The 57,671-nt window shown below is 48.5% G+C and carries 48 protein-coding genes (1 of these 48 running past the window's edge); 22 read left to right on the top strand and 26 right to left on the bottom strand.

Going from position 1 to position 57,671, the window contains the following annotated elements:
* The 4 genes from leuC to leuB all read left to right on the top strand — a co-directional run.
* Positions 1–1,054, top strand: partial view of a 3-isopropylmalate dehydratase large subunit gene (leuC, locus tag BUB37_RS19060; protein ID WP_072995430.1) — the 3' portion only. It extends 365 nt beyond the left edge of the window; the window shows 1,054 of its 1,419 coding nt (coding positions 366–1,419); its start codon lies off the left edge, out of view; its stop codon occupies positions 1,052–1,054.
* 50 nt (positions 1,055–1,104) lie between these two features.
* A complete protein-coding gene (gene leuD / locus BUB37_RS19055) occupies positions 1,105–1,701 on the top strand; it encodes a 3-isopropylmalate dehydratase small subunit (protein WP_072995429.1) in 597 nt (198 codons plus the stop codon).
* Between the two features lie 100 nt (positions 1,702–1,801).
* Positions 1,802–3,313: an alpha-isopropylmalate synthase regulatory domain-containing protein gene (locus tag BUB37_RS19050; RefSeq protein ID WP_072995428.1), complete on the top strand. Its 1,512-nt coding sequence runs from the start codon at positions 1,802–1,804 to the stop codon at positions 3,311–3,313.
* A gap of 47 nt (positions 3,314–3,360) precedes the next feature.
* Positions 3,361–4,416 (top strand): 3-isopropylmalate dehydrogenase, encoded by a 1,056-nt coding sequence (gene leuB / locus BUB37_RS19045; RefSeq protein WP_072995427.1) that lies wholly within the window; start codon positions 3,361–3,363, stop codon positions 4,414–4,416.
* 83 nt (positions 4,417–4,499) lie between these two features.
* Here the strand turns inward: leuB and BUB37_RS19040 are convergent, their stop codons facing one another.
* The 11 genes from BUB37_RS19040 to pxpA all read right to left on the bottom strand — a co-directional run bounded on the left by BUB37_RS19040 (position 4,500) and on the right by pxpA (position 18,236).
* Positions 4,500–5,702, bottom strand: coding sequence for an MFS transporter (locus tag BUB37_RS19040; RefSeq protein WP_072995426.1), 1,203 nt, complete (start codon positions 5,700–5,702; stop codon positions 4,500–4,502).
* Positions 5,703–6,055: 353 nt separating this feature from the next.
* Complete coding sequence (locus tag BUB37_RS19035; protein WP_072995425.1) at positions 6,056–7,636, bottom strand: NADP-dependent glyceraldehyde-3-phosphate dehydrogenase; 1,581 nt, start codon at positions 7,634–7,636, stop codon at positions 6,056–6,058.
* Between the two features lie 131 nt (positions 7,637–7,767).
* On the bottom strand, positions 7,768–9,018 hold the full coding sequence (gene ilvA, locus BUB37_RS19030) for a threonine ammonia-lyase IlvA (RefSeq protein WP_072995424.1): 1,251 nt from the start codon (positions 9,016–9,018) through the stop codon (positions 7,768–7,770).
* Between the two features lie 68 nt (positions 9,019–9,086).
* Positions 9,087–10,562, bottom strand: coding sequence for a ketol-acid reductoisomerase (gene ilvC / locus BUB37_RS19025; RefSeq protein WP_072995423.1), 1,476 nt, complete (start codon positions 10,560–10,562; stop codon positions 9,087–9,089).
* Between the two features lie 111 nt (positions 10,563–10,673).
* The gene (ilvN, locus tag BUB37_RS19020) at positions 10,674–11,207 is read right to left on the bottom strand and encodes an acetolactate synthase small subunit (protein WP_072995422.1); all 534 of its coding nucleotides are present in this window, start codon (positions 11,205–11,207) and stop codon (positions 10,674–10,676) included.
* A gap of 129 nt (positions 11,208–11,336) precedes the next feature.
* Complete coding sequence (locus BUB37_RS19015) at positions 11,337–11,918, bottom strand: O-methyltransferase (protein ID WP_072995469.1); 582 nt, start codon at positions 11,916–11,918, stop codon at positions 11,337–11,339.
* A 64-nt stretch (positions 11,919–11,982) separates the two neighbouring features.
* Positions 11,983–13,716: a biosynthetic-type acetolactate synthase large subunit gene (gene ilvB / locus BUB37_RS19010; protein ID WP_072995421.1), complete on the bottom strand. Its 1,734-nt coding sequence runs from the start codon at positions 13,714–13,716 to the stop codon at positions 11,983–11,985.
* Between the two features lie 95 nt (positions 13,717–13,811).
* Complete coding sequence (gene ilvD, locus BUB37_RS19005) at positions 13,812–15,494, bottom strand: dihydroxy-acid dehydratase (protein ID WP_072995420.1); 1,683 nt, start codon at positions 15,492–15,494, stop codon at positions 13,812–13,814.
* Positions 15,495–15,929: 435 nt separating this feature from the next.
* Positions 15,930–16,775, bottom strand: a complete 846-nt coding sequence (locus tag BUB37_RS19000; RefSeq protein ID WP_072995419.1) for a 5-oxoprolinase subunit C family protein — start codon at positions 16,773–16,775, stop codon at positions 15,930–15,932.
* Positions 16,768–17,505, bottom strand: coding sequence for a 5-oxoprolinase subunit PxpB (gene pxpB, locus BUB37_RS18995; RefSeq protein WP_072995418.1), 738 nt, complete (start codon positions 17,503–17,505; stop codon positions 16,768–16,770). Before pxpB ends, BUB37_RS19000 begins: the two co-directional genes overlap by 8 nt.
* A 5-nt stretch (positions 17,506–17,510) precedes the next feature.
* Complete coding sequence (gene pxpA, locus BUB37_RS18990) at positions 17,511–18,236, bottom strand: 5-oxoprolinase subunit PxpA (protein ID WP_072995417.1); 726 nt, start codon at positions 18,234–18,236, stop codon at positions 17,511–17,513.
* A gap of 304 nt (positions 18,237–18,540) precedes the next feature.
* Between pxpA and BUB37_RS18985 the strand changes: the two genes are divergently transcribed.
* Together BUB37_RS18985 and BUB37_RS18980 are read left to right on the top strand one after the other, a co-directional pair.
* Positions 18,541–18,984, top strand: coding sequence for a hypothetical protein (locus BUB37_RS18985; RefSeq protein WP_072995416.1), 444 nt, complete (start codon positions 18,541–18,543; stop codon positions 18,982–18,984).
* A gap of 16 nt (positions 18,985–19,000) precedes the next feature.
* Entirely contained in the window at positions 19,001–19,564 is a 564-nt protein-coding gene (locus tag BUB37_RS18980; RefSeq protein WP_072995415.1) for a hypothetical protein, read from the top strand.
* A 20-nt stretch (positions 19,565–19,584) separates the two neighbouring features.
* Here the strand turns inward: BUB37_RS18980 and BUB37_RS18975 are convergent, their stop codons facing one another.
* Entirely contained in the window at positions 19,585–20,673 is a 1,089-nt protein-coding gene (locus tag BUB37_RS18975; protein ID WP_072995414.1) for a M12 family metallopeptidase, read from the bottom strand.
* A gap of 603 nt (positions 20,674–21,276) precedes the next feature.
* Between BUB37_RS18975 and BUB37_RS18970 the strand changes: the two genes are divergently transcribed.
* The gene (locus BUB37_RS18970; RefSeq protein ID WP_072995413.1) at positions 21,277–22,362 is read left to right on the top strand and encodes a Gfo/Idh/MocA family protein; all 1,086 of its coding nucleotides are present in this window, start codon (positions 21,277–21,279) and stop codon (positions 22,360–22,362) included.
* A gap of 659 nt (positions 22,363–23,021) precedes the next feature.
* On the opposite strand, the gene BUB37_RS18965 is transcribed toward BUB37_RS18970, so the two are convergent.
* Positions 23,022–24,557: a YifB family Mg chelatase-like AAA ATPase gene (locus tag BUB37_RS18965; protein WP_072995412.1), complete on the bottom strand. Its 1,536-nt coding sequence runs from the start codon at positions 24,555–24,557 to the stop codon at positions 23,022–23,024.
* 45 nt (positions 24,558–24,602) lie between these two features.
* Positions 24,603–27,002, bottom strand: a complete 2,400-nt coding sequence (locus BUB37_RS18960; RefSeq protein WP_072995411.1) for a penicillin acylase family protein — start codon at positions 27,000–27,002, stop codon at positions 24,603–24,605.
* Positions 27,003–27,172: 170 nt separating this feature from the next.
* On the opposite strand from BUB37_RS18960, the gene BUB37_RS18955 reads away from it, so the two are divergent.
* Positions 27,173–28,372 (top strand): neutral zinc metallopeptidase, encoded by a 1,200-nt coding sequence (locus BUB37_RS18955; RefSeq protein ID WP_072995410.1) that lies wholly within the window; start codon positions 27,173–27,175, stop codon positions 28,370–28,372.
* Positions 28,373–28,426: 54 nt separating this feature from the next.
* Here the strand turns inward: BUB37_RS18955 and BUB37_RS18950 are convergent, their stop codons facing one another.
* From BUB37_RS18950 to BUB37_RS18935, 4 genes are read right to left on the bottom strand one after another with little or no spacing between them, the layout of a single operon-like run.
* A complete protein-coding gene (locus tag BUB37_RS18950; RefSeq protein ID WP_072995409.1) occupies positions 28,427–30,412 on the bottom strand; it encodes a protein-disulfide reductase DsbD family protein in 1,986 nt (661 codons plus the stop codon).
* The gene (gene tilS, locus BUB37_RS18945; RefSeq protein WP_072995408.1) at positions 30,409–31,716 is read right to left on the bottom strand and encodes a tRNA lysidine(34) synthetase TilS; all 1,308 of its coding nucleotides are present in this window, start codon (positions 31,714–31,716) and stop codon (positions 30,409–30,411) included. Before tilS ends, BUB37_RS18950 begins: the two co-directional genes overlap by 4 nt.
* 50 nt (positions 31,717–31,766) lie before the next feature.
* Complete coding sequence (locus tag BUB37_RS18940) at positions 31,767–33,071, bottom strand: anthranilate synthase component I family protein (RefSeq protein WP_072995468.1); 1,305 nt, start codon at positions 33,069–33,071, stop codon at positions 31,767–31,769.
* 11 nt (positions 33,072–33,082) lie between these two features.
* Entirely contained in the window at positions 33,083–33,616 is a 534-nt protein-coding gene (locus tag BUB37_RS18935) for an NADPH-dependent FMN reductase (protein WP_072995407.1), read from the bottom strand.
* 142 nt (positions 33,617–33,758) lie between these two features.
* Between BUB37_RS18935 and BUB37_RS18930 the strand changes: the two genes are divergently transcribed.
* Entirely contained in the window at positions 33,759–34,943 is a 1,185-nt protein-coding gene (locus BUB37_RS18930; RefSeq protein WP_072995406.1) for a heparan-alpha-glucosaminide N-acetyltransferase domain-containing protein, read from the top strand.
* A 166-nt stretch (positions 34,944–35,109) separates the two neighbouring features.
* Here the strand turns inward: BUB37_RS18930 and lpdA are convergent, their stop codons facing one another.
* Positions 35,110–36,516, bottom strand: a complete 1,407-nt coding sequence (gene lpdA, locus BUB37_RS18925) for a dihydrolipoyl dehydrogenase (protein ID WP_072995405.1) — start codon at positions 36,514–36,516, stop codon at positions 35,110–35,112.
* A gap of 132 nt (positions 36,517–36,648) precedes the next feature.
* Between lpdA and nhaC the strand changes: the two genes are divergently transcribed.
* The 10 genes from nhaC (at position 36,649) to ribB (ending at position 46,717) form a co-directional block, all read left to right on the top strand.
* Complete coding sequence (nhaC, locus tag BUB37_RS18920) at positions 36,649–38,133, top strand: Na+/H+ antiporter NhaC (protein ID WP_072995404.1); 1,485 nt, start codon at positions 36,649–36,651, stop codon at positions 38,131–38,133.
* A gap of 247 nt (positions 38,134–38,380) precedes the next feature.
* Positions 38,381–39,025: a peroxiredoxin gene (locus tag BUB37_RS18915; protein ID WP_072995403.1), complete on the top strand. Its 645-nt coding sequence runs from the start codon at positions 38,381–38,383 to the stop codon at positions 39,023–39,025.
* A gap of 73 nt (positions 39,026–39,098) precedes the next feature.
* On the top strand, positions 39,099–39,413 hold the full coding sequence (locus BUB37_RS18910) for a thioredoxin family protein (RefSeq protein WP_072995402.1): 315 nt from the start codon (positions 39,099–39,101) through the stop codon (positions 39,411–39,413).
* Positions 39,394–39,651, top strand: coding sequence for a DUF6952 family protein (locus BUB37_RS18905; protein WP_072995401.1), 258 nt, complete (start codon positions 39,394–39,396; stop codon positions 39,649–39,651). The genes BUB37_RS18910 and BUB37_RS18905 overlap by 20 nt, the downstream gene beginning before the upstream one ends.
* A 164-nt stretch (positions 39,652–39,815) precedes the next feature.
* A complete protein-coding gene (tpx, locus tag BUB37_RS18900) occupies positions 39,816–40,322 on the top strand; it encodes a thiol peroxidase (protein ID WP_072995400.1) in 507 nt (168 codons plus the stop codon).
* Entirely contained in the window at positions 40,315–40,680 is a 366-nt protein-coding gene (locus BUB37_RS18895) for a diacylglycerol kinase (RefSeq protein ID WP_072995399.1), read from the top strand. Before tpx ends, BUB37_RS18895 begins: the two co-directional genes overlap by 8 nt.
* 260 nt (positions 40,681–40,940) lie before the next feature.
* Positions 40,941–43,316, top strand: a complete 2,376-nt coding sequence (locus BUB37_RS18890; protein WP_072995398.1) for an FtsK/SpoIIIE family DNA translocase — start codon at positions 40,941–40,943, stop codon at positions 43,314–43,316.
* Positions 43,317–43,342: 26 nt separating this feature from the next.
* The gene (locus BUB37_RS18885; protein ID WP_072995397.1) at positions 43,343–43,987 is read left to right on the top strand and encodes an outer membrane lipoprotein periplasmic chaperone LolA1; all 645 of its coding nucleotides are present in this window, start codon (positions 43,343–43,345) and stop codon (positions 43,985–43,987) included.
* A gap of 79 nt (positions 43,988–44,066) precedes the next feature.
* Positions 44,067–45,575 (top strand): LptF/LptG family permease, encoded by a 1,509-nt coding sequence (locus BUB37_RS18880; RefSeq protein WP_244526904.1) that lies wholly within the window; start codon positions 44,067–44,069, stop codon positions 45,573–45,575.
* Positions 45,575–46,717, top strand: a complete 1,143-nt coding sequence (gene ribB / locus BUB37_RS18875; RefSeq protein WP_072995396.1) for a 3,4-dihydroxy-2-butanone-4-phosphate synthase — start codon at positions 45,575–45,577, stop codon at positions 46,715–46,717. Before BUB37_RS18880 ends, ribB begins: the two co-directional genes overlap by 1 nt.
* An 88-nt stretch (positions 46,718–46,805) precedes the next feature.
* Here the strand turns inward: ribB and BUB37_RS18870 are convergent, their stop codons facing one another.
* From BUB37_RS18870 to BUB37_RS18840, 7 genes are all read right to left on the bottom strand, one after another.
* Positions 46,806–47,591 (bottom strand): 3-keto-disaccharide hydrolase, encoded by a 786-nt coding sequence (locus tag BUB37_RS18870; protein WP_072995395.1) that lies wholly within the window; start codon positions 47,589–47,591, stop codon positions 46,806–46,808.
* 70 nt (positions 47,592–47,661) lie between these two features.
* Complete coding sequence (locus tag BUB37_RS18865; RefSeq protein WP_072995394.1) at positions 47,662–48,867, bottom strand: DegT/DnrJ/EryC1/StrS family aminotransferase; 1,206 nt, start codon at positions 48,865–48,867, stop codon at positions 47,662–47,664.
* 25 nt (positions 48,868–48,892) lie between these two features.
* A complete protein-coding gene (locus BUB37_RS18860) occupies positions 48,893–49,528 on the bottom strand; it encodes an NAD(P)H-dependent oxidoreductase (protein ID WP_072995393.1) in 636 nt (211 codons plus the stop codon).
* Between the two features lie 282 nt (positions 49,529–49,810).
* On the bottom strand, positions 49,811–50,452 hold the full coding sequence (locus BUB37_RS18855) for a response regulator transcription factor (protein WP_072995392.1): 642 nt from the start codon (positions 50,450–50,452) through the stop codon (positions 49,811–49,813).
* A gap of 714 nt (positions 50,453–51,166) precedes the next feature.
* Entirely contained in the window at positions 51,167–53,080 is a 1,914-nt protein-coding gene (locus BUB37_RS18850; protein ID WP_072995391.1) for a PorP/SprF family type IX secretion system membrane protein, read from the bottom strand.
* Positions 53,081–53,195: 115 nt separating this feature from the next.
* Entirely contained in the window at positions 53,196–54,335 is a 1,140-nt protein-coding gene (locus tag BUB37_RS18845) for a TolB family protein (protein ID WP_244526903.1), read from the bottom strand.
* 526 nt (positions 54,336–54,861) lie between these two features.
* The gene (locus BUB37_RS18840) at positions 54,862–55,869 is read right to left on the bottom strand and encodes a tyrosine-type recombinase/integrase (RefSeq protein WP_244526902.1); all 1,008 of its coding nucleotides are present in this window, start codon (positions 55,867–55,869) and stop codon (positions 54,862–54,864) included.
* 344 nt (positions 55,870–56,213) lie between these two features.
* Here BUB37_RS18840 and BUB37_RS21710 point away from each other — a divergent pair, with 344 nt between their 5' ends.
* The 3 genes from BUB37_RS21710 to BUB37_RS18830 are packed head-to-tail and all read left to right on the top strand — an operon-like array spanning position 56,214 to position 57,532.
* The gene (locus BUB37_RS21710; protein WP_170863194.1) at positions 56,214–56,360 is read left to right on the top strand and encodes a hypothetical protein; all 147 of its coding nucleotides are present in this window, start codon (positions 56,214–56,216) and stop codon (positions 56,358–56,360) included.
* Complete coding sequence (locus tag BUB37_RS18835; protein ID WP_094766799.1) at positions 56,361–56,909, top strand: hypothetical protein; 549 nt, start codon at positions 56,361–56,363, stop codon at positions 56,907–56,909.
* The gene (locus BUB37_RS18830; protein WP_094766798.1) at positions 56,906–57,532 is read left to right on the top strand and encodes a DUF4145 domain-containing protein; all 627 of its coding nucleotides are present in this window, start codon (positions 56,906–56,908) and stop codon (positions 57,530–57,532) included. Before BUB37_RS18835 ends, BUB37_RS18830 begins: the two co-directional genes overlap by 4 nt.
* The last annotated feature ends 139 nt before the right edge of the window (positions 57,533–57,671 follow it).

Here is a 57,671-nt window from a genome sequence, read left to right as displayed (position 1 = left end):
CGGGGCGACCATCGTTTGCGGCGATTCGCATACCTCTACCCATGGGGCCTTCGGGGCCATAGCCTTCGGTATCGGTACTTCGGAGGTAGAAATGGTATTGGCCACCCAATGCATTATGCAGCCCAAGCCCAAAAGAATGCGCATCAACATTACCGGAGAACTCCAATACGGGGTTACCCCAAAAGACGTTGCACTCTTTATCATATCGCAATTGACCACTTCGGGCGCGACCGGCTATTTTGTCGAATACGCGGGCGACGTGTTCAAGAACATGAGCATGGAAGGACGTATGACCGTCTGTAACCTAAGTATCGAAATGGGCGCCCGGGGCGGTATGATCGCTCCCGACGCGACCACTTTCGAATACATCAAAGGGCGTGAGTTCGCCCCCAAGGGCGAGGCATGGGATACCGCCATGGAATACTGGGAAACCCTGTACACCGATCCCGATGCAGTGTTCGACAAGGAATTAACCTTCGACGGCTCATCGATCGAACCGATGATCACCTATGGTACCAACCCGGGTATGGGTATGGGCATCAGCAAGGATATTCCCACCTTCGACGCCGCCCAAGGAGGTGCATCGACCTATAAGAAGTCGTTGGACTACATGAAATTTGGCGAAGGCGACAAAATGATCGGCAAGCCTATCGATTATGTTTTCCTAGGAAGTTGTACCAACGGACGTATCGAGGATTTTAGGGCCTTTGCCTCCGTGGTAAAAGGACGAAAGAAGGCCAGCAACGTTACGGCCTGGCTGGTTCCAGGAAGCCACAAGGTAGAGGCCGCCATCAAGGAAGAGGGCATTTTGGACATTCTGACCGAGGCCGGCTTTGAGCTTCGCGAACCCGGATGTTCGGCCTGTTTGGCCATGAACGACGATAAGGTACCCCCCGGAAAATTGGCCGTGAGTACCTCCAACCGAAACTTTGAAGGTAGGCAAGGTCCGGGATCGAGAACCTTATTGGCCAGTCCTTTGGTCGCTGCCGCAGCGGCCGTTACCGGTCAGGTAACCGACCCAAGGGAATTGATGCAAGAACCCGTAGCGGGATAAACAAACGACCCAAACAGGGGTCCCCAACATTAACAAACACGAGTAGTAAAATGGCATACGATAAATTCGATATATTAACGTCAACAGCGGTTCCGTTACCGATAGAAAATGTAGATACCGACCAAATCATCCCGGCACGATTTTTAAAGGCCACCGAAAGGAAAGGGTTCGGAGACAACCTTTTTCGCGATTGGCGCTACAACCAAGACAACACCCCTAAGAGGGACTTTGTTCTCAACAATCCCATTTACGGGGGCAAAATATTGGTAGGCGGCAAGAACTTTGGTTCGGGATCTTCGCGCGAGCACGCGGCATGGGCCGTTTACGATTACGGCTTCCGCTGTGTGATTTCCAGCTTTTTCGCGGATATCTTTAGAAACAACTGCCTGAACATCGGGGTATTGCCCGTACAGGTGAGTGCCGATTTCCTTCAGAAAATCTTCACGGCAATAGAAAAAGACCCAAAGGCGGAGTTTGAAGTGAACCTCCCCGAACAAAAAGTAACCATTTTGGCGACCGGGGAAAGCGAACCCTTCGACATCAACACCTATAAAAAAGGGAACATGACCAATGGGTTCGACGATATCGACTACCTTTTGAACATCAAGGACGACATCGAAAAGTTCGCCAAAAGCCGACCTTTCTAAGCCCTTCGGCACCAACCAAATGCCAACTTTCGCATCTGGAAGTAATCTGGGAACAGGTTATCTTTCCAAACGGAACACGATATTAACCGTTAGGTAGAAAATGAAAAGACACTTGGAAATTATGGACACTACGCTTCGCGATGGCGAGCAGACGTCCGGTGTATCATTTACCGCCTCCGAAAAACTCACTTTGGCCAAGCTCTTGCTTGACGAACTTGGGGTCGATCGCATAGAGGTGGCATCAGCAAGGGTTTCGGAAGGGGAATTGGAGGCCGTTCAGCAGATTACCGCATGGGCCGAAGAACAAAACTACCTCGACCGTGTAGAGGTTCTCACCTTTGTCGATGGAGGGGCTTCGTTGAATTGGATGGAAAAAGCCGGGGCCAAATCGCAAAACCTGCTTACCAAGGGGTCTATGAACCACTTGAAGCACCAGCTTAGAAAAACGCCCGGGCAACATTTTTCCGAAATTGCCGAAATTTTCGCCGAGGCTGAAAAAAGAGGCTTTATCAATAATATTTATTTGGAGGATTGGAGCAATGGCATGCGGAACTCGAAGGACTATGTCTTCGAATTTCTCGAGTTTCTGTCGACCCAACCCATAAAGCGGGTGCTCTTGCCCGATACCTTGGGGATATTGACCTACAACGAAACCCGCGATTACCTTTCGGAAATTATCGACCGCTTCCCCGATATGCATTTTGACTTTCACGGCCATAACGACTATGACCTGGGAGTGGCCAATATTATGGAAGCCGTCAAGGCCGGATGCCACGGATTGCACCTTACCGTAAACGGTATGGGCGAGCGCGCCGGAAACGCCCCCATGGCAAGCGCGATTGCGGTAATCAACGACTTTTTGCCCGAGGTCTCGATCAATGTAAACGAAAAGGCCTTGTACCGGGTCAGTAAACTGGTCTCGGCTTTCACGGGCTTCGCGATTCCGGCGAACAAGCCTATCGTCGGCGAAAACGTGTTTACGCAAACAGCTGGTATACACGCCGATGGAGACAATAAGAACAACCTTTACTTTAGCGACCTGCTGCCCGAGCGTTTTGGCCGAAAACGCAAATACGCCCTGGGAAAAATGTCGGGAAAGGCGAACATTCAAAAAAACCTCCAGGAGTTGGGTCTTACCCTGAACGACGATGAACTCAAGAAGGTAACGGCCCGAATCATAGAACTGGGCGACAAAAAGGAAAAGGTGACCAAGGAAGATTTGCCTTACATCATTTCCGACGTGCTCGATACCGATTACCAACAAAAGGTTTTTGTCAAGTCGTACGTGTTGACCCACTCCAAGGGCCTGAGCCCCTCTACCACCCTGTCATTGGAAATCGATGGCAAATCGTACGAGGAGAATGCCTTGGGCGACGGTCAGTACGACGCCTTTATGAACGCCCTGCGCAAAATATACCGCGCCCGCAAAATGGAACTGCCGAAATTGATCGATTATGCGGTGCGCATACCGCCGGGCAGTAATTCGGACGCCCTTTGCGAAACGGTCATCACCTGGAACGCCAACGGAAAGGAGTTTACCTCCAGGGGCCTCGATTCGGACCAGACCGTATCGGCGATCAAGGCAACCGAGAAAATGTTGAACATCATTTAAACCATAAAACATCCGCCTAGCGGAAAGCAAATAAGCAAAATCAGTACATGAAACTAAATATTGCACTTTTGGCCGGAGACGGTATCGGCCCCGAAGTAATTGACCAAGCCGTAAAAGTAGCTGATGCCATCGCATCCAAATTCAACCACGAGATCACTTGGAAACCCGCCTTGACCGGGGCCGCGGCCATTGACGCCGTTGGAGAGCCCTACCCCGACGAAACCCACGAGGTCTGCGCCAATGCCGATGCGGTCCTCTTCGGTGCCATAGGGCATCCGCGTTTCGACAACGATCCGTCGGCCAAGGTACGGCCCGAGCAAGGTTTGTTGAAAATGCGCCAGAAATTGGGCTTGTTCGCCAATGTACGCCCCACCTTTACCTTTCCTTCCTTGATCGAAAAGTCGCCCTTAAAGCGCGAGCGTATAGAGGGTACCGATTTGATCATTCTTCGCGAGCTGACCGGAGGGGTTTACTTTGGTGAGCGAGGAAGAAAGGACGATAACAATACCGCCTTTGACACCATGACCTACCAGCGTTTTGAAATTGAACGTTTGGCCAAAAAGGGCTTTGAAATGGCCATGAAACGGTCGAAAAGATTGTGCTGCGTCGATAAGGCCAATGTACTCGAATCTTCAAGGCTGTGGAGGGAAACGGTACAGGCCATGGCAAAGGATTATCCTGAAGTAGAGGTCTCTTACGAGTTCGTCGATGCCGTAGCCATGCGTTTGGTCCAATGGCCAAAAGACTACGACGTAATGATCACGGCCAACCTATTCGGTGATATTTTAACGGATGAAGCTTCCGTGATCTCGGGATCCATGGGCTTGATGCCATCCTCTTCGGTAGGAAGCAAGGTATCGTTGTACGAACCGATACACGGTTCCTACCCACAGGCAGCAGGAAAGGACATCGCCAACCCTTTGGCCACCGTATTGTCCGCCGCCATGTTGTTCGAGGATATGGATTTGACCGAAGAGGCCCAGGCCATACGTGACGTCGTGAACAAATCATTGGCCGAAGGAATCGTTACCGAAGACCTGGCCGAAGGCGGAAAGGCCTATAAAACCAGTGAAGTTGGTGATTGGTTGGCGAAGAACATATAGCGCCTTCCTAATTGTAACCAGTACAAAAGCCCTGTCATATATGCATACGACAGGGCTTTCTTATGGCCTTTGGTACCTTGGTATTAATTGTTAAATGCCATTTTCCTAAAGTTATAGCCTGACTTGTGCTTTCTGTATACGATGATTCCGATGGCCATAAGCACTCCCATTCCGGCCAAAACCGCACCTACCACACCGGCGTATACCACGCTCAATCCGAAGGTCATTGGCAAGCCGGCCAAGTAAGCCCCCGAGGCATTGCCCATATTAAAGGCGCTCTGGTTCATCGAAGAGCCGAGCATCTCATTGCCCCTTGAAGTATTTATGATGGCCATTTGTATCGGTGTCGAAACGGTAAAAGAGGCCATCCCGACAAAAAAGGTCATCCCAAGAACGATATAGGGATTAAACGCCAGTAACGAATTGGTCAACAACAGCACGACCATAACCGTCAAACTGATGGCCACCGCTTTTAAGGGCGAAAAGACCTCTGCCATCTTGGCCCCGATGAAATTGCCGAAAACCATGCCCATTCCGGCCAATATCATGGCGTATCCTACCATATACTCGCCCCATCCGGCTATGTCGGTAATTAACGGTGCGATATAACTGTACCAGGCGAAAAAGCCCCCTGTACCTATGGTGGTCAACATGATCATCGCCCACAGCTCCCCGTTCTTGAGTCCCTTGTTTTCCTTGGAATAGGGTTTGGGCCTTTCGGCCTCCAATTTGGGCATCCATAGGAAGACACTCAATACCGCAAGAAGTCCAACGATACCTACCATATAAAAGGAAATGCTCCAATTGTAATGGTGGCCAATATAGGTTCCGATGGGTACCCCGATCACATTGGCAATGGTCAATCCGGTAAACATCACGGCTATGGCCCGGGCGGCCTTGCCCTCCCTGGCCAATTTTCCTGCGACTACGGCCCCGATTCCAAAAAAGGCGCCATGTGGCAATCCCGATAAGAATCGAACGATTAAAAGCATGTTATAGCTGGTCGCAAATCCTGAAAGGGTATTAAACAGCGTAAACCATCCCATCAACAACAATAGGATCATCCGCGAATCCATTTTTGAACTAAAGCGGGTCAATAAGGGCGCCCCTACCACTACGCCCATGGCATAGGCGGCTATAAAGTGCCCTGCTTGGGAAATGGTAATGTTGAGTCCCTTGGCCACATCGGGCAGGATACCCATAATAACAAATTCGGTCAGTCCGATACCGAAGCCGCCTACGGCCAAGGCGATCAGCGCTTTTTTGTTAGCTCTTTCTGTTTTCATAATCTTGCAATTTGTAGGTTAAACTATTTTTTATGTTCACCTGTTTGGGAATGTTTGAGGTACATCCATAAATTTTACCCTACAAAATTAGTTTGCCTCGATAAGAATTTGCTTTACACATTTATCCAATAACTATGCTATTTTAACCTATTTACATCCTAAACTACAAATTGAGGTTAAAATTTAACACAAACATAGGAATTAGCTCAAATTGGGCACCAAATCCCTTGGTACTGAACTGGATGCAACGGGAAGTAGCCCTTGGGAGAGAAGGGTTAAAAAACAACAAACCCCAGCAATCCGATAGATTGTGGAGTTTGTAGTATAGTCTTACAGTAACCTGTCCTTCTTCCTTAAAGAATGTAGTCGGTGCTAACAAAATTGGACACCTTGGCCTCCAATAGGTTTTGTACGGTCTCGTTATTGAGTTCATTGTCCTTAAAGGCCACGAAGGTCCTAATGGAAAAGGAGCGCAGGGCATCGTGTACGCTCAAGGTCGCCTGGGCCGAATCCTTCCTACCGGTAAACGGATATACGTCGGGGCCTCTTTGGCACGAACTGTTCAGGTTGACCCTACAGACCAGGTTGACCAAGGTATCGATCAAGGGCGACAAGGTATAAACATCCTTTCCGAACAGACTTACCTGTTGCCCGTAGTTGCTCTCGGCCATATCGTTGAGCGGTTCCTCGATATCGGAAAAGGAAAGAACGGGAATCACCGGTCCGAACTGTTCTTCTTGGTACACCCGCATATCCTTGGTTACGGGATAAAGCACGGCTGGCCAGATGTAATTGTCAAATTTCTGGCCTCCTTTTTGGTTCATTATTTTTGCGCCCTTTTCAACGGCATCATCTATCAACTCTTGGATATAGGCCGGTTTACCCGGTTCCGGGAGGGGCGTAAGCTTAACCCCCTCTTCCCACGGGTTTCCGAATTTTAGTTCGTCTACCCTTTTGGAATAGCGTTTTATAAATTCATCCCTAATATCTTCATGCACGTAGATTACCTTAAGTGCCGTACATCTTTGCCCATTGAACGACAATGTACCGGCGATACATTCATCGATCGTAAGGTCTAGGTCCGCATCGGGCAAAATAATGGCGGGGTTTTTGGCCTCAAGTCCCAATACCAACCGCAGCCGGTTACTCTTCGGATGCTGTTCCTGCAAGGCGTTGGCCGATTTGCTATTGCCGATCAGCGCCAGGACATCGACCTTGCCCGTCTGCATGATCGGGGCCGCCACCGCCCTTCCCCTACCGAAAAGAATGTTTACGACGCCCTTTGGAAACGAGCTTTGAAAGGCTTCCAACAAAGGGGTGATCAACAAGACCCCGTGCTTTGCCGGCTTAAATATGGTCGTATTGCCCATGATTATGGCGGGAATCAACAGGGCAAAGGTTTCGTTCAACGGATAATTGTACGGCCCGAGGCACAGAACGACACCTAGGGGCCCTCTTTTGATATGGGCATAGACGCCATCGTGTTTTTGAAACTTGGCCGAATTGCGATCGAGTTCCTTGTATTCCTCTATGGTATCGTAGATGTATTCGATGGTACGGTCAAATTCTTTTTGCGAATCGGGAAGGGACTTACCGATTTCCCACATCAGGAGTTTGACAATTTCATCGCGCTTGGTCTCCATTTGCCCGACGAAATTCTCCATGCATTCGATACGGTCTTTTACGTGCATGGTCGGCCATACTCCCTGCCCCCTGCCATAGGCGGCCATGGCGGCATCCAATGCCTCCAGTGCCTCGGGCTCGCCCATGTCGGGTATACTGCCCAAAACCGTTGGCTTGTACGTTTCGGTAGACGATATGGTCGAATAGACTTCGGTCGTGTTTCCCGTCCATGTCTTCAACTCACCATCGATCAAATATTGTTTCTGCTCAATAAGTTCCTTGATCTGGAACTCTTCAGGAATAGTCTTCATTTGTGTTGGTATCTAAAATGGGTATAACAAATTATGTTAAAACGAAAATACGGAATAATAAAAACAGAAAAGCGCTAAAATATTATTAAATCGTTGTGCTTTTAGCAATATCACAGAACCGTATGATTTTTTTAAATAAGGTATTGAAAAAGGTCGGGTTTGTCGTTTAGGTAGTCTCCATAAAAATTATTGGCCTTCATACGTCCAATAAGGGGCTGCAGGTCTTCCGGACGCTTAAGTTCGATACCAACGATGGCCGGAGCGTTCTCACGACTCGATTTTTTGGAGTATTCAAAATGCGTAATGTCGTCATCTGGACCCAAAATTTCGGCCACAAATTCTTTTAGGGCTCCGGGCCGTTGTGGGAATCGCACAATAAAATAATGCTTTAACTGTCCGTAGAGCAAGGCCCTTTCCTTGATCTCGGCCGTTCGGGTGATATCGTTGTTGCTGCCACTTAGGATGCAGACCACGTTTTTTCCCTTGATCTCTTCCGAAAAATAATCCAAGGCGGCAATAGTCAGGGCACCGGCCGGTTCCACCACAATGGCATCGCGGTTGTAAAGGTCTAAAATTACCTGACAAACCTTGCCTTCGGGTACGGCCACGATATCGCTCAGTCCGCTTTTACAAATCTCAAAAGTAAGGTCGCCTACCTTTTGGACGGCGGCCCCATCGATAAATTTATCTATTTGCCCCAGTTTGGTGTTCACCCCTTTTTCCATGGATGTTTTCATCGATGGCGCCCCTTGGGGCTCTACACCAATTATTTTGGCTTGTGGGGCAAGCTCTTTAAAAACCCCGATCAGCCCCGATGCGAGTCCGCCACCACCGATTGCAGCGAATACGTAATCGATGGGTTCTTGGGATTGGTCCAACAGCTCAAGACCTACCGTACCCTGCCCTTCAATGACCTTAGGGTCGTCAAAGGGGTGGATAAAGGTCTTATCGTTCGCCGTACAGAACGCCATCGAACTTTTGAACGAATCGTCAAAGGTATCGCCCTCCAAGACCACGTCTACCCATTCGCCACCGAACATCTTGGTCTGTTCTATTTTTTGCTTGGGTGTTACCGAAGGCATGTAAATGGTCCCGCGAATGCCCAAATGGTTGCAGGCAAAGGCCACGCCCTGGGCGTGGTTGCCGGCGCTGGCGCATACGATACCGTTTTTCCTTTCCTTATCGGATAGGGAACTGATCTTATTAAAGGCTCCCCGGATCTTGTAAGACCGTACCCGGTGTAGGTCTTCCCGTTTCAAAAGGATGTGGGCATCAAACAATTTTGACAGCCTTATACTGGGGGTCAGCGGGGTTACGGAGGCCACTTGGCCAATGGTCTCGGCCGCTTTTCGAATATCGGCAATGTTGGGAAAATACGACATACAAAAAAACCCTGTTCGCAAAGAGTCCCTTAACGGGCGACCTATAAACGAACAGGGCTTAATTAAAATTATACAATAGGCTTCATGGCGGTCATCGAAGCACGCAGCCTCGCTCCTACCACTTCTACCGGATGTTCGCGCAACACTTTGTTCACGGCGATCAACTTGGCATTGTCTACCCCGTTATCCTTGTCTTTTCCGTAGGCGGTTCCGATTACATCGGTGTCGATCTTCTTCATAAAATCGGCCAACAGGGGCTTACAGGCATGATCGAAGAGGTAACAACCGTACTCGGCCGTATCGGAGATAACCCGGTTCATTTCGAACAATTTCTTTCTCGCAATGGTGTTGGCGATCAAAGGGGTTTCGTGCAAGGACTCGTAATAGGCCGATTCGCCAATGATACCCGATTCCGTCATGCTTTCATAGGCCAACTCTACGCCTGCCCTTACCATGGCGATCATCAAAACGCCATTGTCGTAAAACTCCTGTTCGGAAATTTCCATATCGCCAGCGGGCGTTTTTTCAAATGCGGTCTCACCGGTTTCGGCCCTCCAGCGCAATAGGTTTTCGTCGTCATTGGCCCAATCTTCCATCATGGTCTTCGAGAAATGGCCGGTCATGATATCGTCCATATGCTTTTGGAAAAGCGGACGCATGATTTCCTTCAATTCTTCCGACAGTTCAAAGGCCTTGATTTTGGCCGGGTTGGAAAGACGGTCCATCATATTGGTAATGCCACCGTACTTCATTCCCTCGGTTACGGTCTCCCATCCGTATTGGATAAGTTTGGATGCATACCCCGGATCGATGCCCTTCTCGACCATTTTGTCGAAACATAGGATGCTACCTGTCTGCAACAATCCGCATAAAATGGTCTGCTCGCCCATTAGGTCGGACTTTACCTCGGCCACGAAGGACGATTCAAGCACACCGGCCCTATGCCCTCCGGTAGCCACTGCATAGGCCTTGGCCTGCTCCAGTCCTTTGCCCTGTGGGTCGTTGTCGGGATGAACGGCGATCAAGGTAGGTACGCCGAAACCTCTTTTGTATTCTTCGCGGACTTCCGAACCCGGACATTTGGGCGCGACCATGATAACGGTAAGGTCTTCGCGGATCTGCATGCCCTCTTCCACAATATTGAAACCATGCGAGTAAGAAAGCGTGGCCCCTTTTTTCATCAAGGGCATTACGGCGTTGATAACGCTCGTATGCTGTTTGTCGGGCGTCAGGTTGATCACCAAATCGGCCGATGGCACCAGCTCTTCATAAGTTCCCACATCAAAACCGTTTTCAGTGGCATTGACATAAGATTGACGCTTTTCCTTGATTGCACCTTCGCGCAGGGCATAGGAAATATCCAAGCCCGAATCGCGCATGTTGAGCCCTTGGTTCAATCCCTGGGCACCACAACCCACGATCACTATTTTTTTTCCCTTTAAAGCGGATACACCATCGGAAAACTCCGAGGATTCCATAAACCTACATTTACCCAATTGGGCCAGTTTATCCCTTAATGATAGTGTATTGAAGTAATTTGCCATAGATAATAATTTTTCTTTTCATCCTGCACCACAGGAAAATGTTCAATTTATCGGTTATTTAAAATTTTCGACCAACGAAAATACGTATTAATAAGTTATTGCCTGTAATAATTAGGCCTCTTCGTAAAATTCTTTGAGCAGCCCCGTTATCTGCATTATATCCTTGGATACGGATATACGCCCAGACCTTACGAACTGCATGATGCCATAGGGTTTCAGTTGCTCGTACATATCATCGATCTCGTTCCTTCTACCCGATTTGGCGATTACAAAAAACTCACGGGCCACGGTAACGATCTGCGAATTGTTGTCTTTTATAATATTTTGGATCTGCCTTTCGTCGAACAGGAGGTTCGATGCAATTTTAAACAAGGCCGACTCTTGGTAGATCGTCTCTTCGTCGGTATGGTAGAAGGCCTTGATCACTTCGATCTGCTTCTCTATTTGTCCTACGATATTGCGCACCCATTTTTCGGTGGTATGCACTACGATCGTAAATTTGGAAACCCCATCGATCTCGGATTTTGAGACGTTAAGGCTTTCAATGTTGATATGGCGCTTTAAAAATATACCTGATATTCTGTTCAAAAGGCCAACGTTGTTCTCGGAATATACCGAAATTGTAAACCACTGTTGTTTTTTCATCACTTACTCCATATAATCGGTCGAACGCAGCCGATTGTTGTTTTCTGTATTTAAATCCTCTCGACTGCGCCCGAGGGGTTACTTTTAATTTATTGTCGTCGACAGCTACCGCCCCTTTTCAACGGTCCCTTATTTATTTCTAACCGCTACGACAAGCCCTGTCGACCAATCCATCTTGGTCAAGGTAAAATCCCGCTTCCTTTCCAAATAGGCTACAAGGTCCTGTACATGCCCTTCGTGGCCATAGGGCCAGTTCGGCTGGGCCTTCATATCGTCGATTACGTAAAAGCCGCCCACCTTTACCAGGTCGAGGACTTCTTCGATTTCACTGTACTTGCCCGGCCATGCATCGGCAAAAACCAAATCGAATTTTTCGCCCGAATAGGTTTTCAACCATTTGCCCACATCGGCGCACACCAGCTTGAGCCTGGCATCTTTTTCAAAATACGCTTGGGCTATTCGAACCCACTTTGGATCATTGTCGATCGATACCACTTTCGATCCGGCATCCATTCCGTCGAGGATCCATGCCAAGCTTAGGCCAAGGCCCGTACCCAGTTCAAGGAACCTGCCTTTCGGCTTTGAGGCCACCAAGGTCTTCAACAAGGTGCCTATGTAAACGTCGGAAGGCATGGTAAAGCCGACTTCCTTCGATCTTTGCACTATCTGCCCATAAATTTCGGGAGTATCGGAAATGTTGGTGTCGAACATGGCCATTCTGGTTCAAGGGCTTATCGGCAGACCGTCAAAAACGGGCCAAAACCAATTTTCATTGTTATTTTAAACGGATATCGGAAACCGATGCCCCTGCAGGTACCATGGGGAAGACGTTGTCTTCCTTTTCTACCTTCACTTCCAGGAAATACGGATTTTTGGAAGCGATCATCTCCTCAATGGTCGATTGCAATTCTTCCCTCTTGCTCACCCTTTTCGATTCTATGTGATAGCCTTCGGCAATCTTCACAAAATCGGGATTGACCATTACCGTAGAGGCATATCGCTTATCGAAAAAGAGCTCCTGCCATTGCCTTACCATACCCAAATGGTCGTTGTTGAGCACGACGATCTTAACGGGAAGGTTGTGTTGAAAGATCACCCCGAGCTCCTGAATGGTCATTTGGTAGCCACCGTCGCCGATAATGGCGACCACTTCGCGGTCCATGGCACCCATTTTGGCCCCTATGGCGGCCGGAAGGGCAAAGCCCATCGTACCGAGGCCTCCGGAGGTAATATTGCTTTTAGACTCCTTGAACTTGGCGTACCTGCAACCGATCATTTGGTGCTGTCCCACATCGGTTACGATAACGGCCTTGTTACCCGAGGCGATATTGATCTGTTCGATCACCTCGCCCATGGTCAAGCCTTCCTTTGTCGGGTGAATGTCGCCCTTGATGACTTCGTTGAACTCAATTTCGTATTTCTTCTTGAACTCGTTATGCCAATCTTCGTGCTTGTTTTCGTTGACCAAGGGCAATAACAGCCCCAAGGTTTCCTTGGCATTGCCCAAGACCGCCACATCGGCGTGTACGTTCTTGTTCACCTCGGCCTTGTCGATCTCGAAATGTATGACCTTGGCCTGCTTGGCATAGGTATCGAGTTTTCCCGTTACCCTATCGTCAAAACGCATGCCTATGGCTATGAGCAAATCGCATTCATTGGTCAATATATTCGGGCCATAGTTGCCATGCATGCCCACCATGCCCACATTCAAGGGGTGATCGGAATCGATGGCGGAGGCCCCCATGATGGTCCATGCCGCGGGAATACCGCTCTTTTCGATCAAGGCCTTCAACTCTTCCTCGGCCTTGCCCAAGATCACGCCCTGCCCCCACACGATCATCGGCTTTTTGGCGCTATTGATCAATTCAGCGGCCGCCTCGATGGCCTTGGCATCCGGCTTAGGCACAGGATTATAGCTGCGGACCGCCGTACATTTTTCATAACTGAACTCAAACTCGTCGATTTGGGCATTCTTTGTGATATCGACCAAAACGGGACCTGGACGGCCGGCTTTTGCGATATAGAAAGCCTTGGCCATGATCTCTGGAATCTCTTCGGCCTTGGTAATTTGATAGTTCCATTTGGTGACCGGGGTCGAGATACCTATGATATCCGTCTCCTGAAAGGCATCGGAACCCAACAACGCGCGGGTCACCTGCCCGGTAATGCAGACCATTGGTGTCGAATCGATCTGCGCATCGGCAAGACCCGTCACCAAATTGGTCGCACCCGGACCCGAAGTGGCCATGGCCACGCCTACCCTGCCCGAAACCCGGGCATAACCCTGGGCGGCATGGGCGGCTCCCTGTTCGTGCCGCGTCAAGATATGTGTAAGTTTGTCCTGAAACTTATAGAGCTCGTCGTATACGGGCATAATGGCACCTCCCGGATACCCATAAAGCGTATCGACACCTTCGGCCAACAGACAATGGATGATGGCTTCGGCACCCGACATTTTCAGCTTGGCCTTGTTCTTAGCCTCCTCGGTTTTTATTTTAACTGCTTCCATATTACGTTCAAGTATTGGTGCCTTTTTCTTTCGGACTTGCCACTAAGACACGTATTTAAACAATCGGAAAATCGACTTTCCCTTTACTATTCCTATTAAAATTCATCGGTAACACAACCTTGGGAGGCCGATGATACCGTCTTTGCATATTTGTAGAGCACCCCTCTTTCAAACTTGAGTTTGGGCGCCTTCCATTTGGCCCTTCGCTCGGCCAGTACCTCATCGCTGACCTCGATGTCGATGGTGTTGTTCACGGCATCGATCACAACGATATCGCCGTTTTCGACCAAGGCGATGTTTCCTCCCACCTGGGCTTCGGGAGAGACGTGGCCTACGACGAAGCCGTGGGAACCACCTGAAAACCTTCCATCGGTGATCAGGGCCACATGTTTGCCCAAACCGGCCCCCATAATGGAAGAGGTTGGCTTGAGCATCTCGGGCATCCCCGGAGCCCCTTTGGGCCCTTCGTACCTGATGATTACCACATCCCCTTTTTTGACCTTTCCACTCTTGATGCCTTCGTTCACCGCCGTCTCACTGTCGAATACATTGGCTGGTCCTCTAAACGAAAGGCCTTCCTTACCGGTAATCTTGGCCACGGCGCCTTCCGTTGCCAAGTTGCCAAAAAGGATTCTTATATGTCCTGATTCCTTAATGGGATTCTCGACGGTACGGATAATATCTTGGTCGGCATCCAACTCTGCGGCATCGGCGAGGTTTTCGGCCAATGTTTTTCCGGTTACGGTGAGGCAGTCGCCATGCAACATGCCTTGCTTGAGCATATATTTAAGTACGCCGGGCACGCCGCCTACCTCGTGCAGGTCTTCCATTGAATAGCGTCCACTAGGTTTAAGGTCGGCCAACAATGGGGTCGAGTCGCTTATATTTTGGAAATCCTCGAGGGTAAATTCGATTTTGGCCGCCTTGGCTATCGCCAAGAAATGAAGTACGGCATTGGTAGACCCCCCTAGGATGGTCACCACTCGAATGGCATTTTCCAAAGACTTTCTGGTAACGATATCCGAAGGCTTGATGTCTTTCTCCAACAGTAACCTCATGGCCTCGCCCGCCCTGACGCATTCGTGTTCCTTCAATTTTCCATCGCTTACCGCGGGATTGGAGGAATTGAAGGGCAGCGACATGCCCAAGGCCTCAATGGCCGAGGCCATGGTGTTGGCGGTGTACATACCGCCACAGGCACCCGCCCCGGGACAAGCCTTATGTATAACTTCCTTGTATTCCGCCTCGTCAATGGTCCCGGCCACTTTCTGGCCAAAGGCCTCGAAGGCCGAGATGATATCCAACTTTTTTCCGTTATGGCATCCGGAGGCTATGGTACCCCCATAGACCAAGATCGATGGCCGGTTCAACCTTAACTGGGCGATCAGGGCTCCCGGCATATTCTTATCGCAACCCACTACGGTAACCAATCCGTCGTAACCCATGGCCTCTACCACGGTCTCCATGGAATCGGCGATCAAATCCCTTGATGGCAGGGAAAAACGCATCCCCGGTGTACCGTTCGATATCCCGTCGCTTACCCCAATGGTATTAAATATCAGTCCTACCAGATTGGCCTGGGTCGCCCCTTTTTTTACTTCAACGGCCAAGTCGTTAAGGTGCATATTGCACGGATTCCCCTCATAGCCCGTGCTGGCAATACCGATAAAGGGTTTTTTTAAATCTTCATCGGTGAGGCCAAGGGCATGCAACTGGGCCTGGGCCGCCGGTAAGCTAGGGTCTTGGGTTACGCTGTGACTAAATTTCTTCAAATTCATTTATCAATGTAGTTGTGGTTGTTGTAAATGTGCAAAATAGTTGTTGTTACCCAAAGGTATCGATTTCATAAAGCCCTGTGATTTAAGGCCAAACGGCTTTCTAAAGCCAAGATTTATATTTTTTTACTAACCAATTGATTATAAGGTTCTTAAATACATAATTTTATCATATTCAATAGTTGCAAAATACTTGATCAGAGCTGCAGTCGGACCTATTTTGCCTTAAAGTCCATTCGTTTTCCAATAAAAAAGGCCTGTATCAATCTCGTTTTTGATACAGGCCTCCAAAGTCGATAGAATTCCGTATCACTTCCCTCCGGAAATGACCAAATCCACCACGACTTTTGTATATTTTGCAATCATGGAAACAATATTATATAAAATATAAAACTCCACAAAGTATCCCGATCAATAATGCGCCCTCTAACCAAAATTTTACGGTTTTCTCAATTTGAAGCGTACTTTGTCGCCATATTTCTTCTGTGCCATAAGGGATATGGCCTCATCGGATAGCTGTAGAATTCGCGGATATCCTCCCGTTGTCTGGCCGTCCTTCATCAAAACGATCAATTTGCCCGAAGGCGTCAATTGTACCGTACCGGGCAAGGTAGCCGAGGTAAGCATTGAAATAGCATGGCCCGGGAGCTTTTCCTCAAGCTGATAGGCCATTCGATTGTTTTCGTTCGACACGGTAAACGCCTTTGAAAACAAGACCTCCAATTGCTTGTCGTCCAACAGTTCGTACTCGGGTCCCTGGGTAACGTAAAGCACGTTTTCCCCTAAAAAGGAATCTACTTTCAGCTCACTGACCTTAGGGTCAAAATGGGATACTTTGGTATAGGCCACGGTATCCCCTTTTTTTAAATGGTCTTTGGGGGTCACCGGTATAAAAAAGGAACGGCTACCCAGAACGACGGGAGTTTGAAAGCCGTTCTTGACAGCGAGGTAGCCCCTGAACCCCCTTTGCAGTTTACCGAAGGTCAGGATATCCCCTTTTTTGATTTTCGTCACCTTATATCTGTCTACCTGTCCATTGTTCAGGCTTGCCGGAATATCGGCCCCGCCCAAACAGATATAGGTATCTTGGTCAAACTGTAGGGAGGGTCCCGTCATGGTAATTTCCATAACGGCCGCATCGGGCTGGTTCTCCAAGAGCGCATTGACCTTACTGGCCGAATAGGTATCCATATATCCCGCTACGGGTACTCCTTTGTTGAGCAGCCCAAAACGACCTTGGTCTTGAATGGTCGTAAAAAGTCCGGCTTTTAAAACTTTAAGCATCCCATTCCGATTTTTCCGGCTTATAAATACCCACTTCCGCTTCTATCTTATGCAAGTCGTATTCGGCCCGTTCTATAGCGTAAAATTGCACCTTGTCCCCCACACTGATAAAACAGGGCTCCTCCTTTTTCGGATCGAACATCGGCACGGGGCACCTTCCGATAATATTCCAGCCCCCCGGGGACTCCTGGGGGTATATTCCGGTTTGTTTTCCCGCGAGTCCGACCGCCCCTTTCGCGACCTTTGACCTGGGCTGTGGTTTCCTGGGGATTTCAAGTTCTTTGGGCAAGCCGCCCAAATACATGAACCCGGGCAAAAAACCGATACAATAAAGCGTATAGGTGTACGATGTGTGCAAGCGAACGATTTCGTCTTCGGTCTTGCCCGAACGATCGGCCACCTCGGGCAGGTCGATGGCAAACTCCGGGTCGTAACAGACCGGCAAACGCCACAGCCATCTTTTACCGGATCTCGTTGTTGCGGGACGACCGTACCAATCCCTTAATTTTTTCGCAAATTCCTCAAATACGATGGGCCGTTCGCGATGGATCAAGGTAACCGAATTATAGGCGGGCACTATTTCCCAATTCGCGCCTTTTAGGCCGACCTCCTCCAAAAACCAGGTAAATTGAAGAATATCGTCAAGAATGGCCTCCTCGACCCGTTGCGGCCATTCCATCAAAATAGCGTGCACACCAAAGGGCCGAATGGAAATCTCGTAGGTACTCACTTTATTTAGGTATTAGGGTTCGGTATATGCTGCCTAATATACGACACAATTTCATAAGCTGCAGGTGTATCGCCATGAACACAAAACGTATCGGCCTTAATTTTCCTTAATTCGCCGCTTATGGTCTTTACTTGTTGAAATTTAATTATTCCCGTGATATGTTCCAAAACCTTTTCGGGACTCAGGATCAGGGCCCCGGGCTCATTGCGGGCAACGAGGGAAAGATCGGGGTTGTAATTTCTGTCGGCAAAGACCTCGTAGGCAATGGCGAACCCCTGCTTGAGGGCCTCAGCCTCAATTTTGGAAGCAAAAGGCACCAGAATTCGGAGCGATTTTTTAAAATCGGCAAGCCCGCTTAGAACAACTGCGGCCAAATCTTGGTTTGCCGCCATATCGTTGTACAAGGCACCATGGGGCTTAATGTGATCCAAGCGCATGTCCTCCTCCGCCGCAACGGCCTGAAGTTCGCATACCTGCTGCACGATGCTCTTTTGCAATTCAGGCGCAGCCAACGCAAGGGACTTTCGCCCGAAGTTGGCCCGGTCGGGATATGAAGGGTGGGCCCCTACCCGCACCCCATGGCGCTTGGCCAATAGCAAGGCCCTTCTCATGCTATCCCTGTCCCCCGTGTGCCCTCCACAGGCTATGCTGCACGAAGTGATGTACGGAAAAAGACGTTCCTCGCCTTTGGTGCCCTCCCCTACATCGCAATTGATCTCTATCGTTTTCATCTTATGCCAAATTGCCGTCCAAATTATCCGGTAAAAATAAGAAATGGGTTTTGCTATTGTCGGTTTTAACCAAAAAACCACCGCACAATCAACCGGTCCTTCCTTTATAAAATTACAAGGTCGACCCTTGTTTTCACCACAATTTTAACACTTTTGATTGCCGTTTATCTAAAAAAATGCAGTTCGTCTAAAAGTGGGGTGCCGTACATCGAAACTATATACTAATCGAAAAATATGCAGGTTATAATATTCCCAAATCAAACATACCGGTCCTAACCCCCCGGCCCAAAATTGACCTATTTATATGACTTGTGTGGAATGTAACAAACAACTCGATTACTCCGACCATAAGGCGAGTATGGATGCGTTAGGTGTTGAGCTATGCCCTGCTCACCAAAGGCGAATGATCAAATTGATAGAGAGTCATAATACGCCCAAAGAAGCCATTCAACTGTATTACGGACTCAAGGAAGCCGGAGTAACGGCCATGTTGGAATGGTGGGACGGAAGCAAGTCTATCGACATAGCCATTTCGCGGGTAAAGCTGAACATCGAAATCGATGTTGAATACAATATGATAACCCACGAACAGGCCATACACGACCTCGAGGAAGCCATGCATTCGTTCAAGAACGGGTTCACTACCATACGAATACCCCATGTCCTTATAAAATATTATCTCAAAGAAACCGTTAATAATATTCTAGGAATAATGGAAGGGCTTCGCACGCACATCAAGGCCATTTAACCCAAATACGTTCATCATGTCCATTTCTGATAAAATATTGAAGGTACCCTTACGGATTTCCCTTTCCATAATTTTAGTGGGACTTTTATTAAAAATCTTGCAATGGCCCTATGCCCGGGAAACCATGATGGTCGGTTTCGCCGCAACCGGCATCCTTTATCTGTTCAGGTTCTGGAAAAAGAACGAAAAAAAATTCCTCGACATCGTAAAGCTTGTCTTGGTTGTGAGCTGGACCTTGAACGGCCTGCTTCGGACCTTGCACCTTACCTACACCACATTTTTTCAAATTGTAATCGGACTCTCGTTCGTCACTTGGTTCGTAATGGAAGGAACGGCCTATTTTTTGGATGAGGACCGCAGGTCTAAAAACCAACGCATTCAAGTAATCTGGAACTTTGCCATGGTGGTCGGGGCCTTGGCCATTATTGCCGGAAGTATCCTCAATGTTTTAAATTGGCGTTTTGCCATCCCCCTTCTTGTCGTAGGCATTACCATTATTGCCGCCTATATACTCAAAGATATCTTTACCCCGAAAAAAATCGATGGTGGAGATCCCAACAACGAGGAGTTTCAGCTTTAGCCCCTTATCCCCCATGCATATCAATACACCATAATGCAGGTATCACCGGCACTTGCCTTGTAAAAGAGGCGGATGTTGATCAGGTACTTTTTGCCCTTGAACAGTTTCTCCCGTATCACCGAATTGCGGTCTTCCCCGCTATCATCATCCCCCGACAGGTAGACGTTTTCATCGTTACGCACCTCCGAAAGCACCATCACGGTATCCATATCGCCAAAGGTACGTATGGTATAGTACCGCGATTCCTCGGGTATGAATTCCATATTGGCCTGATTCCCTGCATCGATGGAAATAATTTCCGAATGAAAGGCCTTAAGCCTCGTAAAGGTCCGCTTGTCCATTTTGGGATAAAATTGCTTTACCCAAGTTATATCGCGGTTCGAAAGGCCCGCTTCGGGCGAAAGTCCGGTTTTATACTTCTCGGGGGAAAGAATCATATTCGCGCCAAAGGGATAGTGCATGATCGAATTGGGGTCCCAGCTCGACCCTTGAACCTCGTCCGGGGAAATTTTACGTATGATGTTGTGAAAGGTCTTGTCCCGGGACCAATAATTGGGAGGACCGGCCAATGCGCTGTAAACGGCGTCTTCGTCCCAAACGATTCCCGCCTTGGGGTTTTGGTGCTCGTGGGGAAAGCCCATTGCATGTCCGATTTCGTGTAGGACGGTATCTTGGTCGTCAACGATATCCCAGCCGAAATTCATGGTGCGCTCCCCCTTGGGTATTTCCCATGCGTCGCGCCCCACATAAGACCACGAACCCTCTCCCTTGGCAAAACCGATACGTATAAGGGCCTCGAGGTGGTCGCCGGTCTCTTCAAACTCCAGGCCTATCCCCAGATCTTTCCAGGTACGAAAGGCATTCCGGACCGCTTCCTTCTCCTCCGCGCTACCTTCCCAAAAAAGCTTGGTCTGGTTGCCATTGCTATCCGTGGCCGGCGTAAAGAACGAATCCCCTTCGAAAAAAGAAAACTTTAGTTTGGTCCCGTTGACCCATTTCTTGGCCATCATTAGTATGGCCTCCATTCTCAACGGACCTACCGGCATATCAAAAGACCGCTCCGGCATTTGAGGCAGGTTGCAATAACGTATTTCACTAGGTGCTCCCATGATTCGATTCTTTTAGGTTTGTTGTACGGGTCAGAAGACGGACCGGCGGCAGGGGCCATCCACCCACGACCATCCAAATTACCCAACAAACAACTGAATATCAATACGTTTTGTATAAACAGCCCTATATGGTGTGCAATCGGGGCACTTTTTAGGACAGGCTACCCACAGGAAGGGAAATCCGGCCAAATTTCGGACAAAGCGTACCGTTAATCGGTCCTTTGTGTGACCTCCCCCCTGTTCTTTATGGAATATATCTGCCGTTGACCGGACTTTTGACCATCAATCGAAATAACCCTCCCTTTCCCCGATCAATACCCAAGGGTCTTGATATTTGACGTTCTTTTAAAAGAAACATCAACACGTATCTATGAAAGAAAAATACACGATGAACGATTACTTGGTATACATTTTTTGTGCGGCCTGCTTTATATGGTCGCTTTATGTAATTTTTTTTGAAACGGTGCCCTAGGGGTTGAAGGTCCCTTTTAGCTATAAATAATTACGTATCAGCATTTTTCACGATATGCCGGTATTGGTCAATTCGATTTCTTGTCGTAATTTCTAGCCTTTAATTCAACTTCAACTAGAAAACGCTACGAAATGAAAGACAGACGCACCTTTTTACAGCAAACCGGAATCTTGGTCGCCTCTACGGCCTTTGCGCCCAATGCCTTATGGGCCAGCACCTCACCTCAAAAGAAGAAACTTGGCGTGGCCTTGGTAGGTTTGGGCTACTACAGTACCGACCTTTTGGCGCCGGCCCTTCAACTGACCGAACACTGCGAACTGAAGGGAATCGTTACCGGAAGTCCCGAAAAAATCCCCGTTTGGCAAGAGAAATATGGCCTTGCCGACAAGAACATCTACGATTACGGGAATTTCGACGACATTGCCAACAATACGGATATCGATGTGATCTACATCGTCTTACCCCCCTCAATGCATGCCGAATATGTCATCAGGGCGGCGAAAACGGGAAAGCACGTATGGTGCGAAAAACCAATGGCCCCTTCGGTAAAGGATTGCGAGGCCATGATCAAGGCCTGTAAAGACCACAAAGTAAAGCTTTCCATCGGTTACCGCTGCCAGCACGACCCCAACATTCAGGCCTACATGAAGGCCGCCAAGGAAAAGACATTCGGCAAGGTAGCCATGGTCACTTCGGCAGCGGGCTATTTCGACGGCCGTACGGACCATTGGAAACAAAAGAAGGCCATGGGCGGTGGTGTAATGGGCGACATGGGGGTATATGCCATTCAGGGTGCCAGGCTGGCCACGGGAGAGGAACCCGTTTCGGTGTTGGCCCAGACCTTTACCACACGCCCCGATATCTATCACGAAGTAGAAGAAACGGCCATGTTCCAACTTGAGTTCCCCAGCGGTGCAAGGGCCGCTTGCCACACCAGTTTTGGCATTTCGATGAACTATCTTAAGATCAATTATGAAAAGGGATGGCTTCAAATGGAACCCCATTCGTCATATAGGGGCAACAAGGGCGTTATGAGCAACGGTACCAAAATCGACTACCCGATAGCCAATCAGCAAGCCCGACAAATGGACGATGACGCCCTGGCCATCATCAACGATACCGATGTGATGGTTCCCGGGGAAGAAGGCCTACGCGATATTCGGGTGGTAGAGGCCGTTTACAAATCGGCAGCCGCCAACAATTTGATCAAAATTTGACCGTAGTATCCCCAAAAACAAGGGGTTACCATTGCAAAAACTGACAAAAACCCCAATATTTTTGAGATAATCCCCTAAAAATATTGGGGTTTTTCTATGGGTTATTTTTTAGTGGAGTAGCTAAATTCGTTCATGGATCAGAGACCTATTACTATGAAATTTAAAGATAAACTTACCTATATCTATGTAGCGTTCAATATTGTATTTATAATTGCGATGACTATATTTTTGATTTATAGCTATCCTTTTTAAAAAGCAGAACGGACGCTGGTATTCCATTATTTCGATTGAGCCCGGTGCAGGGCAAAAAAGAAACCCAAGAACGTCGCCGTAAACATTTTACGGAAAGAACCACAGCCCCATACGCTGTGGTTTTTTAATTCGAATTGTTAAGATTAAATGCATTTCATCGAAAAAATGTGCATTTCATCTACACTCTCTCTTGGAAATGATATATTAGCCCCTGTATTAAAACCCCTATATCATGAAAACGATCTTACTTGCATTGAAACGGCTCGAAGAAGAAAGACAACTGTTCTTAAGGATCATGAAAGACATAGAGCGTTAATGCGAAAATCTTGTAAAGGAACAAAAAACCCGATTAAGTTATTAGTCGGGTTTTTTGTTGCCGGTATGCCGAAGGGTCGGACATCCACCTACTACCCTAGCCACCCTTCCCTATCCAAACTCCTGTACTGAATGGCCTCGGCAATATGGTTGCCACTAATGTCGGCGGCCTTGTCCAGATCGGCAATGGTTCGCGCCACCTTTAAGATGCGGTCGTACGCCCTCGCCGAAAGGTTCAACCTTTCCATGGCGTTCTTCAATAATTCCTTCGAGGCCCCGTCCAATTTGCAAAACTCCCTGATCTGCTTGGTATTCATCTGGGCATTGTAGTGCACGTTGTCCAGCCCGTTAAACCGCTTTGTCTGTACCTCCCGGGCCGCGGTTACCCGTTTGCGGATTTCCACACTGCTTTCTCCCTTGCGGTCTTCGGACAGTTTTTCAAAGGGTACCGGGGTAACCTCGATATGGAGATCGATACGATCCAACAGCGGACCCGAAATTTTGCTTAAATAGCGCTGCATTTCGGCCGGGGACGAGGTAACCGGGGCATCGGGATCGTTAAAATAGCCTCCCGGACTCGGGTTCATGCTTGCCACCAACATAAAGCTGCTCGGATAGGTGACCGTAAAACGCGCCCGTGAAATGGTCACCTCGCGGTCTTCGAGGGGTTGGCGCATAACCTCGAGTACGCTCCTTTTAAATTCGGGCAATTCGTCAAGAAACAATACGCCGTTGTGGGAAAGCGATATTTCTCCGGGTTGCGGGTAGGCGCCACCACCGACCAGGGCGACATCCGAAATGGTATGGTGGGGTGCCCGAAACGGGCGCTGGCTCATCAGCCCCATGTTCTTGATCTTTCCGACAACACTGTGTATCTTGGTCGTCTCCAAGGCCTCGTGCATCGTCATAGGCGGCAGGATGGAGGGCAAACGCTTCGCCAGCATGGTCTTGCCCGCGCCGGGCGGACCTATGAGAATGATATTGTGCCCCCCAGCCGCGGCTATTTCCATACAGCGCTTGATGCTTTCCTGCCCCTTGACATCGGAAAAATCGAACTCGGGAAAATCCAAACTTCTATAAAATTCCTCCCGTGTGTCTATTATCGTCTGTTCCAAGGCCTGGCCCTTGTCGAAAAAGGCGATGACCTCGCTAATATTTTCGACACCATAGACTTTTAGGTCGGAAACAATGGCCGCCTCCTTGGCATTCACCTTTGGAAGGATAAAGCCTTCAAACCCTTCTTCCTGGGCCTTTATGGCAATGGGCAGGGCCCCTTTGATGGGCTGAAGGCTACCGTCAAGGGAAAGCTCGCCCATAATAATGTACTTCTCGATATTTTCGGACTTAATCTGTCCGGAGGCCGACAAAATGCCCAAGGCCAGTGTCAGGTCATAGGCCGAACCTTCCTTTCTCAGGTCGGCCGGTGCCAAATTCAAGGTTATTTTCTTGCCGGGAATGCGATACCCATTGTTCAGCAAGGCCGCGGCTATGCGATAGTTGCTTTCCTTGATCGCATTGTCGGGCAGCCCTACCAAATGGTAGCCCACCCCGGTATCGACGTTCACTTCACAGGTAATGGTCGTAGCCTCGACCCCGAAAACGGCACTTCCGTAAACTTTTTTAAGCATGCTACTATAAACTTGGTATTACAATTTATCATAAGGGGGATCATGTTACTCATGGTTCTTAAAGATCAATTGCGATTTTGAGCTGGCTTCGATTTCAGGCCTGTCGATCATCATTTTTCTGAACCTGCCCTCTATATACATTTGGGCCTGGTCGTCGTAGTGCTCGCTAAAGGGGTTGCCCGATTGCCCCGTTGGCAAGATGCTCCAACTGTCCCCTACGTCCGAAAAATCGATGATACGCCTGGTAGACGGACCGGAGCTCACCTTGTACCGTCCGTCGTCGGAGTAGGGAAAGAACATATTGTTGATCACCTCACGCGAGCCCACGACCGGAAAGGGGCCCACGTTGAAAAAAGGGCGCAAGGCCGCTACCTGCCCTATCGGATGGCCATGCTCCAAGGTGTGCACCCGGTCCCAGGTCCATTTTAAGGGGTCGGGGCCCAAAGATTCCCTTAGGCTCCCAAAGGCCTTGACAAAAGCGGTATTGACGATTTCCCTGGAGGTTTCGCGATGGCCCTGGGTACGCACGTCGTCCCACCAAATGGATTCCGGATCGGCTATCAGGGGCGCTATGGTCCGTTTGATCAAGTGGGTCTCCTGCAGTTCCTCGAACATCGCATCCCCGAGCTCATCCTCAAAAACATCCTTCAACAAGACGTAGACCCATTTGTGGAAGAACGTCGCCTCTTCCGAATCGAGTTCGTATTCGCCCTTCCATACCTTGAGCCGGGCAAGCAACCCCAACTGATCCTCGTCAAGTCCCTCGTGATCTACCCGACCTAGAAGATCGGCCAGCACCTCGGTGTCTACCGGGGAGGCCACATCGTTCAGCATCCGGCCGACGGCTTCCTTGTCCCAGTCGTTTTTGGCCTCGAGCAGTTGCACTATGCGTCTGGCCCTGTTTTCGGGGAGGTAGTAGCCCGGGTATAGCATCCCGGCGATGGAATCGGGTTGATTGTTCGCGCTGTACACGTAGTTCGATGGCGGATTGACCGCATGTGGGTTTTGGGAAAAGTTCAAATACCGCTTCCCGGCCGGAAGCACATTGGCCCCTTCGTAGACCAACTTGGTATTTACACTATCGGGAATGTGGTACAGTTTGGCCGTTGCCCACCAGGCCACATTTCCCTCGGCGTCGCCGTACATAATGTTCAGTCCCGGAGCGTGGATATCCACCAAGGCGGAACGAAAACCATCAATATCTTGGGCATGGCCCATGCCATATAGGGCGTCCATTACCTTGTTTTCTTCCTGCGTGTAGACCCACCACATCGAAATAGGCCTTTCCCCCTCTATTTGATCCGCGATCCCGTTTAGGACAGGTCCGCGTTCGGTACGTTTGAAGGAAAAATCGACCCTACCCGAATCCTTCACCTTTATGGTCCGTGAGACCCATTCATAAGGCTTCCACCCTTGCCCGCTACGGTATTGGGCAGTATCGGTCGGATGCGTCTCCTCGTAATAAAAATCGACATCGTCGTTCTCGAACATGGTCATACCGTAGGCCATCCTTCGGTCATGCCCCAAAATGGGAAAGGGCACTCCGGCCAGATGAAATCCGTATTTTTCATAGGTAGGCGTGCTTACATGTGCCTCGTACCATACCGATGGTTGTGAAAACCCTATATGGGGGTCGTTGGCGAAGATAACCTGGCCCGTTTGGGTCTTTTCAGGCCCCAGAACCCAACTGTTGCTACCTTCAAATTGGGGAATGTGGTACTTCTGGAGTGTTTCAAAAATTCCGGCGACCATGTCGTTTTCACCTGTGTTTCCGACCGGTTTCCCACGATGGTTTTTTAACCAGACCGTACCGGTATCGCTGTGTATAGGCAAATCTTGAAGGTACCTCGGCCCTAGTTTTTCCCGTATCCTCGTCAGCAAGGGGTCCGTTTTATGGGCCATGGCAAAACTAAAGGCCATATAGCCTATGACGTTGTACACATCCTTTAGCACAAAAGGCTCCTTATCGATACCGGTCAGGTAGAATTCGACCGGGGTAGGCCCTTCTTCGATGAACCGATTGATGCCGTCTAGATAGGCCTGGGTCAGCTGTACACTGGGGTTGTCGGCGTCCGAGGCCCCTACGGCCCGCTCCGAAGCCTCATCGATGCCCAGGGCCATAAAAAATTGGTCGGTCCGGATCAAATCCTTCCCGAAAAGTTCCGACAATCCGCCTTTTCCTATCCGCCGCAAAAGCTCCATTTGCCATAGCCTATCCTGGGCGTGCACATAGCCCAATGCCCTAAAGGCATCCTTTTCGTTTTCGGCATAAATATGCGGTATGCCATAGGAATCGTAATACACCTGTACTTCGCCCATAAGCTTGGGCAAGTATTTTTCGCCATCGTAACATGGTTTATGTGTATAAGCAAAGGTGCCTGCCAAAGCGGCCAATAAAACCAGCAGCATAAGAACCGCCACAATAAACCTTTTTACCAATCGCATGGGGTGAACTTTGAGTAGAAAGATAAGAATTATTTACACGATTCATAAAGTCATTTAGTCTTTAAATGCTACAAAACAATCCTACGCTTTGTAAGAAAAAACTATGTCTTTTATACGATATAAATTGTAAAAATATTATTTTTAGTTAAAATAATCTTAAAAACACTAGTATGAAAACCCTGTATCCTAAAATTGCAGCAATCGTTTTTGGTTCGGCCCTTTGTACCCTATCGTGCACCAAAGACGAATTTCAACTGAGTTCCGAACAAGAATTGAACGCCGTTTCGGCCAAGGCCAGCTTTCCCACTACCCAGGTACAGTTCGAAGCGCCAACCCTGGCCAAGCCACTACCGGATAATTCGATGTTCAACGACATTCCCTTTGACCTCTCGACCGTTGTCGAGCCCAGCAAATGTACGCTCACCCCCCTTGACGATGTAATTGCGGCCTCGGTGGCCAGCAATCTCGATTCCATCGGACTGGATTGGTACGACCTTTATGCCGAGATGAACTTTCTTTCGACCATCACCGATGAGGACCCCCAATATTTTGGGGCGAACGGTGAAGACACCCAAAGGGTCAATAGAATCACCAGAAATTTGGAGCGGTTCTGGTTTATGCCGCACGAAGTGACCGTACGTGGCCAGCACAACAGCACCTTGGAAGACTACGACAAGATCGTTGATATTTTAATGTTCTGGTACGAACTGCCCGCCTCCGACGCCAATGCCTTTGCCTACTATTTCACCAATTTTGTCAATGTCGAAAGCACCTTTTTGACCGAGACCCCCTTGTTATCGGCGGACGGCTTTGCCATTGCCCTCGACGGCCTTTTTGGCCAAAACGACCTGATTGTCGTCGGTGACGGAATCGTCGACCTTCTGGAACAAACAGGCATACGCAGGGGCGTGATCTGGAACGGCATCTTGGCCCATGAATGGGCCCACCACATCCAGTTCAACAACGAGGACTGGTATCCGGACGGAGCGGCCGACAATGCCCCCGAAGCCACAAGGACCACCGAACTGGAGGCCGATTTTTTTACGGGTTACTACGTAACCCACAAAAAAGGGGCCACGCAAAACTGGAAGCGGACCCAACAGTTTCTAGAACTCTTTTTCAACATTGGGGACTGCAGTTTTACAAGCGATGGCCACCACGGCACCCCCTTGCAGCGTATGGAGGCAGCAAGAAGGGGCTACCTTTTGGCCCGAAGGATCCAAGACAAGGGCAAGGTACTGACCGCCGACCAAGTACATAAACGATTTTTAAACCAATTGGATAAGATTGTCGGCACATCGTCTTCAACGGCCATGGAGGAAATCGAAGACGAATACCAGCTTGATGTCGCGCCGGACGCCTTGCAATAAGCACAAACGTAAATTTTCGGGCCCTAAGGGGGCTGCCATCCTGCAGCTCCCTTTTTATTTGGCGGTGAGGGCCTTCGTAGCCTCAAACCGTTCGAGCCCCTGCTCCAACCATAGGCGGTACGTATCGCTATCGGTATACTGGACGGCGGTGTTCAGGATTTCAAGGTCGGGCGACAACAGTACATAGTACGGCTGTGAGGCCGCATTGAAGTTGACGGTTTGAAAGGTACCCCATTTCTCCCCCACGGTCTCAATGCGCTTTACCCTTCCCGATTCGAACTTAAAATCGAACTGTTCGGCCTCGGGCAGCTCTTTTCTGTCGTCGATATACAGGGAAATCAATACATAATCATCCTTTAAGATCGAATAGATATCGGCTTCGCTCCATACATTTTCCTCCATCTTACGACAATTGACACAGGCCCAACCCGTAAAATCGAGTAAAATAGGCTTGTTCACCTCCTTGGCATGGGCAACTCCCTCATCAAAATCCTTATAACAATCGAGCCCCAAAGGGCAATCGCTTTCTGTCTCGAACAGGCTATAAAAGGCCGGCGGGGGAAAACCGCTCAGTAATTTTAGGTTGGATATGTTGGCCAAGCCCAGGATCAAGTAAACCGAAAAAGCCGCGCTTAGAACACCGGTCAGCCTTCTTGGCAGCGCTATTTTTTCTTTGGGCCCCTCGTGCGGAAACCGAAAGATACCGAAGAGGTACAACGTGAGCAGGACGAAGAGAACAATCCAAACGCCCAGAAAAACCTCCCGCTTCAAGATACCCCAGTTACCGACCATATCGGCATTCGACAGAAATTTAAGGGCAAGGGCAAGCTCCAAAAAGCCCAAGACCACCTTTACGGTGTTCATCCAGCCGCCCGATTTGGGAAGGGAATTGAGCCAGGCCGGAAACAAGGCGAAGAGGGCAAAGGGCAAGGCCAAGGCCAATCCGAAACCGGTCATTCCGACACTGAGCTTCGTGGCCACATCGCCCTCTTCGAGTACAGTGCTGCCCAAAAGCCCCCCTAAAATGGGACCGGTACACGAAAACGAAACAATGGCCAAGGTAACGGCCATAAAAAAGATGCCGATACCCCCTCCTATTTTGGCCGAGGCCGCATCCATCCTGTTGGCCCATGAACTGGGCAAGGTCAGTTCGTAATAGCCAAAGAAGGAAAAGGCGAAAAACACAAAAACAACAAAGAAAACAACATTCAACCAAACGTTCGTTGAAATCGTGTTAAGTATTTGTGAATCAACCGAATCGAACAAATGAAAAGGCAGACTGAGCAAGAAATAGATCAACACGATAAAAAAACCATAAAGAAGGGCATTGGCTATGCCCTTGGCCTTGTGTTGCGAGTGCTTGGTAAAAAACGATACGGTCAAGGGAATCATGGGAAACACACAGGGCGTAAGCAAGGCAATAAGCCCCCCGAGAAAACCGAGGGCGAAAACCATCCACAAGCCCGAGGCTTCCGCACTCGTTTCCCCATCACCCTGCAACAAATGTTTGTTTTTTAAACCGAGTTGTAAGGATGCCGCCATGGCCGCACTGCGCTCATCGACCTGCTGATCGGCCTTAACAGCGCTTCCGCCATCCAAAACAAATGAAAAATCGACCTCGACCGGTATACAGACTTCCTTACAGACCTGATAAAACAGGTTGACATCGATTTGCCGAACATTGGGATCGAGCAATTTTATGCGCTGGGTAAAGACGGCCCTATCTTTAAAGAAGGTTTCGTCTACCTCAAAGATATCGCTGTATTCGACAATGGTTTCACTTTCGGTGGTCTTTCCCAAAAGCTCATAGTCCTCACCCGCCCTTTTATACGTAAACTCGCTGGGCAAGGAACCTCCTTCGGCCGTGTATTGGGAGTAAACATGCCAGCCTTCATGGATGTCGGCCTTAAGTATGAGATTGTATTCCGAATCCGATAATTTTTCGACTTCCGTGGTAAAGACCACGGGTTCGTCATCACTTTGCGAACTAACACAAAAAACACTGATAAACAATGCTATAAAAACCAGTATTTGCTTCATTTGTTTAATGTAATTTTCACTATTCCCCTTGTTTTTTCACCTACCTTGAACCGATCGTCGGGCCGCCTTCCGATCACCCATACCAGCTGCTCCGCCGAACAGAGCAACCACTGTTTTTCCTTGGTCAAGATATCGATCTTTTCGTCTTTAAAATACTTCGACAGCTTTTTCCTTCCCTGCATCCCGAAGGGATAAAAATAGTCGCCCTTCCTCCATTTTCTTACCGTCAACGGATACTTTAACGTTTCTTTGTCCACATAGAGTATGTGAGGTCCGGTTTCCCCGATTTTTTCGACCTCTTCTATGGTCATCGATACGGGTTGCGACACTTTCGACTGGTTTTCATCAATCCGGTACTCGCCTGGGTCGACCGGATCGATCGGAGCCAAAAGCAAATGCCCCCTATCCCTTACAAGGCGATGGGTATTTGAACAAAGCTCCTTGCCGCTTGTCGAATGGAGCAATTGGAGCAGATCTTTCGTTTCGTTAAACCCATAGGCCTTGAACATGGCGTGCAAGTAGCCCTCCAAGGGATCAAGAGCCAATAGTTCGGGTACCGATATACGGGTAACCCCCTCTTTCAAAATAAATAACCTACGCTTTAAATAAATAACTCTTTTATTAACAATATCAGCTGTTTGCGACAAATATTTTTGAGTCGATTTAAAATTTTCAAGAAAGGCGGGGTTCAGCTCTTTCAACAAGGGTACGATCTCGTGCCTGATCTTATTCCTTAAATACTTGGTGTCGGCATTACTGGCGTCTTCCCTCCATTGGAGTCCCGTTTCGGTGGCGTATTTCAATATATCCTGTCTTGAAAACCGGAGCAAGGGCCTTGAGACCTTTTCCGTTTTTTCAGGGATTCCGGTCAATCCGTCAATGCCGGTGCCCCTCGACAGGTTGATCAGAAAGGTCTCCAAACTATCGTCGGCATGATGGGCGGTCACCAAGGTACTTATCCCCTTTTCTTCCATTAGGGCATCGAACCACCCATAGCGCAAACGCCGGGCACCTACTTGAAGTGAAAGTTTATTTTTTGATACATATTCCTTTGTATCAAAGTGGGTTACAAGAAACAATCTACCCTGTTTACTTACCACGTCCGCCACTAATTTTTCATCGGCGTTGCTCTCTTCCCCCCTCAGTTGAAAATTGCAGTGGGCCACGGCAAAGTCCAAGTCCAATCTGGCACAGAGATCCAACAACACCATACTATCAACCCCTCCGCTACAGGCCAACAAAAAGGGCTCTTGCAAGAGATGGGGGAAGTTGGCTTCCATATGTTCCCTGAACTTTTCAAGCATGGTGCAAAGGTAAGGAAGAAGCTCGAGGTAGAAGTGTCTTAGACCTCAACTCAATTCGTTTTTTCGAGTACCTCGCGCATGGCCTTGGCCTTTAACAGGCACTCTTCGTACTCCTTCTCGGGGCTCGCCTTGGCCGTTAGGGCACTGCCCACGGAAAAGGATACGTATTTTTCGGAAGCGTTGTATAGAATACTGCGGATGACCACGTTAAAATCAAAATCGCCCCTGGGATCAAAGTACCCCACTGCCCCGCTATAAAGGCCCCGTTTAAAGTTTTCGTGGTTTTCGATGATTTCCATGGCCGAAATTTTAGGCGCCCCCGTCATACTCCCCATAGGAAAGGTCTCCTTAACAATATCGACGGGATTTTTATCGGCGGCCACTTTTGCCGTGACCGTAGAGACCATTTGATGCACCTGTTCGTACGAGTACACCTTACAGAGTTCCTCGACCCTAACCTCTCCCTTAAGGGCACTTTTGGAAAGGTCGTTTCTCACCAGGTCGACGATCATTATATTCTCGGCCCGCTCCTTCACGTCCTGTGCAAGCCGGGCCTTAAGGGCTGCATCCTTAACTTGGTCGACGGCCCTTTTTGCCGTTCCCTTGATCGGTTGCGAGACCACCTTGCCCCCCACTTTTTTCAGGTAGCGCTCGGGGGAGGCGCACAAAAGGAACTTGTCCCAAATCTTAAAATAGCAGGCAAAGGGAGGTCTGGAAATGGCGTTCAGGCGCCGGTACGTTGCCCAAGGGTCGATTTCGGTGTTCTCTGCGAAAAATTCCTGGCAAAAATTAGCCTCGTAGATATCGCCCCGGTGAATATGGCTTAGCACGGCCTTCGCCCGACGAAAATATTCATCCTTGAACATGCGCAGCTTGATCCGAAGGTCATTGTTGGGCCGAGACGTCCCGACCGGGGGAAAATCGGCGTTACAGATCGATCGGTAATCCGCATCGAGTTCGTCGCCTACCATCTTGAGGTAACTAAACTCGACCGAAGAGCCCTTGATCGTAATTATTTTCTTGGGTTGAAAAAAATAGAGTTCCGGGAATTTCAGTCCGTCGGGATTGTCGGAAGAAAGTTTCTCCACATCGTTTTTAAGGTCGTAGGCCAGATATCCGAAAATCCAATCCTCGGTTTGTCCTTGGTATTCCCTTAGGTCTTCAAAGGCATTTTTCCCATCGGTTTGGAGAACGGTAAGTCCATCGACCGCCAACAAGGCCTCAAATGAGCTATAGGTATCGTTATGGCCATTGCTATCCAACCAAACCGCCTCGTCGAACTGTTGGCCCCAAGCCAATAAATTCGCCTTAAGGGCCGCTACATCCGAAACGGGAAACGATCGTGTTATACGCAAACGGAGCAAGTTTAAATTTTTCGCAGGAAATTTTGGACCGCCGCTTTATGGGCTTCCGCCAAGTCGGCATCCACAATGGCATCGCCATCGCCCAGGTTGACGGAAAAAGAAGGCAGGGAAAAGGTTTCGACCACCTCGCCACCAAACCGCGGCAGCATGTTCCTTACCACTTCCAAAGACCCGATAGCCCCTCTCTTGCCGTTTGAGGTAGCCATTAGCAATATAGGCTTGCCCTCAAGAAAGTTACGATCAAGCCGCGACAACCAATCCAAAAGATTCTTAAAATAAGCGGACGGATTGCCGTTGTGCTCATTGACCGAAATGACGATACCATCGGCCCCGGCCATGTCGTTCTTCAGTTCCACCAATGAATTCGAATACCCGTTTTCGCGTTCGTAATCCTCACTGTACATAGGAAACGGAAAATTGGCCATGTTCAACAAACGCACCTCATGATCCGCCATGGCGGAAACCGTGTGCTTGACTAATTTGTAATTGATGGATCGGGAAGAATTGCTTCCGGCAAATGCCAATATCTTAGCCATAGCTGATATGTTTGTGTGTTTTGGCGAAAATATAGCAAATACAATTGATTTGCGAGTAATTTATATAATTTTGGACCGTTAAACATCCAAAACCCTTGTTTTACAAGTATATAGGGCAGAAGCATAAAATCAATATCAAGCCGTGAGCAAGCCGACTACCAGACTGTATTTTATCGATGCCATCAGGGCCTGGGCCATTCTTATGATGCTTCAAGGCCACTTTATAGATGGTCTTTTGGACAACGCATTTAGGGACGGAACGAATACGGCCTATGGTATATGGAAGTATTTCAGGGGCATTACCGCCCCCGTATTCTTTACCGTTTCCGGATTTATTTTTACCTATCTCTTGGTTCGTGACAAGAAAACGGGCTTTAAAAACCCCAGGGTCAAAAAGGGGATCAGACGTGGCCTGGAACTGCTCTTTATCGGCTATCTGCTGCGCACCAACCTTTGGGGCCTGCTCAGCGGGCAGATTTACGACTCCTTTTACCTTGTGGATGTACTGCATTGTATCGGGCTCTCCTTATTGGGGATCATCGGCATCTACCTCATCACCTACAAGAGGAAGAAACAGGTCTTTGCCTTGGTCTTGACAGGTATCGCCCTTCTTCTTTTTCTATTTGAACCGGTATACAAGCAATGGGGCTTTACGTTTCTGCCCCAGGCCCTGGCCAATTACCTGACCAAGGCCAATGGTTCGGTATTTACCCTTATCCCTTGGTTCGGATATGCGGCCATAGGGGCTTCGCTCTCCCTATTGTTCACCAAGTACAGGGACCTCCGGTATTTTTATCCCCTTGCAATCACCTTGTTCTCCTTGGCGGGATATGTACTCATTTATTTTTCGAGCGATGCTTTTCTGGCCCTTTCGAGGTACACCGGCATCCAACTGTTCGCCGATATCTATTTTAACAACTACCTCTTTATTAGGTTGGGCAATGTATTGCTTGTGTTTGCCATTTTTATGCTGTTACGGGGCTTTATGAAGAATCGTACCCTATTGAGGATCGGGCAAAGCACCCTGTCGATCTATGTCGTACACTTTATAATTCTCTACGGAAGTTTCACGGGATTGGGCCTTTACCGTTACCTGCACCACTCCCTCACCCCCCATTTTGCCGTCCCGGGCGCCCTTCTTTTCATTATCGTCAGTACCTATACGGCACTTCGGTACGAAGACCACAAGGAAGCGATCAAACGGACCATCGCCATGGGCACAAAAGCGGCCCTTGCCTCTTTGGAAGCATTTGCCGTTAACACCTACCAGGTTTCAAAACCGCGCTTGATCCGCTTTCTACGCAGATTCAGGCCGGCCAAGAACTGATCCCTATTTTTTACGGGCTTCGCATCCATTGTGGGGCGTGCGGTTTTTGTGGACAGGATACGCGATGCCCAAACCGCCCTATCCGGGATCCCCTTATAAATGCAAAAAGACCCTGTAGTCGTTCCACAGGGTCTTTTTATATCTTGTTTACCGCTCCTTGACGCGATCACACATGCAAGGCCCGGTCGTCGGTAGCGGCCAGGGCCGCCTCCTTTACCGCTTCGGCAAAAGTGGGGTGGGCATGGCTCATACGCGAAATATCTTCGGCCGATGCCCTAAATTCCATGGCGGTAACGGCCTCGGCGATCAAATCGGCGCACCGGGCACCGATCATGTGTACCCCGAGCACTTCGTCCGTTTCCTTGTCGGCCAATATCTTTACAAAGCCATCAAGGTCCATACTCGCCCGCGAACGCCCTAGGGCCCTCATCGGAAACTGACCCGTCTTGTATGCTATACCGGCCTCTTTCAACTCTTCCTCGGTCTTGCCTACCGAGGCCACTTCGGGCCAGGTATACACCACTCCGGGAATCAGGTTGTAATCGATATGCGGTTGCTGTCCGGCCAACTGCTCGGCGACCAAAACCCCTTCTTCCTCGGCCTTATGCGCCAACATGGCACCTCGTATCACGTCGCCGATGGCGTAGATGTTCGCCGCAGAGGTGCGCAGATGCTCATCGACCTCTATTTTTCCGCGACCGTCAATTTTCACGCCGGCCGCCTCGGCGTTCAGTCCGTCGGTATAGGGGCGCCTTCCGACACTCACCAAGCAATAATCGCCCTTGATCTCGACCTCTTGGCCCTTTTTGTCATCGGCCTTGACGATTACCTCGTCGCCGACGCGCTCAACGGACTTCACCTTGTGCGAAAGGTTGAATTTCACTTTTTGCTTTTTCATCACTTTCGTCAATTCCTTGGAAAGTGAGGCGTCCATGGTAGGTATGATCCGATCCATGTATTCGACCACGGTTACCTCGGCACCAAGCCTTTTGTACACCTGGCCCAGCTCAAGGCCGATCACCCCACCGCCGATTACGACAAGGTGCTTGGGTACCTCTTTCAGCTTAAGGGCTTCCGTCGAGGTAATGATCCTTTCCTTGTCGATTTTGATAAAGGGAAGGGTCGAAGGCTTGCTCCCTGTAGCGATGATGCTGTTCTTGGCCTCAATGACTTCGGTGCTTCCGTCGTTTTTGCTTATTTTGACATGCGTTGCATCCTCAAAACTTCCGATGCCCTGAAAGACATCGATCTTGTTCTTGTCCATCAGAAACTCGATTCCCTTGGTCGTTTGATCGACGACGGCCTGCTTACGGGCGATCATCTTTTCAAGGTTCACTTTTACCTCGCCAGGAATTTCGATCCCGTGGGCATCAAAGTGCTTAATGGCATCCTCGTAGTGATGGGAAGAATCCAACAAGGCCTTTGACGGTATACAGCCTACGTTGAGACAGGTGCCCCCAAGGGTACTGTATTTTTCTATAATTGCCGTCTTCATACCCAATTGGGCACAACGAATAGCGGCTACATATCCTCCGGGACCAGAACCGATAACGGCCACATCATATTGACTCATAAATTATTCTTTGAATTGAATAACAAAATTAACACTAATTTCCGTTTTAACGAACCCTTGGCCTATTTATACGAAGTAGTTGCACAAAGCAGTCTAAAATTGTAATATTACGCGACAGCTAAACCCAATTTTATGCAAGGTTCACAGGACGGAGAGCACAGAGAAAACGAAAACATAGTCGAAAACAAGGAGCTAAGTATTTTTGAGGCCCTTTTGCCCGTTATTATCCTGATAGGCATGCTGGCCTATAACGTATATGTTTTCGGGGACGATGCGCTCAGCGGTTCGAACCAGTTTATCCTGCTCTTGGGCGGTGCCGTGGCGGCCATTGTGGGGTTTGCCAACAAGGTGTCATATAAGCAAATGATGGCCGAGGTTGCCGAGAACATACGCTCCACCGCCGGGGCCCTCTTGATATTACTGATGGTCGGGGCCCTCGCCGGTACCTGGTTGATCAGCGGCATCATCCCCGCCATGATCTATTACGGACTGCAAATATTGAACCCGACCATATTCTTGGCGGCCTGTGTGGTTATCTGCGCCATCATCTCGGTGGCCACGGGCAGTAGCTGGACCACCTCGGCCACCGTGGGCATCGCCCTTATCGGAATAGGTGAAGCCCTGGGCATCCCATTGGGAATGACGGCGGGCGCCATTCTTTCAGGGGCCTATTTCGGGGATAAGCTTTCCCCCCTCAGCGACACCACCAACCTGGCCCCTGCCATGGCGGGCGGCGAATTGTTCGACCATATCAAATACATGCTCTATACCACGGTGCCCACCATTACGCTGACCGTGATCGTCTTTATCGTCCTGGGCCTGAACATAGACGTCAGTGGTTCTGCCGAAATAGGGTCTCTTTTAGATTCGATAGACAGCACCTTTACGATCAATGGCTGGCTTTTTATTGTCCCGGCCATCGTTATATTCTTGATCGTAAAAAAGACACCGCCCCTGGGCGCCCTCTTGATCGGCACCTTGCTGGGCGCCTTGTTTGCCCTGATCTTTCAACCCGACCTGGTGGCCGGCATAACCGGGGCCAAATCCCTTTCGTTGGAATCGGGCTATAAGGGCATCTTAAAGGCCATTACCGTCGACACGGCGATACCGACCGACAACGAGGCCCTGAACGACCTGTTCTCGTCTAGTGGCATGAGCGGTATGCTGGGTACCATATGGCTCATTATCTGCGCCATGGTTTTCGGGGGCGTCATGGACGGCATCGGGGCTTTGGCCCGGATCACCAAATCGCTTTTGGCCATGGCCAAATCAATTTTCGGCCTGTTCGCCAGCACGGGCATAAGCTGTATCGTTTTGAACGCCACGGCCTCGGACCAATACCTCGCCATCGTCGTGCCCGGAAAAATGTTCGCAAAGGCTTACAAAGACCGCGGGTTGGCCCCGGAGAACCTTAGCCGGACCTTGGAGGACACCGGTACCGTAACCTCCGTACTCGTTCCTTGGAACACCTGCGGGGCCTACCATAGCAGCGTCTTGGGGGTAGGTACGGGCGAATATATCCTTTTCGCCATTTTCAATTGGCTCAGTCCTATCACCACACTTGTTTTTGCCGCACTCCAAATCAAAATCAAGCGTTTGGCCCCTACCAAGGCATAAACCGCACGGGGCCCAGAAAAAACACAAAAAACACACTTTGTCAATTTGTTAAATTGAGTAGCCCTTCCTTGTCAATATACCAAAATTGATAAGCCAAAATTGCCTTTATAGCACCCATTTGGCCTTAAGGACTTTAACATTCATAATAGTTATTGACCTATAGATTTTTTTAATCCATGGTCAGGCCCATCAAGCGGATATCGATGTAATTTTACATTCAAATAGAAATCACAAAATTCAATATCTTATGGCATTAGTAGGTAAAAAATTCCCAAACCTTAGCGTTAACGCAATGAACGATTTGGGCGACACTTTCAAAGTGAACGTGTTGGAAGAAGCTCAAAAAAACAACAAGAAGGTGGTGCTTTTTTGGTACCCCAAAGACTTTACCTTTGTGTGCCCTACCGAATTGCACGCTTTTCAGGCCGCCTTGGGCGAATTTGAGAAGAGAAACACCTTGGTCATAGGTGCTTCGTGCGACACGGCCGAAGTTCACTTCGCCTGGTTGAACACGTCGAAGGACAACGGTGGCATAGAAGGCGTAACCTACCCGCTTTTGGCCGATAGCAACAGAAATTTGGCCTCTACCTTGGGTATACTCGACATCACCAACGAGCAGTACGATGAGGAAACAGGGGTAGTTACCGTAGAGGGCGACAACGTAACGTACCGCGCCACCTACTTGATCGATGAGGAAGGTACCGTTTTCCACGAGAGCATCAACCACATGCCCCTTGGCAGAAACGTAAACGAATACCTTCGTTTGATCGATGCCTACACCCACGTACAGGAAAAAGGCGAAGTATGCCCTGCCAACTGGGAAGAAGGCAAAGAGGCCATGAAAGCCGATAGAAAAGGGGTTGCCGAATACCTTTCGGCACACGCCAACTAAGTTTAACCTTAACAACACGTTGCACTTGGTCTTTATGGACGGAATGCAGCGTGTTACCTAAAACCGTATCACAATGGTATTAGAATTAGAAAAAGACAATTTACAGGAGATCATTGCCGAAAAGAAAAACGTCGTCGTACAATATTCCGCCGGTTGGTGTGGCAATTGCCGCATCATGAAGCCCAAGTTCAAGAAAGAGGCCAGTGCCCACGAAGACATTACCTTTGTGATCGCAGACGCCGAAAAATTTCCGGAAAGCAGAAAATTGGCCACTGTTGACAACCTGCCGACCTTTGCGGCCTTTTCCAACGGGGCATTCAAAAACCAGGTACAGACCAACAAGTACGATGTTCTAAAAGAATTGATCAATGAAGTTGCCAGTAATTAAGCACCTCACGAATTTTATCCAGGAAAACGACGAGGACTATGTTATCGAGACCATAGAAACGTTGGAGTCCCTCACCGAGGTCCCTTCCCTAAAGGACGAAGAGCTCGATACGATAGGGGAACTGATCTCGAACATGTACGGGGCCATCGAGGTGAACAAGGCAATCAAGGAAGGCAAACCCCAAAAGGAGGCCCTCAACGAATTTATGCAACGGGTCATGGGAGCCATAGACAAGTAAATCAGCCGGCTACGGCATTAGGGTGATACTTTTTTATCATCACCAATTGGAGGGGGCCGGTCTTTTGTGGCAGAAAGACCGGCCCCCACTATTTTATAGCCTTCAAATACTGTATTTCACTTTTTATTTTTTTAATTTCACCGTTCATCTAAATTTATAACAAAATGGCAACAGTTACCTTAAAAGGAAATGAAATACATACCATAGGAAGCCTTCCCGCCAAGGGAAGCCCGGCTCCCGATTTTACCTTGACCAAAAGCGACCTTTCAAGTGCTTCGCTGGGCGATTATGCCGGAAAGAAAGTGGTCTTGAACATTTTCCCCAGTGTAGATACCGGTACGTGCGCCCAATCGGTAAGGCAATTCAACCAAGAGGCCGCCGAACTCGAAAACACGGCCGTACTCTGCATCTCGAAAGACCTGCCCTTTGCACAGGCCCGTTTCTGCGGGGCCGAAGGTATCGACAAGGTTGAAATGCTCTCCGATTTCAGGGACGGAAGCTTCGGTGAAGCCTACGGTTTGACCTTTGCGGACGGACCCTTACAGCCCCTGCACTCGAGGTGCGTGGTGGTCATCGACGAATCGGGCCGTGTGGTCTACTCCGAACAAGTGGCCGAAACCGTAGAGGAACCCAATTATAAGGCCGCTCTTGAAGCCTTGGTCGATGCGTAAGGAGTCTTTTCTTGTAAATAGGATCAAAAGTGTGGGCTTCGCGATCCGTGGGGCCCTTTTGCTGATCCGTACCGAGGCCAGTATCAAGATCCAAGTGGTCTTGGCCCTATTGGTCACTATCGCGGGCTTTTATTTCGAGATCTCGAGTACGGAATGGATACTACAGATCTTGGCCATTTCATTGGTAATGGGCATCGAGGGGGCCAACACGGCCATCGAAAAACTATGCGATTTCATACACCCCGATTTTGATAGGAAGATCGGCTTTATCAAGGACGTCAGCGCCGGGGCCGTCATGCTTGTTTCCATAGGGGCCGTCATCGTCGGTCTCATCATCTATCTCCCTAAAATATTTTAGCCCGAACATCCCCCTAGCATTATACCCTATGTCGAATACCGGTAAAAGCTTTTCCAAATTGGCACAATAATCGCTTCAATATCGTGTTGTAAAGGAAGAACACAGGAGTCACGCCCCACTATTAACAACAGACAATCAACAGGTTAAGGTTTTTTACCTTTCCCTAACGGTACAAATTGTCAACAAACCGCAAAGACTTTTCGTAATCGTCGTGCCGAAAAGTTCGTAATACGTATTTTTGCACACAGCTGAAAAAAGTAATGGCAAAAAAGAAAACAACCTCCAAAAAAAAGACCGCTTCCAAGAAGATGAGCCTAAAGCCATCCAAGCAGAACACGATTATATTCGGCAGCTTGCTGATACTGTTCAGCATAGCCCTGTTCTTTTCCTTTGTTTCCTTTTATTTTACTTGGCAAGACGACCAAAGTTTGCTCACCGAGTTCAGCGACCGCAACGCGGAGGCCAAAAACCTGTTGAACAAGTTCGGTGCGGCCGTCAGCCATTTCTTCGTATACAAAGGTTTTGGCGTGGCCTCCCTTATCCTTACCTTCTTACTTTGCATTACCGGACTCTACCTGTTTCTCAACCTGGAGAAGAAGGGCCTCTTAAAAAAGTGGATCTGGGGACTCACCTTTATGATATGGATATCCATTGCCCTGGGCTTTGTCGGTGAGGCCAAGCCTTTGCTGGGGGGAATGGTAGGATATGAGATGAACGACTTTTTAAAGGACTATACGGGCACCATAGGCGTCGTCCTTATCCTGCTTTTCGGACTCGTATTCATCCTGGTACGCTTCTTCAAGTTCTCGCCCGATAAAATAAGGAAACCCTCGTTTGGAGGAAGCCGTACAAAAACCGCGGAAACCGCACCCGGTGAAGACCACATCGACCTAGGCGAAGAACCCCTGATCGACGACGCCGAAGAGGCCCCCGTTGTGATCGACACCTATACCCACAAGAAGGACATCCCTTCGTTGAAGGAGGAAGAACCGGCGAAGAGCGACTTTGAGGTGAACGTTCCGGTGGAGGAGGAAGCCGAGGAACCGCTTTCGATGGAGGTGGAGAAAATTGTCGAGGAAAAAGAGGAAACGGACAACATTGCCGATAAGCTGGTCGAGGATTTCGGGGAGTTCGACCCCACCCTCGAACTGGGCAACTACAAGTTTCCCACCATCGACCTATTGGATCCGCACGGGGTCACGGGCGGTATAACAATTAACCAAGAAGAACTCGAAGAGAACAAGAACAAGATCGTCGAGACCCTAAAGAACTATAAAATAGGCATCTCGCAGATCAAGGCCACCATAGGCCCGACCGTAACCCTTTACGAAATTGTCCCGGAGGCGGGCATCCGCATTTCGAAGATCAAAAACCTCGAAGACGATATCGCCCTATCGCTGGCCGCCCTGGGCATCCGTATCATCGCCCCCATACCGGGCAAGGGGACCATCGGTATCGAAGTGCCCAACAAAAACGCCACCATCGTTTCGATGCGTTCGGTCATCGCCTCGAGCAAGTTCCAAAAGGCGGAGATGCAATTGCCCATTGCCTTTGGAAAAACGATCAGCAACGAAACCTTTGTGGTAGACCTCGCCAAGATGCCGCACTTGCTCATGGCCGGGGCAACGGGCCAAGGTAAGTCCGTCGGCCTGAACGCCGTACTCACCTCCCTGCTGTACAAAAAACATCCGGCCGAGGTCAAGTTTATCTTGGTAGACCCCAAAAAGGTGGAACTTTCCATCTACAACAAGATAGAACGCCACTTTTTGGCCAAGTTGCCCGATTCCGACGAGGCCATTATTACCGATAACGCCAAGGTGATCAATACGCTCAACTCGCTCTGTATCGAAATGGACAACCGTTACGAGCTGTTGAAAAAGGCCATGGTAAGAAACCTTAAGGAATACAACGCCAAGTTCAAGGCCCGTAAGCTGAATCCCAACGACGGACATAAGTATTTGCCCTATATCGTCTTGGTCATCGACGAGTTTGCCGATTTGATCATGACCGCCGGCAAGGAGGTAGAGACCCCGATCGCCCGCCTCGCCCAGTTGGCCAGGGCCATCGGCATCCACCTGATCATCGCCACCCAACGCCCATCGGTAAACGTAATTACGGGTATCATCAAGGCGAATTTCCCGGCCCGTATCGCCTTTAGGGTAACCTCTAAAATCGATTCGCGTACCATTTTGGATGCCCAGGGGGCCGACCAATTGATCGGCCGGGGCGATATGCTGTACACCCAGGGCAACGATGTAACGCGCATCCAGTGCGCCTTTGTCGACACCCCCGAAGTGGCCAAAATAACGGAGTACATCGGTTCGCAAAGGGCCTACCCGCATGCCCATGAACTTCCGGAGTATTCCGGAGACGAGTCTGGCACAAGTATTGATTATGAAATAGCGGATCGGGATGCCATGTTCCGCGAGGCGGCGGAAGTCATCGTTACGGCCCAGCAGGGCTCGGCCTCCCTCATCCAAAGAAAACTAAAACTCGGCTACAACAGGGCGGGCAGGATTATCGACCAACTCGAGGCGGCCGGTATCGTCGGTCCGTTCGAAGGCAGCAAGGCACGCCAAGTGCTCGTGCCCGACCTAGTGGCCCTGGATCAATTGTTAAACAACGAAGGTTCGTAAAAAACGATCATTAATTATATTTAAAAATGAAGAAGATTACTTTATTATTGACTCTTTTCCTAGGTTTCAACTCACTTACCGCCCAAAACTCCGAAAAGGCCAAGGCATTGTTGGACGACGTTTACAACAAGGTGAAGAGCTACGATAATATCCAGGTCGATTTCAAGTACGTACTCAACAATACCGAAGCCGGCATCAACCAAGAGACCCGGGGCGACGTTACCCTTCAGGGCGACAAGTATATCGGCAATTTCTTCGGGGCCACCCAGCTCTACGACGGCTCCAAGGTATATACCATCGTACCCGAAAACGAAGAGGTGACCATAGAGGACAAATCGGACGATACCGATGCCCTTACCCCTACCAAGATGCTTACCTTCTACAGGGAAGGGCATAACTACGAGATGGACATCCTTCAAAACGTGAACGGAAGAAAGATACAGTTCGTAAAGCTAACGCCCATCGACACCCATTCCGAAATCAAGAACATCCTGTTGGGCATAGATGCCGAAACCAAGCATATCTACAAAGTGATAGAGACCGGCAAGAACGGGACCATGACGACCATAACCGTTAATACTTTCAAAACAAATCAGCCATTGTCGAAAACCTTGTTTACTTTTGACGAGGCCAAGTACAAAAACGACGGGTACTACATTGTAAGAAACTAACGCTGCGACCTTGAGAATTCTAGACCGATACATTTTATCGCGATTTCTATACAATTTTTTGAGTTCTTTCGTGATATTGATGTTCATTTTCATCTTTCAAACGATATGGCTCTTTATTGACGATTTTGCCGGTAAAGGTCTAGATATCATGATCATCGGGAAATTCTTTTTCTACATGATGCCCAGCCTCACGGAAAAGGTATTGCCCTTGACCGTATTGCTGGCCTCCATCCTCACCTTTGGCACCTTTGCCGAAAATTACGAGTTCGCCGCGATGAAGGCCTCGGGCATTTCGCTACAGCGGGCCATGTTGAGCCTGATCATCTTTATGGTCATCCTAGGTGGCGTTACCTTTTATTTTGCCAATAACGTCATTCCGGCATCGGAGCAAAAAATTTACAACATGCGGCGCAACATCGCCAAGGTAAAACCGGCGGCGGCCATAGAAAAAGGGGTTTTTAGCGATTTCGAGGGAATGAGCATCAAGGTCGACGACAAATATGGCGAAAAAGACCGGTTCTTAAAGAACGTCATCATCCACCAGAAAACCGAATCGAACGTCAACAGCACGGTGATCAAGGCCAAGACGGGGGAACTCATCAGTAGCGAGGACTCCGAACTCATACAGCTGGTCCTTAAAGACGGGCATTATTACAGGGACGTTGAGAACAAGGACAACCAGAGCAAACGCAAACACCCCTTTGCCAAGGCCAACTTCGACATCTACCGAATGAACATCGAGGTTCCAGAAATGGAACAGGATCTGGAGGAAGAAAGTGTTTCGAACCGGGAAAAAATGAAAAACGTCTCCCGGCTGTTAAAGGATATGGATTCCTTGGATCGTGACAACAAGCGTATCGTAACGGCCTTTTCAAAGAACATCATACAACGGATGGGCACCTTTGCCTCCCTGCCCAAGTTGGACAGCGTAAAGGGAAGAATGGCCAAAAATCAGGCCCTTGACGGGCGCGCATCCACCAAAACCCAAAAAACAGGGGACAGTACGGCCGTGCAAATCGCGAAAAACGACACCGTGCCCGCCATAGTGCACGATACCCTTGCCGAAATTGCCGAAAGGGAAGCCCGGCCGGCTTTTAAAGGCGATATACTAGCGCTCTTCAAAGACTACCAACAGGGCCAGATCATCAGTGCGGCCAAAAATTCGGTGTCGAACATCATGACTTCGGTCGATGGAAAGAAGAAGGAGCTCGACAAGCGGTTTGAAATTCACCGAAGGCACGTTTTTTCGCTTCACGATAAGTATGCCCTTGCCCTCTCGTGCATTATCCTGTTCTTCGTCGGGGCTCCCTTGGGCGCCATCATCAGAAAAGGGGGCATCGGCCTGCCCATGGTCGTCGCCATCCTGCTTTTTCTGGTGTATTACTTTTTGGGGGTGTTCGCCGAAAACTATTCCTACAAGGGCAACATCCATCCTGTTTTGGGGGCATGGCTATCTTCTATGATAATGTTACCTTTGGGCGTCTATCTGACCCAAAGGGCCACGGCCGATAGGGGTATGATGAGTTTTGGAAACGGAATTGACAAAATCAAGAAAATCTTTGCTAAAAAGGCTAAACCAGAAGAATAATGACTACCGACACGGACAACACTATAAAACTCAACACGATCGAGGAAGCCATCGAAGACATCAAAAATGGCAAGGTCATCATTGTGGTAGACGATGAGAACCGCGAAAACGAAGGGGATTTTCTTGCCGCTGCGGAATTGGCCACCCCGGAGACGGTCAATTTTATGGCCACCCACGGAAGGGGCCTGATATGCGCTCCTTTGACCGAGGGCCGCTGCAAGGAATTGGGACTCAACATGATGGTCAACAACAATACGGACCCCTTGGAGACCGCCTTTACGGTTTCCGTCGATTTAAGGGGGAACGGCGTCACCACGGGTATTTCAGCCTCTGACAGGGCAAAGACCGTATATGCCTTGGTCGACCCCGCCACCAAGCCGCACGATCTGGCCCGGCCCGGACATATCTTTCCGTTGATCGCCAAGGAAGGCGGGGTTCTGCGGAGGACGGGACACACCGAGGCGGCCATCGATTTTGCCCGATTGGCCGGTCTTAAGCCCGCGGGCATCATCGTAGAGATCATGAACGAGGACGGGTCCATGGCCCGACTGCCCCAATTGTGCCAGGTGGCCAAAAAGTTCGACCTGAAAATCGTGTCGATCGAAGACCTGGTCGCCTATCGTATGGAACACGACAGCCTGATCATAAAAAAGGAGGATTTCGATATCACCACCCGGTTCGGCCAGTTTAGGCTACGGGCCTATCAGCAGACCACGAACAACCATATCCACTTGGCCTTGACCAAGGGGAGCTGGACGAAGGACGAAAAGGTATTGACCCGGATCAATTCGACCATGGTGAACAACGATATTCTGGGCACCCTTACCAACAACGTCGACGCCAAGCTCGAAGATATGTTCAAGGCCATCAACAACGAAGAAAAGGGGGCCATCGTCTTTATCAACCAGAACCCCAAAGCGCTCAACCTATTGGCCCGGCTGGCCGAGCTGAAAGAACTGCAAAAACAAGGTATCCACAAAGCACCGAAAATTGACATGGACTCAAGGGACTTTGGGATAGGCGCCCAAATACTGCACGACCTGGGCATCGCCAAGATAAGGGTGCTTTCGAACTCGCCACAGACCAAACGGGTCGGTATCGTCGGTTACGGGATCGAAATCGTCGAATACGTACCCTATTGAGAATCGGGAAATCGGCATCAAAAAGACTATATTGAAAAAGGCAAGCTAAAAAAGCTTGCCTTTTGTATTTTTCATAACCGTAACACGGTTACAGCCTTCTTATCCAAATGTTCCTGAACTGGGTCTTGTTCCCGTGGTCTTGAAGCGAGATAACGTCCTCGCCATGGGCTTCCGGATAATTGTGCAGACCGATATAGTAGGTAATCCCGTTGATATCGACATTGTTCTGGATCAACACCCCATTGTGAAGCACGGTAATAGTGGCCTTGGTATCCAGTTCGCCATTTTCCTTAAAGCGGGGCGCCCTATAGATCACATCGTAGGTATTCCACTCCAAGGGACTTCGCATGGCATTGACCAGCGGAGCGTGGTCTTTATAGATGCTGCCCGCCTGGCCGTTGCGATAGGTGCGGTTGTTGTACGAGTCGAGTATTTGAAGTTCGTAGCGGTTTTGAAAGAAGACACCGCTATTGCCCCTACCCTGGCTTTCGCCCTCAACCTTATCGGGGGCGCTAAACTCGATATGGAACTGGCAATCGCCGAATTTCATTTTCGTGCTGATGCCACCCGAACCCGGAACAACTTCAAAATGGTCGTTGTCCACTATTTTCCACGGGGCCGGTTTGGAAGGGTCCTTTTGGCTGACCCACTGGTCTAGGTTGGAGCCATCGAACAGGATGATGGCATCCGATGGGGGATCGCCCAATTTCTTTCCGGGGGTAACTACCCTTACCTCCGGTTCCCAAATCTCGGTCATTTCGGGCTTCATGGGCATCGGGGATACTTCGGGCGGGGTACTGGAATGCTTTTGCCCGTATACTTGGGCGGCAAGGATAAATGTCATAAAAAGTACCGACAACTTCATCAATTTCATAGTTCAGTTTGTTTTAGTCTTGTTAATAGTTCCGAAAATTAAATATAAATAATTAAATCAAGGGCTCCGATTATGATACAGTTTGCAAAACCTCCCTTATCACCTGGACCATTTTTTGGGCCCTTGCCCTTACGTCTTGCCCGGACCATGACAGTTTGATCAGGCACGATATATTTCGGCCCACCCAATGGTCGGACATTGAAAAATCGGCCCTTGAATAGTCCGGAAGGCCTTGCAAGACCTCGGCCGGCCATTTTCCAAGCGATTTTTTACCGATCAAATGCTCCCATTTTCTATAAAAATGCCAATTGTTGTCGTACCAGTAAAAGCAGCCATCGATTCCGGCCTTGCCCAAGGCGGTATGCACTGCTTTGGCCTTATCGGCATCCGGCAGAAAGAAGTTCAAAAAGGCATAGCTCTCCTCGCCTCCCTTTGGTACTTCCCTAAAAGTTATATCGGGCAATTCGGACAATGCCTCCCTAAGGATACGGTAGTTTTTTTGCTGAATGGACAGGAATTCGTCCAGGCGCTGGATTTGTGCCAGGCCAACGGCCGCATGCAACTCCGATATCCGGAAATTATACCCTAAAAAAGGATGGCCTTCCGCCCCCCTATCGCTGCCCACGTGGTCGTGCCCGTGGTCGGAATAGTGGTCGGCGTTTAGCTTGTATTGGTCGTTATTGGTGACCACGGCCCCGCCTTCGCCACAGGTAACCGTTTTTACGTAGTCGAAGGAAAAACAGCCCAAGTCGCCATAGCTTCCCAAAGGTTTGCCCTCATAGGTTCCCCCGATGGCCTGACAGGCATCTTCCACCAAGAGCAGTCCGTGTTTATCGCAAATGGACTTTAGCGCCCTTAGATCGGCCATAGACCCGCACATATGAACGGGCATCACGGCCCTTGTACGCCCGGTAACCGCACGTTCAACGGCTTCGGGGCTAAGGGTTAAGGTGGCATCGACATCAACCAAGATCGGAACGGCCCCCAATGCCAAGATCGATTCGAAACTGGCCACGAACGTAAAAGTGGGCATAATGACCTCGTCGCCCGCCCCGATACCGGCACTGGCCAAGGCTACCGTTAGGGCGGCGGTACCGCTACTGACCAATTGGGCGTGCCTTACCTGCATTTTTTCGGCCAATACCCGCTCGAGTTCCAGGGCCTTGTAATGGCCCTTTCGCATATTGTCGAAACCGTAGCGCATAAGCACCCCCGAATCGATTACATCTTGTACATGTGCTCTTTCCTTATCTCCAAAGAGTTCAAATCCCGGCATTTATATAATTTAAAGTTTTAATTTATTATTTATAGTCTATAACACTATCTTCTAAGTTTTTACGAACCTTTTTAAACTTTGAGAACATATCGTCTTCCGCCCTGTACCCAACCGGAAGCACAAGGGCCGATTTGAGTCCTTTTTCGCTTAAGTTCAACAATTCGTCGTAGGCCGAAGGGTCAAAACCTTCCATGGGGCAGGAATCGATCCGTTCCATGGCGCAAATGGCCAATAGGTTGCCCAAGGCCAAATAGGCTTGGTTCTTGGCCCAGCTGCGTACCTCTTCCCTATTTTTATTTGAAAAATCGTCGATCAATGCACGCTTAAAGGGGTCCAAGATCTCATCGGAGGTACCCCTCACCTTCTTTACCTGTTCAAAGTAGCGCTGAATATAGGCCTTATCTATCGTCTCTTGGGTGCAAATGACCAAAAGATGCGATGCCTGGGCCACCTGTTGCTGTCCGAACGAGAAGGAGACCAGCTGTCTTTGAAGCTCCTTGTTCTTGATTACCAAAAGGGTTATGGGCTGCAAACCGTAGGAAGTGGCCGTAAGGTTAAAGGCCTTTTTTAGGCGTGCAATCTTTTCTTCGGGAAGCAATCGGCCCGAATCGAATTTTTTGACCGCGTACCGCCATTTCAAATTTTCTATACTATCTGCCATACTATAATCGGTTTCTCATAACAACATCGACCCGACCGGTGGGCGGTTCTTTTAGGAGGCAAAGCTTGCCCATGGACCGACCGACCTTAAATTGACCGGAAAGCAAAAATAACCCGAATTTATTGGAAAATACCTACCCGGTCACAGAACCTTTTGAAATTTTGGACGGGGATTTAACGGGAACCGACAAGGGCAAAAAAAAAGAGGCCTTCTTTTACGAAGGCCCCTTTGCAGGGGAAAGGGTCTCACTTAATGAAGCCCAGCCAAATCATATTTTTAACATCAGATCACTGCCCGGGAAATTTCCATTTCCTGCAGTTTTCGCAACGCCTCCGATTTTGAGTTTACGTTTAGCTTCAAATAGATATTCTGAATGTGAAAGTTAATGGCACTGGCCGTTACAAAGAGCTTTTCGGCAATGGTCTTGTACGTAGCACCTTGACAGAGGTATTCGATCACCTGGTTCTCCCGTTCGGAAAAGAAGTCGTTCGACCTCTTTTGGAACTTGGATATCATCTGGCTTACGATATCGCTGCTCATGGTAGAGCCTTCCCTTTTGATCGAATCGAGGGCGTTGAACAAGGTTCGCTCGCTCACCGGTTTGGAAAGGTAGCCATTGGCCGTATGCTTGAACGCTTTTTTTACCAGTTCGAACTCCTTGTTCTCGCTGAGCATGATGATCTTTACATCGGGATCCTTTTTTCTGAAAAGCTGAATGCCCTCAATACCCGAGGTACCGGGCAATTCAACTTCAGAAAAGATAATTTGGGGCCTTACCGCATCGTACTCCGAGAGCGCATCCGTTATACTGGTATACACACCTTTTAGGGAATACTCCAGGTAGGGTTCGAAATACGTGTGGTAGGCCTCGTGAAAATTCCGATCATTGTCGATAACAATGATGTTCGATAATGTGGTATTCATGGTAGTGGGATTTTGCGGGCAAGCCTTTGAAAAAACAAAGACATACCCTGGTTAAATCTGGTAATCAAAATTCTGTTTCTATCGCATTGCCGTATGGGCAAGAGGCTTGAAATTTGGCGTAGAAGGGCCCTTCTCCCCTAATGGTTAGTTCGGGGAAGCAACGGTCTTGACTGTTGACAAAAGGCATGGACGTATCAGGGGAGGGTACTCCCAACGTTCTTGCTTTTTACAAAAGCAACAGCAATTTTCTTACGCTTGGTGAATTTTTCAGGTGCCGGTACCGCTAGGTACCAAGACCGGAACGACGTCTATTTAATCCTCTTCAAGATTCAGAGGCCCTGTACCCGTTTTGGGGTTTCGGTGGTACGTCTTTTACGGAAACGGTGTAGGTAGTGTGTCATGGTAAATGGGATTTGGGAGTTAATAAATTAGGTTTAAATCATTTTGGTTTAGTAAACATAATAAAATTTGCTCCCCGATCTTTTGGAAGGCCTCCCTTTTCGTCAAAATGCACCAAAAGACCCGATTTCTATGCATTTAATCGACATTTTTACCATTAATCGATGGCTTGGTTTACCCCTTAAAACCCAGATTTCACATACAAAAAACAGGTCGTCACCATAAAAAACCAAAAAAAACAGCGGGGCCTCCCCCGCTGTCTTTGCCTAATTTTCTACCAAAAAAATCAGGTCCCACTAACCATAAGTTAATATTTTAGAATTCTTCGTACATATTGTTCACTATGGCCGAATGATCATCTACCTGCATGATCCATTTTTCGTCTTTGTACTTACCGTCCAAATTGGTCACATAAGCATTTTTTGCGTCTTCCTTAAAGTTGTAGTCGGCCAGGTAAACATAGTATAGTCCGTTTTCCTTGTTATAGAACTGTCCCGCCTTTAGGCCTTGTTTCTTTAATGTTTCCATAAAGGCGTTCATATATTTTTTGTTGCTGTACACGTTGGCGATTACGAAGTAGCCCGATTTGGCCCCGACGATATTCGATTGGTTCAGCACCCGAATGGGCAGGTTGACCTCTTCCTTCAATTGGGCCGCGTCGTTGCCAGCTGCGGTGACCGGTTTTGTCTGGGCCTGCGCCACGCGCTGCTCCCTTTGGCGCCTCATGGCCTCTTCCCTTTCGTTAAAGAAGTTGTCTACCGATTTGCGTATTTCGTCGTCTATTGCACCGCTTGCCACCTGGTCGTCGCTGGCGTCGGCATCAAAACCTGGCTTGGCGTCGTTTGCAGCTTTGGCCGGTACGGCCTGTGGCGCCCTAGTTTCGGTCTTGGTGGTGTTGTCGGCCAATGCCGTATTGAACCTTGGTGTTTTTTCCTTTTCATCCTCAACATCGGTATCGACTTGCTTCGATTGGCGTATTTCTTTTTTCAACACATCGACCAGGCTTTCGAGGCGGGCCTGAAAAGCGGCGTCCCTTGCGGCGTCGATAGAGTCTTGCCTCAATATCATTTCATCAATTATCAAGCGGTTCTCGTAGGCCAGGGAGTTGGGGTCGTCCATGGCGGTAATGGCTTCTTGGGCCTGTTTTTTGAACGATTTACGGTCTTTGCCGGTGGCTTTTTCGTTCTCGGCCGTCAATCGCAATATCTGTTCTTCGTAATTTCTAACGATACGGTCTATTTGGGCGTCGTTGGAGGTATCTACCAAGCTGTTCACCTGCGAGCCGTGGTCGTCGAAGTTATAGGCCAGCGACACTTCGTGGTTCCAGCCCAGGTCGGCATCGTCTTGGTTCAGGTCTTTTTCGAGCAGGTATCCGATAGACATTCTCTTGCTCAGGTTGAACCCCAGACCCGTACTGAGTCCGTAGGTATCGTCGTAATTGGCCTGAAACCATCCGAAGGTAGGCATATCCAACACCACTGAACCCACATAGTCCAGACTTCCGTCGGTATTCTGCCCCACCTGTACCAAGGGCATAAGCCTGGCATGGGCAAAGATCCCCCTGTTGGCCATAAAGTTATGGCTGTACTGTACCGATGCCTTTACGCTTTTGGTGCTCATGGTGGTCAAGAAGGTATTGGCGGTTTGGTTGTACTTGAACAGGTCTGTGGCGTATAGGCCAAAGTCGAAACTACCAAGGGAAAGGGTTACCCCGGGCTGAATGGCCACTTTGCTCTCTTTTTTCGATTCGAGTATCTTATTGTCGTTCTCTACGGCTACGATCCGGTTACGGTCGAGCCCTTCGTTGTAATAGGTAATGTTGGTACCGAAGGTCAGCTTGTTCTTTTCGCCCAGGCGCACGGCCGTGGCGTAGTTGGCGTTAAAACCAAACTCCTGTACCACTCCCGACCACTGGCTATACACACTGATGCCCAGGGCGGTGTTGTTGTTCAAACGGTTGCTAAAGCCCAAAAAATAGTTCTGGTCGTTGTCTTCAAAGGTTGCATATTGGTTTCTGTGCAAGATATTGATGTACGATTTGTTCTCGCGTACCAAGGAAAAGGTAGGGTTGATCAAGAACCGGTTATAGAACAATTGGTTGTGATAGGTGCTTTTTGAATTGATTTCGGTAAGAGGTGCTTCTTGGCCTTGGCTCATCTGTAACCCAAACAGGGCACAGAACAAGAAAAGCAGGCCAAATCTATTGGTAGTATTACTGGTATAGCTCATGGTAGTGATATTTGGGGTTAATGGTAGGGCCATAAAGGCCGGCCAAAACAGGTCATAGTTTTAATATGTAGGCCGCTGGTGGTAACCGCACGGCCTACACTATTGACCAGTTTTCTTATTCATCTTCAAAAATTGATGTGGTATAACGAATTTGACTTTCCGAATTCAGGGCTTCCATTAAGTTGTATTCGTTCTTATCGTCTGCTACGTCTTCTTGTTCGGCATAGGTAAAGGCAATACGCTCAACCTTGTTTCTACTGCTGCCACGGTTGGACAGTACGTATGCCTTACCGGTCTCGCTTGTAAAGGCGATGGCAAAATCGTCGTCGTCGCTGTTGATATCGCTGCCGAGGTTCATGGCCAGGTCAACGCGTTTTTTATCGACTTGGGTCATGTACACATCGAGTCCGCCGTATCCCCTTCTACCTTCCGAGGCGAAGAACAGGGTCTTATTGCCCACCACTTTGGGGTAGAGTTCGTTCTTTTCGGTATTTACCTTGCGGCCCAGGTTCTTGGCCACGCCCAAGCTACCGTCACTTAAGATTTCGGATACATAGATGTCGAAGTCGCCAAAGCTTCCGGGCATGTTGGAGGCGAAGAACAAGCGTTTGCCGTCGGCCGATATGGCGGGGTGCTTGGCCGATGCGTGCTTGGGTGCGGCGGCCACCTCCTCTATATTGGTCCACTTGCCGTTGACGCGCTCGGCACGGTAGATCCTGTGTACTTGCTCCTTTTTAGAGAACAGGCCGTACAAAGGCTTTTCTTCAACGATCTTGCTAAAGTAGGCCGTGTTTCCGTCGGGACTCACCGCTACCGGTAATTTATAGGGGTGTTCCTTGTCTTCTTGATCGCCGATAACCGATCTCAGCCCTTGTTCGGCCACTTTTTGGTCGTCGACCACAAAACTGCCGTTCGAACTTTGAAAATCGAGCTCGCGATAGCGCTCGGAAATAGGACGGTCTAAAAAGCTTTCGACCGTGTTCGGCCTTATTTGGTAATCGCTTTTTACCTCGGCGAGCCAATCGGTGTTTTCCAGTGCAGCCGTATCGGCGACCTGACCCGATTTCTTCAGGGCAAAAAGGTAGCGCTTTTGATAGCTCTTGCTAAGGGGCTCACCCTTTTTTGATTCTTTCAACTGCCCGTACCAAAATGAGGCGGCAGCGTAGTTTTCACTTAAAAAATTGGCATTGCCCAAGTCTTCGAAGATTTCTTGGTCGGTATAGCCTTGGTCTTTCAAAATTCTGTAGTGTTCCATCTTTCTTTCGATCTGACGGTCAGCCACAGCATTTGATTTGGTAGAGTACTGTGCCGTTACTGTACTGCAGTAACAGGAAATTGCTAATGCGAAAAACACATTACAGGTTAGCGAATTTTTCATAACTAATTCGATTAGGGGTTTATATCTATCGACAAAGTTCACTAAAACCCGTGTCCCTATACTTAATAAAAATTCATAGGTTTGGCCCAATTTTCCTATAAATTATGTTAAAATTGGTATTTTAACCCCTAATTTTTACCTTTCAACGTAAATAATTGCATAATTATCTTTCTTATTTCCTCCCTTTTTGCCCAAATACCTTTTTCACATATAGGCAAAGTTACCTTAATGCGATATCGACGAGAATTACGGTATTGCACCTAACCTATTATAAGGATGCCATAGCAAAGGACGTTTCTTTACCCATTTAAGTTTCGGTTAAAGGTTGCCTTGGAGGCCTTCCCCGGGTTGGGAAAAGGCTTGTCCCCTACCCTATTGCCGAAGGGTTTGCCACTAGGCCACCTTACAGGGAATCTAAAGGGCTTTGGATGTTCGATAAGCTTCGGGGACTCACTTTCGTATAGATTTGGGTGGTTTTAATGCTGTTGTGCCCGAGCAGTTCTTGAATAAAGCGCATATCGGCCCCGGCCTCGAGTAAATGGGTAGCGTAACTGTGCCGTAAACCGTGTACGCCGATCTTCTTTTTAATCCCCGCTTTTTGCATGGCCTTTTTAAAGGCCTGCTGAACACTGCTTTTCGAATAAGCCCCCCCGTATTGGCCTTCAAGCAAATATTCTTTGGGCCTATACGCCGAATAATAGGCCCTTAATTGCGGGAGCAGGCTTTTGGGCAGGGGCACGTACCGATCTTTCTTTCCCTTGGCCCCTACTATTCGCACCACCATTCGTTTGCCGTCTATATCGTCTATCTTTAAATTGACCACTTCGGACACCCTCAGGCCCATACCGTAACATAGTTGTAGGGCAATGCGATGTTTGGTATTGCTTGTAAGCGCCAATACCTTTTTCACTTCGGCCTTACTTAACATTTTAGGCAGGGTCAAAGGTTTTTTGGGCCTGGGAATATCGAAGAACATTTTTGGGCGGTGCAGCACCTGTTCAAAATAAAATTTCACCGCATTGATCTTACCGTTTATTTTGCGCTCGCCCATGCCCTCTACCTTTATACAGTACAAAAAATAGTCTTTAAGCCTTTGCGAATTAAGCTCGGCCACGGGAAAAGGACCGAGTAACCGGAGCAAATGACGAAATTCGGCCAAATAGATGCGAATCGTATTATCGCTATACCCCTTTAACAGCAATTGGTCGTGCAAATTCGCGTAGGCCCCTTGGTTTACAGGATGGATTTGAACCTGTACTTTGCCGCTGGGTGGTTTGGGGCTTAGGTTTAGCTCGCGCCTTACCGCAGGCAAATCGGGCAGGTACCATGCCTTTTTGGTCTTGCTCCATTTTACCGAGGGAAACCTTTCCCGTAAGTCTGCCTGTAGTTTTTTGTTAAATTTAAACAGCACAAGAATTACATTTTTCCCCCGATGTGAATCGAATTTAAATGTATAATTTAAAAGATGCACCTAGGTATTTTGTATATCATTTTTTCGAAGATACAAATTTTGATATACAAAATAAATATGTATGTTTAAGCTTGTATCGATTGATATACAAAGGATTAGTTGTTTTTTTATATTTTTGGAGCGACACAAGAAAGTTGCATATATTTACGTGATGGTCGATGATACCTCCGGCCCGTAAAAAACCGGGCGGTCGAGGCCGCCGCCCTACCTTTTTTTCCTACCATCGACCATCGGCCAGACAGTACGACTGCACATTCGCCCATAAAATTTGCTATATTTCATCCTTGAAAACTCGGACGGAGCTGTTCGCGGTCGGTACCATCGACATCACCGCCTATAGCGAATGTGCGTCTAATGGCGACCCCTTGCCTAGGTATGCCAGGCATACCTCGCAACTCGCCATAGCCGTCTGGCCGTTAGCCACAATTTAAATGACACAACTATCAGAAAATATTAATAGTCAAGAATTAAGTGACCTAATCAACAATTCAGAGCAAGAAAAAATTGCTGACTTTATTTATGATAGATTTTACGAAAGATATATTCGTCCAATAGAAAGTTTAGATAGGAAAGATAAAAATGGATTTAGTATTATGGCAGTTTCCTGTCTAATGATTGAATCACTTATTTCTTTCAAAAATGGATGGGAAGACACAAAGAACAAAAGTGAAAAAGCATTTAGATTGTTTTTAACGACTGAGCCGGAATTTGTTGCCTTTAAAGAAATTTCTAAACCTTTCTATGTAAATGTACGATGTGGAATTCTTCATCAATCAGAAACTACTTCTGGTTGGAAAATCCAGAGAAAAGGAGAAATTTATAATTCATCAACGAAAACAATAAATGCAACTTTGTTCCTTAAAGGTTTAAAAAAGACATTAGAAAATTATAGAAATAAACTTAAAAATGCAGAATGGGATTCTTCAGATTGGGATAATCTGAGAAGAAAGTTAAGAATGATAATAAAAAATTGTCAATGAAATATATACAACCTCAATTACATCAAAAATCATTTACTTGCCCAAGTTGTGGAGTTTTGTCAAAACAAGAATGGCAAGTAAGAACTATGCGGTTTGGAAATCATAGTAACCAAAATTACAATATTCTTGGTTCGTGCACTTGTCAACATTGTGATGAAACTTCAATCTGGATTAGTGAAAAAATGTACTATCCAGATACTGGAAATTCACCATTTCCTAATCCTGAAATGCCTGAAAATGTCAAGAAAATTTATTTAGAAGCTGCTTCTATAAGTAATAAATCGCCACGAGGTGCTGCAGCTTTGTTAAGACTTGGAATTCAGGTTTTATGTAAAGAACTTGGAGAAGAGGGAAAAAACATTAACAATGACATTGGAAGTTTAGTTAAAAAAGGACTTCCAGATATTGTTCAACAATCTCTTGACATTGTTAGAGTTACTGGAAATGATGCAGTACATCCTGGACAAATAGATACGGATAACCACGAGACTGTTGGACAACTTTTTGACTTGACTAATGTAATTGTCGAATATATGATTGCGCTACCGAAGAAAGTCAGCGGAATTTATTCTACACTTCCAACTGGCAAACTTGATGGAATCAAACAAAGAGATGGAAAATAAAAAACTGTGGCTAACAATGGCTCCTATGAAAAGCCATAGTCCAGTTCTCTAAAGTTAATCAATATTTTCTTTTTGCCTTAAACCACCTTTTTTATTTTAAAATAACTTGCTCCGCATCCTATTTGTGATACACCTTTTT

Source organism: Pseudozobellia thermophila (genome assembly GCF_900141855.1).
GTDB classification, from domain to species: domain Bacteria; phylum Bacteroidota; class Bacteroidia; order Flavobacteriales; family Flavobacteriaceae; genus Pseudozobellia; species Pseudozobellia thermophila.
The sequence above is the reverse complement of the archived record's forward strand: the minus strand, read 5'-3'. Positions and strand labels throughout refer to the sequence as shown.

Excerpts from the sequence above, each read along its gene's own strand:
- BUB37_RS18955 (WP_072995410.1), top strand. The coding sequence starts at position 27,173 with ATGAAAACCCTGTATCCTAAAATTGCAGCAATCGTTTTTGGTTCGGCC.
- nhaC (WP_072995404.1), top strand. The coding sequence starts at position 36,649 with ATGCAAGGTTCACAGGACGGAGAGCACAGAGAAAACGAAAACATAGTC.
- BUB37_RS19050 (WP_072995428.1), top strand. The coding sequence starts at position 1,802 with ATGAAAAGACACTTGGAAATTATGGACACTACGCTTCGCGATGGCGAG.
- BUB37_RS18895 (WP_072995399.1), top strand. The coding sequence starts at position 40,315 with ATGCGTAAGGAGTCTTTTCTTGTAAATAGGATCAAAAGTGTGGGCTTC.
- BUB37_RS19040 (WP_072995426.1), bottom strand. The coding sequence starts at position 5,702 with ATGAAAACAGAAAGAGCTAACAAAAAAGCGCTGATCGCCTTGGCCGTA.
- BUB37_RS18870 (WP_072995395.1), bottom strand. The coding sequence starts at position 47,591 with ATGAAATTGATGAAGTTGTCGGTACTTTTTATGACATTTATCCTTGCC.
- BUB37_RS18910 (WP_072995402.1), top strand. The coding sequence starts at position 39,099 with ATGGTATTAGAATTAGAAAAAGACAATTTACAGGAGATCATTGCCGAA.
- ilvC (WP_072995423.1), bottom strand. The coding sequence starts at position 10,562 with ATGGCAAATTACTTCAATACACTATCATTAAGGGATAAACTGGCCCAA.
- BUB37_RS18880 (WP_244526904.1), top strand. The coding sequence starts at position 44,067 with ATGTTCATTTTCATCTTTCAAACGATATGGCTCTTTATTGACGATTTT.
- ilvN (WP_072995422.1), bottom strand. The coding sequence starts at position 11,207 with ATGAAAAAACAACAGTGGTTTACAATTTCGGTATATTCCGAGAACAAC.
- BUB37_RS19015 (WP_072995469.1), bottom strand. The coding sequence starts at position 11,918 with ATGTTCGACACCAACATTTCCGATACTCCCGAAATTTATGGGCAGATA.
- BUB37_RS18970 (WP_072995413.1), top strand. The coding sequence starts at position 21,277 with ATGAAAGACAGACGCACCTTTTTACAGCAAACCGGAATCTTGGTCGCC.
- leuB (WP_072995427.1), top strand. The coding sequence starts at position 3,361 with ATGAAACTAAATATTGCACTTTTGGCCGGAGACGGTATCGGCCCCGAA.
- BUB37_RS18845 (WP_244526903.1), bottom strand. The coding sequence starts at position 54,335 with ATGGAACACTACAGAATTTTGAAAGACCAAGGCTATACCGACCAAGAA.
- BUB37_RS18985 (WP_072995416.1), top strand. The coding sequence starts at position 18,541 with ATGACTTGTGTGGAATGTAACAAACAACTCGATTACTCCGACCATAAG.
- ribB (WP_072995396.1), top strand. The coding sequence starts at position 45,575 with ATGACTACCGACACGGACAACACTATAAAACTCAACACGATCGAGGAA.
- ilvB (WP_072995421.1), bottom strand. The coding sequence starts at position 13,716 with ATGGAAGCAGTTAAAATAAAAACCGAGGAGGCTAAGAACAAGGCCAAG.
- ilvD (WP_072995420.1), bottom strand. The coding sequence starts at position 15,494 with ATGAATTTGAAGAAATTTAGTCACAGCGTAACCCAAGACCCTAGCTTA.
- pxpA (WP_072995417.1), bottom strand. The coding sequence starts at position 18,236 with ATGAAAACGATAGAGATCAATTGCGATGTAGGGGAGGGCACCAAAGGC.
- BUB37_RS18860 (WP_072995393.1), bottom strand. The coding sequence starts at position 49,528 with ATGGCAGATAGTATAGAAAATTTGAAATGGCGGTACGCGGTCAAAAAA.
- tpx (WP_072995400.1), top strand. The coding sequence starts at position 39,816 with ATGGCAACAGTTACCTTAAAAGGAAATGAAATACATACCATAGGAAGC.
- BUB37_RS18950 (WP_072995409.1), bottom strand. The coding sequence starts at position 30,412 with ATGAAGCAAATACTGGTTTTTATAGCATTGTTTATCAGTGTTTTTTGT.
- BUB37_RS18980 (WP_072995415.1), top strand. The coding sequence starts at position 19,001 with ATGTCCATTTCTGATAAAATATTGAAGGTACCCTTACGGATTTCCCTT.
- BUB37_RS18975 (WP_072995414.1), bottom strand. The coding sequence starts at position 20,673 with ATGGGAGCACCTAGTGAAATACGTTATTGCAACCTGCCTCAAATGCCG.
- BUB37_RS18890 (WP_072995398.1), top strand. The coding sequence starts at position 40,941 with ATGGCAAAAAAGAAAACAACCTCCAAAAAAAAGACCGCTTCCAAGAAG.
- BUB37_RS19035 (WP_072995425.1), bottom strand. The coding sequence starts at position 7,636 with ATGAAGACTATTCCTGAAGAGTTCCAGATCAAGGAACTTATTGAGCAG.
- BUB37_RS18835 (WP_094766799.1), top strand. The coding sequence starts at position 56,361 with ATGACACAACTATCAGAAAATATTAATAGTCAAGAATTAAGTGACCTA.
- BUB37_RS19000 (WP_072995419.1), bottom strand. The coding sequence starts at position 16,775 with ATGCTTAAAGTTTTAAAAGCCGGACTTTTTACGACCATTCAAGACCAA.
- BUB37_RS18830 (WP_094766798.1), top strand. The coding sequence starts at position 56,906 with ATGAAATATATACAACCTCAATTACATCAAAAATCATTTACTTGCCCA.
- BUB37_RS18885 (WP_072995397.1), top strand. The coding sequence starts at position 43,343 with ATGAAGAAGATTACTTTATTATTGACTCTTTTCCTAGGTTTCAACTCA.
- BUB37_RS18865 (WP_072995394.1), bottom strand. The coding sequence starts at position 48,867 with ATGCCGGGATTTGAACTCTTTGGAGATAAGGAAAGAGCACATGTACAA.
- BUB37_RS18855 (WP_072995392.1), bottom strand. The coding sequence starts at position 50,452 with ATGAATACCACATTATCGAACATCATTGTTATCGACAATGATCGGAAT.
- ilvA (WP_072995424.1), bottom strand. The coding sequence starts at position 9,018 with ATGTCGTATTTTCCCAACATTGCCGATATTCGAAAAGCGGCCGAGACC.
- BUB37_RS18965 (WP_072995412.1), bottom strand. The coding sequence starts at position 24,557 with ATGCTTAAAAAAGTTTACGGAAGTGCCGTTTTCGGGGTCGAGGCTACG.
- BUB37_RS18915 (WP_072995403.1), top strand. The coding sequence starts at position 38,381 with ATGGCATTAGTAGGTAAAAAATTCCCAAACCTTAGCGTTAACGCAATG.
- BUB37_RS18960 (WP_072995411.1), bottom strand. The coding sequence starts at position 27,002 with ATGCGATTGGTAAAAAGGTTTATTGTGGCGGTTCTTATGCTGCTGGTT.
- lpdA (WP_072995405.1), bottom strand. The coding sequence starts at position 36,516 with ATGAGTCAATATGATGTGGCCGTTATCGGTTCTGGTCCCGGAGGATAT.
- BUB37_RS18905 (WP_072995401.1), top strand. The coding sequence starts at position 39,394 with ATGAAGTTGCCAGTAATTAAGCACCTCACGAATTTTATCCAGGAAAAC.
- tilS (WP_072995408.1), bottom strand. The coding sequence starts at position 31,716 with ATGCTTGAAAAGTTCAGGGAACATATGGAAGCCAACTTCCCCCATCTC.
- BUB37_RS18850 (WP_072995391.1), bottom strand. The coding sequence starts at position 53,080 with ATGAGCTATACCAGTAATACTACCAATAGATTTGGCCTGCTTTTCTTG.
- BUB37_RS18935 (WP_072995407.1), bottom strand. The coding sequence starts at position 33,616 with ATGGCTAAGATATTGGCATTTGCCGGAAGCAATTCTTCCCGATCCATC.
- leuD (WP_072995429.1), top strand. The coding sequence starts at position 1,105 with ATGGCATACGATAAATTCGATATATTAACGTCAACAGCGGTTCCGTTA.